Origin of the sequence: Pseudomonas sp. P9_31, assembly GCF_034008235.1 — a bacterium.
Taxonomy (GTDB): domain Bacteria; phylum Pseudomonadota; class Gammaproteobacteria; order Pseudomonadales; family Pseudomonadaceae; genus Aquipseudomonas.
The window spans coordinates 5,502,501-5,560,001 of sequence record NZ_CP125375.1; the positions used below are offsets into that span (position 1 = coordinate 5,502,501).

50 protein-coding genes and 5 pseudogenes (2 of these 55 running past the window's edge) are annotated in these 57,501 nt (G+C 60.6%); 30 read left to right on the forward strand and 25 right to left on the reverse strand.

Annotation, left to right across the window (positions count from 1 at the left end; all coding sequences use genetic code 11):
* A protein-coding gene (locus tag QMK51_RS24910) for a CoA-acylating methylmalonate-semialdehyde dehydrogenase (RefSeq protein ID WP_258697680.1) crosses the window boundary here: on the reverse strand, positions 1-1,181 show its 5' portion. It extends 313 nt beyond the left edge of the window; only the first 1,181 of its 1,494 coding nucleotides appear in the window; it begins with the start codon at positions 1,179-1,181; the stop codon falls past the left edge of the window.
* Positions 1,182-1,268: 87 nt separating this feature from the next.
* A complete protein-coding gene (locus tag QMK51_RS24915) occupies positions 1,269-2,618 on the reverse strand; it encodes an aspartate aminotransferase family protein (RefSeq protein WP_258697681.1) in 1,350 nt (449 codons plus the stop codon).
* Between the two features lie 125 nt (positions 2,619-2,743).
* Between QMK51_RS24915 and QMK51_RS24920 the strand changes: the two genes are divergently transcribed.
* The 6 genes from QMK51_RS24920 (at position 2,744) to QMK51_RS24945 (ending at position 9,342) form a co-directional block, all read left to right on the forward strand.
* Entirely contained in the window at positions 2,744-3,664 is a 921-nt protein-coding gene (locus tag QMK51_RS24920; protein WP_007940170.1) for a LysR family transcriptional regulator, read from the forward strand.
* 197 nt (positions 3,665-3,861) lie between these two features.
* Complete coding sequence (locus tag QMK51_RS24925; RefSeq protein WP_320392332.1) at positions 3,862-4,512, forward strand: TetR/AcrR family transcriptional regulator; 651 nt, start codon at positions 3,862-3,864, stop codon at positions 4,510-4,512.
* Positions 4,513-4,519: 7 nt separating this feature from the next.
* Positions 4,520-5,101, forward strand: coding sequence for a YigZ family protein (locus tag QMK51_RS24930; protein WP_320392333.1), 582 nt, complete (start codon positions 4,520-4,522; stop codon positions 5,099-5,101).
* Positions 5,102-5,732: 631 nt separating this feature from the next.
* A complete protein-coding gene (locus tag QMK51_RS24935; protein ID WP_320392334.1) occupies positions 5,733-7,298 on the forward strand; it encodes an ABC transporter ATP-binding protein in 1,566 nt (521 codons plus the stop codon).
* Between the two features lie 11 nt (positions 7,299-7,309).
* Complete coding sequence (locus QMK51_RS24940) at positions 7,310-8,416, forward strand: ABC transporter permease (RefSeq protein WP_320392335.1); 1,107 nt, start codon at positions 7,310-7,312, stop codon at positions 8,414-8,416.
* Positions 8,416-9,342: an ABC transporter permease gene (locus QMK51_RS24945; protein WP_320392336.1), complete on the forward strand. Its 927-nt coding sequence runs from the start codon at positions 8,416-8,418 to the stop codon at positions 9,340-9,342. Before QMK51_RS24940 ends, QMK51_RS24945 begins: the two co-directional genes overlap by 1 nt.
* Here the strand turns inward: QMK51_RS24945 and QMK51_RS24950 are convergent.
* A pseudogene (locus tag QMK51_RS24950) lies at positions 9,339-9,530 on the reverse strand (hypothetical protein); the annotation flags it as partial. The gene QMK51_RS24945 and the pseudogene QMK51_RS24950 sit on opposite strands and share 4 nt — an antisense overlap.
* A gap of 49 nt (positions 9,531-9,579) precedes the next feature.
* Between QMK51_RS24950 and QMK51_RS24955 the strand changes: the two are divergent.
* The 6 genes from QMK51_RS24955 (at position 9,580) to QMK51_RS24980 (ending at position 15,735) form a co-directional block, all read left to right on the forward strand.
* Positions 9,580-9,945, forward strand: a complete 366-nt coding sequence (locus QMK51_RS24955) for a MerR family transcriptional regulator (protein WP_320392337.1) — start codon at positions 9,580-9,582, stop codon at positions 9,943-9,945.
* Positions 9,946-9,970: 25 nt separating this feature from the next.
* Positions 9,971-10,657 carry an SDR family oxidoreductase gene (locus QMK51_RS24960; RefSeq protein ID WP_320392338.1) on the forward strand — a complete coding sequence of 229 codons (687 nt, stop codon included), beginning with the start codon at positions 9,971-9,973 and terminating at the stop codon, positions 10,655-10,657.
* Between the two features lie 255 nt (positions 10,658-10,912).
* On the forward strand, positions 10,913-12,271 hold the full coding sequence (locus QMK51_RS24965) for an 8-oxoguanine deaminase (RefSeq protein ID WP_320392339.1): 1,359 nt from the start codon (positions 10,913-10,915) through the stop codon (positions 12,269-12,271).
* A 237-nt stretch (positions 12,272-12,508) separates the two neighbouring features.
* Positions 12,509-13,591: a BMP family ABC transporter substrate-binding protein gene (locus QMK51_RS24970; protein WP_320392340.1), complete on the forward strand. Its 1,083-nt coding sequence runs from the start codon at positions 12,509-12,511 to the stop codon at positions 13,589-13,591.
* Between the two features lie 143 nt (positions 13,592-13,734).
* On the forward strand, positions 13,735-14,700 hold the full coding sequence (locus QMK51_RS24975; protein ID WP_320392341.1) for a 2-oxoglutarate and iron-dependent oxygenase domain-containing protein: 966 nt from the start codon (positions 13,735-13,737) through the stop codon (positions 14,698-14,700).
* A gap of 81 nt (positions 14,701-14,781) precedes the next feature.
* A complete protein-coding gene (locus QMK51_RS24980) occupies positions 14,782-15,735 on the forward strand; it encodes an adenosine deaminase (RefSeq protein ID WP_019582307.1) in 954 nt (317 codons plus the stop codon).
* 117 nt (positions 15,736-15,852) lie between these two features.
* Here QMK51_RS24980 and QMK51_RS24985 read toward each other — a convergent pair whose 3' ends face one another.
* From QMK51_RS24985 to QMK51_RS24995, 3 genes are all read right to left on the reverse strand, one after another.
* Entirely contained in the window at positions 15,853-17,235 is a 1,383-nt protein-coding gene (locus QMK51_RS24985; RefSeq protein ID WP_320392342.1) for an MFS transporter, read from the reverse strand.
* 136 nt (positions 17,236-17,371) lie between these two features.
* Positions 17,372-18,106: a helix-turn-helix transcriptional regulator gene (locus QMK51_RS24990; protein WP_320392343.1), complete on the reverse strand. Its 735-nt coding sequence runs from the start codon at positions 18,104-18,106 to the stop codon at positions 17,372-17,374.
* A 316-nt stretch (positions 18,107-18,422) separates the two neighbouring features.
* Positions 18,423-19,352 (reverse strand): LysR family transcriptional regulator, encoded by a 930-nt coding sequence (locus QMK51_RS24995; RefSeq protein WP_258697695.1) that lies wholly within the window; start codon positions 19,350-19,352, stop codon positions 18,423-18,425.
* Between the two features lie 118 nt (positions 19,353-19,470).
* On the opposite strand from QMK51_RS24995, the gene QMK51_RS25000 reads away from it, so the two are divergent.
* Together QMK51_RS25000 and QMK51_RS25005 are read left to right on the forward strand one after the other, a co-directional pair.
* On the forward strand, positions 19,471-20,484 hold the full coding sequence (locus QMK51_RS25000) for a zinc-binding alcohol dehydrogenase family protein (protein ID WP_320392344.1): 1,014 nt from the start codon (positions 19,471-19,473) through the stop codon (positions 20,482-20,484).
* A 268-nt stretch (positions 20,485-20,752) separates the two neighbouring features.
* Complete coding sequence (locus QMK51_RS25005) at positions 20,753-20,923, forward strand: hypothetical protein (protein WP_258697697.1); 171 nt, start codon at positions 20,753-20,755, stop codon at positions 20,921-20,923.
* Between the two features lie 8 nt (positions 20,924-20,931).
* Here the strand turns inward: QMK51_RS25005 and QMK51_RS25010 are convergent, their stop codons facing one another.
* Positions 20,932-22,128: a multidrug effflux MFS transporter gene (locus QMK51_RS25010; protein WP_258697698.1), complete on the reverse strand. Its 1,197-nt coding sequence runs from the start codon at positions 22,126-22,128 to the stop codon at positions 20,932-20,934.
* Between the two features lie 109 nt (positions 22,129-22,237).
* Positions 22,238-22,435, reverse strand: coding sequence for a heavy-metal-associated domain-containing protein (locus tag QMK51_RS25015; RefSeq protein WP_258697699.1), 198 nt, complete (start codon positions 22,433-22,435; stop codon positions 22,238-22,240).
* Positions 22,436-22,596: 161 nt separating this feature from the next.
* Between QMK51_RS25015 and QMK51_RS25020 the strand changes: the two genes are divergently transcribed.
* From QMK51_RS25020 to cueR, 3 genes are all read left to right on the forward strand, one after another.
* Complete coding sequence (locus QMK51_RS25020; RefSeq protein ID WP_320392345.1) at positions 22,597-22,980, forward strand: hypothetical protein; 384 nt, start codon at positions 22,597-22,599, stop codon at positions 22,978-22,980.
* Positions 22,981-23,080: 100 nt separating this feature from the next.
* Complete coding sequence (locus tag QMK51_RS25025; protein ID WP_320392346.1) at positions 23,081-25,474, forward strand: heavy metal translocating P-type ATPase; 2,394 nt, start codon at positions 23,081-23,083, stop codon at positions 25,472-25,474.
* A complete protein-coding gene (cueR, locus tag QMK51_RS25030) occupies positions 25,471-25,884 on the forward strand; it encodes a Cu(I)-responsive transcriptional regulator (RefSeq protein ID WP_320392347.1) in 414 nt (137 codons plus the stop codon). The genes QMK51_RS25025 and cueR overlap by 4 nt, the downstream gene beginning before the upstream one ends.
* Positions 25,885-26,044: 160 nt before the next feature.
* Here cueR and QMK51_RS25035 read toward each other — a convergent pair whose 3' ends face one another.
* Complete coding sequence (locus tag QMK51_RS25035) at positions 26,045-26,938, reverse strand: PA4780 family RIO1-like protein kinase (RefSeq protein WP_258697703.1); 894 nt, start codon at positions 26,936-26,938, stop codon at positions 26,045-26,047.
* Between the two features lie 444 nt (positions 26,939-27,382).
* Between QMK51_RS25035 and QMK51_RS29060 the strand changes: the two are divergent.
* Together QMK51_RS29060 and QMK51_RS29065 are read left to right on the forward strand one after the other, a co-directional pair.
* Positions 27,383-28,471: pseudogene (locus tag QMK51_RS29060) on the forward strand (cache domain-containing protein); the annotation flags it as partial.
* Between the two features lie 129 nt (positions 28,472-28,600).
* Complete coding sequence (locus QMK51_RS29065; RefSeq protein WP_408980642.1) at positions 28,601-29,329, forward strand: methyl-accepting chemotaxis protein; 729 nt, start codon at positions 28,601-28,603, stop codon at positions 29,327-29,329.
* A gap of 102 nt (positions 29,330-29,431) precedes the next feature.
* Here QMK51_RS29065 and QMK51_RS25045 read toward each other — a convergent pair whose 3' ends face one another.
* Positions 29,432-30,223, reverse strand: coding sequence for an AraC family transcriptional regulator (locus QMK51_RS25045; protein ID WP_258697705.1), 792 nt, complete (start codon positions 30,221-30,223; stop codon positions 29,432-29,434).
* A gap of 84 nt (positions 30,224-30,307) precedes the next feature.
* On the opposite strand from QMK51_RS25045, the gene QMK51_RS25050 reads away from it, so the two are divergent.
* Entirely contained in the window at positions 30,308-31,336 is a 1,029-nt protein-coding gene (locus QMK51_RS25050) for a bile acid:sodium symporter family protein (protein ID WP_320392349.1), read from the forward strand.
* Here the strand turns inward: QMK51_RS25050 and QMK51_RS25055 are convergent, their stop codons facing one another.
* Positions 31,337-32,614, reverse strand: coding sequence for an acetyl-CoA C-acetyltransferase (locus QMK51_RS25055; RefSeq protein ID WP_258697707.1), 1,278 nt, complete (start codon positions 32,612-32,614; stop codon positions 31,337-31,339).
* Positions 32,615-32,880: 266 nt separating this feature from the next.
* Between QMK51_RS25055 and QMK51_RS25060 the strand changes: the two genes are divergently transcribed.
* Positions 32,881-34,233, forward strand: a complete 1,353-nt coding sequence (locus QMK51_RS25060; RefSeq protein WP_320392350.1) for a 3-oxoacyl-ACP reductase — start codon at positions 32,881-32,883, stop codon at positions 34,231-34,233.
* Positions 34,234-34,235: 2 nt separating this feature from the next.
* Entirely contained in the window at positions 34,236-35,090 is an 855-nt protein-coding gene (locus QMK51_RS25065; RefSeq protein ID WP_320392351.1) for a MaoC family dehydratase, read from the forward strand.
* A gap of 53 nt (positions 35,091-35,143) precedes the next feature.
* Here the strand turns inward: QMK51_RS25065 and QMK51_RS25070 are convergent, their stop codons facing one another.
* From QMK51_RS25070 to QMK51_RS25090, 4 genes and pseudogenes are all read right to left on the reverse strand, one after another.
* On the reverse strand, positions 35,144-35,554 hold the full coding sequence (locus QMK51_RS25070; protein ID WP_320392352.1) for a response regulator: 411 nt from the start codon (positions 35,552-35,554) through the stop codon (positions 35,144-35,146).
* A gap of 397 nt (positions 35,555-35,951) precedes the next feature.
* Entirely contained in the window at positions 35,952-36,329 is a 378-nt protein-coding gene (locus tag QMK51_RS25080; protein ID WP_320392353.1) for a DUF6124 family protein, read from the reverse strand.
* Between the two features lie 489 nt (positions 36,330-36,818).
* Positions 36,819-37,607, reverse strand: coding sequence for a response regulator transcription factor (locus tag QMK51_RS25085; RefSeq protein ID WP_320392354.1), 789 nt, complete (start codon positions 37,605-37,607; stop codon positions 36,819-36,821).
* Between the two features lie 121 nt (positions 37,608-37,728).
* A pseudogene (locus tag QMK51_RS25090) lies at positions 37,729-38,025 on the reverse strand (prepilin peptidase); the annotation flags it as partial.
* Between the two features lie 85 nt (positions 38,026-38,110).
* On the opposite strand from QMK51_RS25090, the pseudogene QMK51_RS25095 reads away from it, so the two are divergent.
* Positions 38,111-38,404 (forward strand): annotated as a pseudogene (locus tag QMK51_RS25095) (TadE family protein); the annotation flags it as partial.
* A gap of 8 nt (positions 38,405-38,412) precedes the next feature.
* Positions 38,413-40,056, forward strand: coding sequence for a sensor histidine kinase (locus QMK51_RS25100; protein ID WP_320392355.1), 1,644 nt, complete (start codon positions 38,413-38,415; stop codon positions 40,054-40,056).
* Positions 40,057-40,122: 66 nt separating this feature from the next.
* On the opposite strand, the gene QMK51_RS25105 is transcribed toward QMK51_RS25100, so the two are convergent.
* The 4 genes from QMK51_RS25105 to QMK51_RS25120 are packed head-to-tail and all read right to left on the reverse strand — an operon-like array spanning position 40,123 to position 42,395.
* The gene (locus QMK51_RS25105) at positions 40,123-40,680 is read right to left on the reverse strand and encodes a DUF4136 domain-containing protein (RefSeq protein ID WP_320392356.1); all 558 of its coding nucleotides are present in this window, start codon (positions 40,678-40,680) and stop codon (positions 40,123-40,125) included.
* A 39-nt stretch (positions 40,681-40,719) separates the two neighbouring features.
* Positions 40,720-41,331 (reverse strand): DUF4136 domain-containing protein, encoded by a 612-nt coding sequence (locus tag QMK51_RS25110; RefSeq protein WP_320392357.1) that lies wholly within the window; start codon positions 41,329-41,331, stop codon positions 40,720-40,722.
* 12 nt (positions 41,332-41,343) lie between these two features.
* Positions 41,344-42,093, reverse strand: coding sequence for a methyltransferase domain-containing protein (locus QMK51_RS25115; protein ID WP_258619834.1), 750 nt, complete (start codon positions 42,091-42,093; stop codon positions 41,344-41,346).
* Positions 42,093-42,395: a MazG-like family protein gene (locus tag QMK51_RS25120; RefSeq protein WP_320392358.1), complete on the reverse strand. Its 303-nt coding sequence runs from the start codon at positions 42,393-42,395 to the stop codon at positions 42,093-42,095. Before QMK51_RS25120 ends, QMK51_RS25115 begins: the two co-directional genes overlap by 1 nt.
* A gap of 271 nt (positions 42,396-42,666) precedes the next feature.
* Between QMK51_RS25120 and QMK51_RS25125 the strand changes: the two genes are divergently transcribed.
* Positions 42,667-42,960 (forward strand): hypothetical protein, encoded by a 294-nt coding sequence (locus QMK51_RS25125; protein ID WP_320392359.1) that lies wholly within the window; start codon positions 42,667-42,669, stop codon positions 42,958-42,960.
* Between the two features lie 162 nt (positions 42,961-43,122).
* Positions 43,123-44,463 (forward strand): MATE family efflux transporter, encoded by a 1,341-nt coding sequence (locus QMK51_RS25130; protein WP_258697727.1) that lies wholly within the window; start codon positions 43,123-43,125, stop codon positions 44,461-44,463.
* 23 nt (positions 44,464-44,486) lie between these two features.
* Here the strand turns inward: QMK51_RS25130 and QMK51_RS25135 are convergent, their stop codons facing one another.
* The 6 genes from QMK51_RS25135 to QMK51_RS25160 form a co-directional block, all read right to left on the reverse strand.
* On the reverse strand, positions 44,487-45,284 hold the full coding sequence (locus QMK51_RS25135) for a DUF4123 domain-containing protein (protein WP_258697728.1): 798 nt from the start codon (positions 45,282-45,284) through the stop codon (positions 44,487-44,489).
* Positions 45,281-46,603 (reverse strand): contractile injection system protein, VgrG/Pvc8 family, encoded by a 1,323-nt coding sequence (locus QMK51_RS25140; protein ID WP_320392360.1) that lies wholly within the window; start codon positions 46,601-46,603, stop codon positions 45,281-45,283. Before QMK51_RS25140 ends, QMK51_RS25135 begins: the two co-directional genes overlap by 4 nt.
* Before the next feature lie 233 nt (positions 46,604-46,836).
* Positions 46,837-48,750, reverse strand: a complete 1,914-nt coding sequence (speA, locus tag QMK51_RS25145) for an arginine decarboxylase (RefSeq protein ID WP_320392361.1) — start codon at positions 48,748-48,750, stop codon at positions 46,837-46,839.
* A 222-nt stretch (positions 48,751-48,972) separates the two neighbouring features.
* Positions 48,973-49,344 (reverse strand): translation initiation factor Sui1, encoded by a 372-nt coding sequence (locus QMK51_RS25150; protein ID WP_320392362.1) that lies wholly within the window; start codon positions 49,342-49,344, stop codon positions 48,973-48,975.
* 277 nt (positions 49,345-49,621) lie between these two features.
* A complete protein-coding gene (locus QMK51_RS25155) occupies positions 49,622-50,191 on the reverse strand; it encodes an NUDIX hydrolase (RefSeq protein ID WP_320392363.1) in 570 nt (189 codons plus the stop codon).
* Positions 50,192-50,194: 3 nt separating this feature from the next.
* Positions 50,195-51,262 carry a DUF2333 family protein gene (locus tag QMK51_RS25160; protein WP_258697732.1) on the reverse strand — a complete coding sequence of 356 codons (1,068 nt, stop codon included), beginning with the start codon at positions 51,260-51,262 and terminating at the stop codon, positions 50,195-50,197.
* Positions 51,263-51,577: 315 nt separating this feature from the next.
* On the opposite strand from QMK51_RS25160, the gene gcbA reads away from it, so the two are divergent.
* The 4 genes and pseudogenes from gcbA to QMK51_RS25180 form a co-directional block, all read left to right on the forward strand.
* Positions 51,578-53,248 carry a diguanylate cyclase GcbA gene (gcbA, locus tag QMK51_RS25165; RefSeq protein ID WP_258697733.1) on the forward strand — a complete coding sequence of 557 codons (1,671 nt, stop codon included), beginning with the start codon at positions 51,578-51,580 and terminating at the stop codon, positions 53,246-53,248.
* A 1,491-nt stretch (positions 53,249-54,739) separates the two neighbouring features.
* Positions 54,740-55,246 (forward strand): annotated as a pseudogene (locus QMK51_RS29070) (methyl-accepting chemotaxis protein); the annotation flags it as partial.
* A gap of 153 nt (positions 55,247-55,399) precedes the next feature.
* On the forward strand, positions 55,400-55,897 hold the full coding sequence (locus QMK51_RS25175) for a hypothetical protein (RefSeq protein WP_320392365.1): 498 nt from the start codon (positions 55,400-55,402) through the stop codon (positions 55,895-55,897).
* A 348-nt stretch (positions 55,898-56,245) separates the two neighbouring features.
* Positions 56,246-57,501, forward strand: the 5' portion of a protein-coding gene (locus QMK51_RS25180) for a protein-disulfide reductase DsbD (protein ID WP_320392366.1). The gene runs 484 nt beyond the window's last position; 1,256 of the gene's 1,740 nt are visible here — the first part of the coding sequence; it begins with the start codon at positions 56,246-56,248; its stop codon lies off the right edge, out of view.

The window sequence follows — 57,501 nt, forward strand, 5'->3', positions numbered from 1 at the left end:
TTGACCCGAACGACGCACAGCACCGGCCCGAAGATCTCTTCTTTATAGATGCGCATTTCTGGCGTGACGTTATCGAACAGGCAGCCACCCAGGAAGAAGCCTTCCTCATGACCGGCCACGCTCAGACCACGACCGTCGACCACCAAGGATGCACCGGACGAAACGCCATCTTCTATATAGCCACTGACTTTATCCCGCGCCTGACCGGAAACCAGCGGCCCCATGTCCAGACCACAGGTCGTACCCGCACCGATCTTCAGCGCCTTGATCTGCGGCGTCAGTTTGGCCACCAACGCATCCGCCACCTGATCGCCGACGCACACCGCCACCGAGATCGCCATGCAGCGCTCACCGCAGGAACCATAAGCCGCGCCCATCAGTGCGCTGACTGCGTTATCCAGATCCGCATCCGGCATCAATACCGCATGGTTCTTCGCCCCGCCCAACGCCTGGACGCGTTTGCCGCGCCTGGTGCCTTCGGCGTAGATGTATTCGGCAATCGGCGTCGAACCGACAAAGCTCAGCGCTTTGACTTCCGGCGCTTCAATCAAGGCATCCACCGCAGCCTTGTCGCCATGCACCACACTCAGCACGCCTTTCGGCAGGCCGGCTTCCAACAGCAGCTGAGCAATCAGCAGCGTCGAGCTTGGATCGCGCTCGGACGGTTTCAGAATAAAGCAGTTGCCGCAGACGATCGCCAGCGGATACATCCAAAGCGGCACCATGGCCGGGAAGTTGAACGGAGTAATACCGGCCACCACGCCCAATGGCTGGAAATCCGACCAGGCATCAATGTTCGGCCCGACGTTACGGCTGTACTCGCCCTTGAGGATTTCCGGCGCCGCACAGGCGAACTCGACGTTCTCGATCCCGCGCTTCAATTCACCGGCAGCATCTTCCAGGGTCTTGCCGTGTTCTTCGCTGATCAGTTGCGCGATGCGGGCTTCGTTCTGTTCCAGCAGTTGCTTGAAGCGGAACATCACCTGAGCGCGCTTGGCCGCCGGCGTATTACGCCAGGCCGGGAACGCAGCCTTGGCCGAGTCGATGGCTTTTTGAATGGTTTCACGGCTGGCCAATGGCAGCTTGTGGATAACCTGACCGGTGGACGGGTTGAACACGTCGGCCGTGCGACCGTCTTCGGTCACCAGTTCGCCATTGATCAAATGCGGGATAAGGCTCATGCGGGGCTCCTGAAAAGTTGTCCACAGGCGTCCGCTAAAGGACGCCTTTCTTTCTATTAGAGGGAATAGAGGGAATAGAGGGAGAAATCAGTCGGTCTTGTTCAGCACTTCGCCGACCGCATCGAACAGACGATCAAGGTCTTGCGGCTTGCTGTTGAAGGTTGGGCCGAACTGCAGGGTGTCGCCGCCGAAGCGCACATAGAACCCGGCTTTCCACAGGGCCATGCCGGCTTCGAACGGACGCACGATGGCATCGCCGTCGCGAGGCGCGATCTGGATTGCACCGGCCAACCCGTAGTTACGAATGTCGATAACGTTCTTCGAGCCCTTCAAACCATGCAACGCATTTTCGAAATGCGGCGCGACTTCAGCCACGCTCTGCACCAGGTTTTCCTTTTGCAGCAGGTCAAGTGCCGCCAGGCCAGCGGCGCAGGCTACCGGGTGCGCGGAATAGGTGTAGCCATGCGGGAATTCCACGGCGTACTCAGGCGTCGCCTGGTTCATGAAGGTCTGGTAGATCTCGGAGCTGGCAATCACTGCGCCCATCGGAATCGCGCCGTTGGTGACTTGCTTGGCAATGCACATCAGGTCCGGCGTCACGCCGAAGCTGTCAGCACCGAACATCGAACCGGTACGGCCGAAACCGGTGATCACTTCGTCGAACACCAGCAGGATGTTGTGCTGATCGCAGATCTCGCGCAGACGCTTGAGATAACCCTGCGGCGGAACCAGCACGCCAGCGGAACCGGCCAACGGCTCGACGAATACCGCTGCGATGTTCGAGGCATCGTGCAGTTCGATCAGCTTGAGCAATTCATCCGCCAGCGCGATACCACCCTGCTCCGGCATGCCCCGAGTAAAAGCATTGCTCGCCAGCAAGGTGTGCGGCAGGTGATCGACGTCCATCATCGCCTGACCGAACAGTTTGCGGTTGCCGTTCACGCCGCCGAGGCTGGTGCCGGCGATGTTCACGCCGTGATAGCCACGAGCGCGGCCGATCATTTTGGTCTTGGTCGCCTGGCCTTTCAGGCGCCAGTAGGCACGCACCATTTTCACCGCTGTATCTGCACACTCGGAACCCGAATCGGTGAAGAACACGTGATTCAGATTGCCCGGGGTCAGGTCGGTGATTTTCTCGGCCAGCTGGAACGACAGCGGGTGACCGTACTGGAAGCCCGGCGAGTAATCGAGGGTGCCCAATTGCTTGGCCACCGCCTCCTGGATTTCCTTGCGAGTGTGCCCGGCGCCACACGTCCACAGACCCGAGAGCGAATCGTAGACCTTGCGGCCCTTGTCGTCTGTCAGCCAACTGCCCTCGGCCGCTACGATCAGGCGCGGGTCACGCTGGAAGTTGCGGTTCGCGGTGTAGGGCATCCAGTGAGCGTCAAGCTTGAGCTGGCTGGCCAGGGAAGTCGGGGCGTTTTCAGGCACGTTCATGGGCAAAACCTCGCAGAGCAAATAAGCGGCGTGGAGATCAAAAGCGTTCTTGCAGCTAAATTGCCACGGGGATAAAGTCGATGAAATCCAACTTTTCTAACCTTCAGTCAGGCCCGGACTAAACTATGAGTACCCGTCGCCCCGATCCACTGGCGCAAGTCAGTGACTTTGATATCCGCCTGCTGCGGATTTTTCGCAGCGTGGTGGAATGCGGCGGCTTCTCCGCGGCGGAATCGGTGCTGGGCATCGGTCGCTCTGCGATCAGCCAGCAGATGAGCGATCTGGAACAGCGCCTCGGTCTGCGCCTGTGCCAACGAGGTCGCGCCGGTTTTTCCCTGACCGAAGAAGGTCGCGAGGTCTACCAATCAGCGTTGCAGCTATTAAGTGCGCTGGAAAGTTTCCGCACCGAGGTCAACGGCCTGCACCAACACTTGCGCGGCGAGTTGACCATCGGCCTGACCGACAACCTGGTCACCCTGCCCCACATGCGCATCACCCACGCCCTGGCTCAACTGAAGGAACGCGGCCCCGACGTGCAGATCCAGATCCGCATGATCGCGCCCAATGAAGTTGAACAAGGCGTGCTCGACGGTCGCTTGCATGTCGGCGTGGTGCCGCAAGCCAGCGCGCTATCGGGGCTGGAATATCAGCCGCTCTACAGCGAGCGCTCGCTGTTGTATTGCGCGGTCGGCCATCCGTTGTTCTATGTCGACGACAAACAGCTGGACGATGAGCGTCTCAACAGCCAGGACGCCATCGCCCCGACCTTTCGTTTGCCCGCCGAGATTCAGGCTCATTATCAGGCGCTCAATTGCACCGCCAGTGCGTCGGATCGCGAAGGCATGGCATTTCTGATTCTGACCGGGCGCTACATCGGTTATCTGCCGGATCATTACGCCAGCCTCTGGGTACAGCAGGGCCGATTGCGTGCACTGAAACCCAAGGCACGCTTTTATGACCTGAGCCTGGCATCGGTCACACGCAAGGGCCGTCGTCCCCACTTGGTGCTGGAGAGTTTTCTGGAGAGCCTGGCGGCGACGCGTTGAGAACTTGTGGGAGCGAGCGTGCTCGCGCAGAGGGAGTGTCAGTCGATATTTATGCAACTGACACACCGCCTTCGCGAGCAAGCCCGCTCCCACAGGGACTGTGGTGTTCAGGATTTATCGCGTCGGGACTTGTCTGAGACGTGCGGGTGCGCTATCAACGCATCTGGTTGCACCCATCTACCTGTTCGGAAGTGCCTATGACCTTTGAAGTCCCAGCCCACGGCGGCAAACCCGCCAGCCGCATTCGTCAGAAGAACGAAGAGACCATCATCAAAGCCGCCGAAGACGAGTTCGCCCGTCACGGGTTCAAAGGCACCAGCATGAACACCATCGCGCAGAAAGCCGGGTTGCCCAAAGCGAATCTGCATTACTACTTCACCAACAAACTCGGTTTGTACGTGGCGGTGCTGAGTAACATCCTTGAGTTGTGGGACAGCACCTTCAATACCCTGACCGTCGAGGACGATCCGGCAGAAGCATTGACGCGATACATTCGCGCAAAAATGGAGTTCTCCCGGCGCCAGCCACAGGCTTCGCGGGTCTTCGCCATGGAAGTCATCAGCGGCGGCGAATGCCTGACCGAGCATTTCAACCAGGACTACCGCAACTGGTTTCAGGGCCGGGCCGCGGTGTTTCAGGCGTGGATCGACGCCGGCAAAATGGACCCGATCGACCCGATCCACCTGATCTTCCTGCTGTGGGGCAGCACCCAGCATTACGCCGACTTTGCCACGCAGATCTGCCGTGTCACCGGGCGCACCAGGTTGACCAAGCAAGACATGGAAGACGCCGGCAGCAACCTGATTCGCATCATTCTCAAAGGCTGCGGCCTGACGCCTTCGCTCTAAGACACTTATGCCTTTTACCCTCAGCGGTTTTTGCGAATACCGCGAAGAGATCCGCAAAAGCCGCTTCATCGCCCTCGCCGCGCCAATCACCAGCGCAGGTGACGCCCAGGCGTTCCTTGAGCAACACAGTGATTTGAATGCCTCGCACAATTGCTGGGCCTGGAAGCTCGGCGATCAATACCGCAGCAGTGACGATGGCGAACCCGGTGGCACCGCTGGCCGGCCAATCCTTGCAGCGATCGAAGCGCAGGAGTGCGATCAGGTCGCGGTCGTGGTGATCCGCTGGTATGGCGGCATCCAGTTGGGCACCGGCGGCCTCGCCCGAGCGTATGGCGGCAGTGCCAACAAATGCCTGCAAGGGGCACCGAAAGTCGAGTTGATCAGTCGGGTGCCGGTCAGTTGTGCCTGTGCATTTGGCGAGTTGGCGTTGGTGAAGCTTCGGGTGGCGGAGCTGGGTGGTTTGGTGGTGGAGGAAACCTTCACGGCCAATGGTGTGGAACTGCAATTGGCGATTGGCGACGAGCAGATAGATACGCTGCAAATGCAACTGGCGGATTTGAGTCGCGGGCGCATTTTGTTGCAGCGTTGAAGATCAAAGATCAAAAGATCGCAGCCTTCGGCAGCTCCTACGCCGACCGTGCCCACCCGTAATACCGGATAAACGCAAATCCCGTAGGAGCTGCCGAAGGCTGCGATCTTTTGGGGCACCCCGATTTTCTTTGCCCTCGACACTTGCCCACATCTGCTGTGCACCCGGCTGTGGATAACCTGAGCACATTCTGCTGTAACCCTTCTGTCATGCGGCTTTGCGGGCTTTGCTCATTTTTCGTCCAACTCACCAGTCGTGACGTTTATTCCATGTAAAAACAATCAGTTAGAGTGGTTTATCGCCATTAGAAGAAAGCCCCTCGGTGCTTATGCCCGTGCGGTCGGCTTGCGCACAAATACTGTGGAACAACCTGTGGATAACCCGTTCATGGCTGGCGCAGCGCCATATCCAACCTAGCGTGTAGCCTGTTGCTTGTTTTTTGACCAACTCATCGCGCGCAAAACCGGAGCCTGATCAAACGGCTTGCCCTCAAGTGGTGCCTGATTTGGAATTGGGATAAGGCGAGGCACCGTCGTAAACACCTATGCCTGCAAGGCTTTGCCGTTTTCCTGACTCAATGGCCAGGAAATTGCTTTGTCCACAGGCATAACTTCTGTCGACCGAGCCTGTCATGTCCAACCCCGTGCCGATCCCCGATCAAACACCCCGCCTGCAACTGCACAGAATCAGCAAGCGTTACCCCGGTTGCCTGGCCAACGATGCCATCGACTTGAGCATTGCGCCCGGTGAAATCCATGCCCTGCTCGGCGAAAACGGTGCGGGCAAAAGCACCCTGATGAAGATCATCTACGGCGTCACTCACGCAGACTCAGGGGAGATGATCTGGCAGGGCCAGCGCGTGACCATGCGCAACCCGGCCCAGGCGCGCGGCCTCGGGATCGGCATGGTGTTCCAGCATTTTTCGCTGTTCGAAACCCTGAGCGTGGCGCAGAACATCGCCTTGGCGATGGGCGCGGCGGCGGGTACACCGAAGCAGCTTGAACCGAAAATTCGCGAGGTGTCCCAACGCTATGGCATGGCCCTGGAGCCGGAGCGACTGGTCCACAGCCTGTCCATCGGCGAGCGTCAGCGGGTGGAGATCATTCGCTGCCTGATGCAGGACATCCGCCTGCTGATTCTCGATGAGCCGACCTCGGTACTGACTCCGCAGGAGGCCGACGAATTGTTCGCAACTTTGCGCCGACTGGCCGCCGAGGGCTGCAGCATACTGTTTATCAGCCACAAACTCGGCGAAGTGCGCGCGTTGTGCCACAGCGCCACGGTATTGCGCGGTGGTCGAGTAGCCGGGCATTGCCTGCCGGCCGAGTGTTCGGATCGGCAACTGGCGCAGTTGATGGTTGGTGAAGCCGCCGAGCTGATTACCGACTATCCGAAGGTCATGGGTGCTGATGCGTTTTTGAACGTGACTGAATTGTCCTGGCACAACCCGGACCCGTTCGGCTGCTCGCTCAAGGACATTAATCTCGAGGTGCGCAGCGGCGAAATCGTCGGTGTCGCCGGGGTGGCGGGCAATGGCCAGGATGAGTTGCTGGCCTTGCTCAGCGGTGAAGAACGGTTGCCCCGCGATGACAGCGCGACGGTCCGTTTCGGCGGGCAACCGGTCGCTCATTTGCGGCCGGACGCACGACGCAAACTTGGCTTGGCGTTCGTCCCCGCCGAGCGTCTGGGCCACGGCGCGGTGCCGGAGCTGAGCCTGGCAGATAACGCCCTGCTCACCGCATTTCAACAAGGGCTGGTCAGCAATGGGCTGATCCAGCGTGGCAAGGTCGAAGCGCTGGCCGAAGACATCATTCGCCGCTTCGGGGTCAAGACACCCAATGCCCAGGTACCGGCTCGCAGCCTGTCCGGCGGCAACTTGCAGAAATTCATCCTCGGCCGGGAAATCCTTCAGCAGCCCAGACTGTTGGTGGCCGCGCACCCGACCTGGGGCGTGGACGTCGGTGCCGCCGCGACCATTCACCGGGCGCTGATTGCCTTGCGCGACGCTGGCGCGGCGATTCTGGTGATTTCCGAAGACCTCGACGAACTGTTCCAGATCAGTGATCGCCTCGGCGCCTTGTGCGGCGGTCGATTGTCGGCACTGCAGGCCACCGTCGACACCCAACTGAGCGATGTCGGCGGCTGGATGGCCGGTCAGTTCGACGCTCCTCATTCACCTGCCCCCGTAGCGCTTTAACGGAGTTTCACATGCTGCTTTCTCTCGAACCCCGTGGCCAGCAATCGCGCCTGATGTTGTGGTGTTCGCCCTTGCTGGCGGCCGTGTTGACGCTGGGCTGCGGCTCATTGCTGTTTATCGCGCTGGGGCATGATCCACTGCTGACCTTGCACACGTTGCTGATTGCACCGATCAGCGACTTGTACGGCGTCTCCGAATTGTTGGTCAAAGCGTTGCCGATTCTGCTCTGCGCATTGGGCCTGGCAGTGGCGTATCAAGCACGGATCTGGAACATCGGCGCCGAAGGTCAGTTGCTGCTCGGCGCCCTGGCCGGCAGTGCGCTGGCGGTAAACATCATCGATATGCAAAGTCGCTGGGCGCTGGTGCTGATCCTGGTGGTCGGCACCTTCGCCGGTGCTGCATGGGCCGGCCTGACGGCATGGCTGCGCACGCGCTTCAACGCCAATGAAATCCTTACCAGCATCATGCTCAATTACATCGCCCTGAATCTGCTGCTGTTCTGTGTCCACGGGCCACTGAAGGACCCGGCCGGGTTCAACTTTCCGGAGTCGGCAATGTTTGGCGATGCCAGTCGTTTGCCGCTGTTGCTGGAGGACGGTCGGGTTCACGCCGGGGTGTATTTCGCCTTGCTCGCGCTGGTGGCGGTGTGGGTGTTGTTGCAGAAAAGCTTTGTCGGCTTTCAGATCAAAGTGCTTGGGCTGGACAAGCGTGCGGCGAGTTTCGTCGGTTTTCGCGAGAAGCGGCTGATCTGGCTGGCGCTGTTGATCAGCGGCGGCCTGGCGGGGTTGGCCGGGGTATGCGAAGTCACCGGACCCATCGGCCAATTGGTGCCGCAGGTTTCACCGGGTTACGGCTATGCCGCGATCACCGTGGCGTTTCTCGGACGACTGAATCCCATCGGCATTCTGTTTTCCAGCCTGTTGATGGCGCTGCTGTACATCGGCGGCGAGAGCGCGCAGATGAGCATGAACCTGCCGCAAGCGATCACTCAACTTTTCCAAGGGATGATGCTGTTTTTCCTGCTGGCCAGTGACGTGCTGACTCTCTACCGACCGCGTTTGAACCTGCGCTGGGTACGGCGCACTTCGACCACCGCCGTACACGCAGGAGCCTTGTGATGGATATCGATCTGCTGAGCAATATTTTCTACGCGATGGTCCGCTGCGGTACACCGTTGCTGCTGGTGGCGCTGGGCGAGCTGATCTGCGAGAAGAGCGGCGTCCTCAATCTGGGTCAGGAAGGCATGATGCTGTTTGGCGCGGTGATCGGTTTCATCGTCGCGCTGAACAGCGGCAATCTCTGGCTGGGTGTGTTGCTGGCGATGCTCGCCGGGATGCTGTTGTCGTCGCTGTTTGCCTTGGTGGCACTGGTGTTCAATGCCAATCAGGTGGCGACCGGGTTGGCGTTGACGATCTTCGGCGTGGGCCTGTCGACCTTTGTTGGCGCAGCGTGGGTCGGGAAGCCGCTGGCGGGTTTCGAGCCGGTGGCGATTCCGTTCTTGAGTGACATCCCGCTGATCGGGCGGATGCTGTTTGCCCAGGACCTGCTGGTGTACCTGTCGTTCGCACTATTTGCCCTGGTGGCCTGGGTGATTCTGAAAAGTCGCGTCGGCCTGATCATTCAGGCGGTCGGCGAAAACCCGGACGCCGCCAGTGCGATGGGCTTGCCGGTGTTGGGCGTGCGCACGCTGGCGGTGCTGTTTGGCGGCGCAATGGCGGGATTGGCCGGAGCTTATTTGTCGTTGGCGTATACGCCGATGTGGGCGGAAAACATGAGCGCCGGTCGCGGCTGGATTGCTCTGGCGCTGGTGGTGTTTGCCAGTTGGCGAGTGTGGCGGTTGCTGCTCGGGGCGTATCTGTTCGGGCTCGCCAGCATCCTGCATTTGGTGGCGCAGGGGTTGGGGCTGGCAATTGCGTCGAGCCTGCTGGCGATGCTGCCTTATGTCGCAACCATTGTGGTGTTGGTGCTGCTGTCCCGGGATGCCGTGCGCACACGGTTGTATGCGCCGGTATCGTTGGGGCAGCCGTGGCAGGCTGGGCATTAAGCGGTGACCGGGCGGGCCTCTTCACGAGCAAGCCCGTTTCTACATCGCGAAGGCGCCCGAACAGGCAACACCTGAGCCACGCCCCACGCCAACTCAAAGAACAGGAAAATCGCCAAGAGCGAACTCGCCCCATAGGCCAGGGCATAAGCCTGCCAAGCCGAAAACAGAAACCTGGCCACCGCGTCAAAGCTAAAACCTGGAGCATGCTCCAGGGTCAAGCCCTCTCGAGACATCAAGATGCGCATCGGTGAATTAGCCCAGGCCAGCGCCGTCAGCCGCGACACGTTGCGCTTTTACGAGCAACGTGGATTGATCGCCGCGCAACGCAGCGCCAATGGTTATCGCGACTATCCGGCGGAGATGGTGCAACTGGTGCTGTACATCAAGACAGCTCAGCGGTTGGGCTTTACCCTTGGCGAAATAGGTAATAGCGTTGTCGCGTTATGGCAGTCGCCCGACCCGGACAGTGCCGTCACGCAACTGCTGCAAGAAAAACTCAAGTTGATCGAAACCCGCATGACCGAACTCGGCGCGTTGCGCCACGAACTGCAACAACGGCTCGGTCAGCATTATCCTTTAAGTCAGTATCCTTTGAATCCGTGATTCTCATCCATCAAGGAAGCCACTCATGTCCACGGCAAAAACCGCACTCATCATCGGCGCCTCCCGGGGCTTGGGCCTCGGCCTGGTGAAAACCCTGCTGGCCGACGGCTGGCAAGTCACCGCCACCGTGCGCAACCCGCAGAGCGTCGAAGCCTTGCAGGCGTTGGGCAAGGTGCGGATCGAAAAACTCGACATGGACGATCAGCAAGCGGTGATCGCCCTCAGCCAACAGCTCAAGGGCGAGGTGTTCGACCTGCTGTTCGTGAATGCCGGGGTCAAGGGGCCGGAGGTCCAGACGCCGGGTGGCGCGACCCTGGCCGAGGTCGGTCAATTGTTCTTCACCAACGCCGTGGCGCCGATCAACCTGGCCCAGCGTTTCGTCGGGCAGATTCGTGAAGGCAGCGGCGTGCTGGCGTTCATGAGTTCGGTGCTGGGCAGCGTGACCATGCCCGACGCGCCGGAGCTGGCGCTGTACAAGGCCAGCAAAGCGGCACTGAACTCCATGACCAACAGCTTCGTCACGCAACTGGGCGAACAGAAGCTCACCGTGCTGTCGCTGCACCCGGGTTGGGTGAAAACTGATATGGGTGGCGAAGGTGCGGACATTGATGTGGAAACCAGCACCCGTGGGTTGATCGATCAGGTGAATGCGTATGCCGGCAAGGGTGGGCATCATTTTGTGAATTACAGGGGTGAGACCATTCCCTGGTAAACACCACATTCCCCTGTGGGAGCGAGCCTGCTCGCGATAGCGGTCTGACATTCAAAATTAATGCAGAATGCAATGGCCCCATCGCGAGCAGGCTCGCTCCCACAGGGGTTTCGCATTGTCCTGTCGGGCCGGGCTTGCCCGCGAAGCTTTTTTGTTCGAAACTCCGCACCTCGCCCCCGCGGCGACCCTGGATCAGCAGACAGGGCAACACTGAGCTGGCAACCCTGAACCTAACTTTCAGAGGAGCCGGCCACCATGCCTGCGACCCGTACCTGGTTAAAAAATCCCCTCGCCATTTTCACGGCCAACGCGCTCGATGCCCGTGGCGGTCTGGTGCTGCAAGACGGTTTGATCGTCGAAGTGCTCAGCGCCGGCCAGCAACCGTCTGCACCCTGTGGACACGTCTTCGATGCCCGCGAACATGTGATCCTGCCGGGGCTGATCAACACCCATCACCACTTCTATCAAACCCTGACCCGCGCCTGGGCGCCGGTGGTCAATCAGCCGTTGTTCCCATGGTTGAAAACCCTCTATCCGGTCTGGGCCCGTCTCACCCTTGAGAAACTTGCCCTCGCTACGAAAGTCGCGTTGGCCGAGTTGCTGTTGTCTGGCTGCACCACCGCGGCCGATCACCATTACCTGTTTCCGGAAGGCCTGGAAAACGCGATCGATGTGCAGGTCGAGAGTGTTCGCGAACTGGGCATGCGCGCCATGCTCACTCGCGGTTCCATGAGCCTCGGTGAAGCGGACGGTGGCCTGCCGCCTCAGCAGACGGTGCAACAAGGTGAAGTGATTCTCGACGACAGCCAACGTTTGATTGCCGCGTACCACGAACGTGGTGATGGCGCGCAAATACAGATCGCTTTGGCGCCCTGCTCGCCGTTTTCGGTGACCCCGCAAATCATGTCCGCCAGCGCCGAATTGGCGAACACCCTCGACGTGCGTCTACACACGCACCTGGCGGAAACTCTCGACGAAGAAGACTTCTGTCTGCAACGCTTCGGCCTGCGCACCGTGGATTATCTGGACAGCGTCGGCTGGCTCGGTCCGCGTACGTGGCTGGCCCACGGCATTCACTTCAACCCCGACGAAATCGCCCGCCTCGGCGCAGCCGGCACAGGCATTTGCCATTGCCCGAGTTCGAACATGCGCCTGGCATCCGGCATTTGCCCAACGCTGGACCTGACCGCTGCGGGTGCTCTGCTAGGGCTGGGCGTGGACGGTTCGGCGTCCAACGATGCGTCGAACATGATCCTCGAAACCCGTCAGGCGCTATACATTCAGCGGCTGCGTTATGGCGCGGAAAAGATCACGCCGGAACTGGTACTGGGCTGGGCGACCAAGGGTTCGGCGCAGTTGCTCGGGCGCACCGATATCGGTGAACTGGCGGTGGGCAAGCAGGCAGATCTGGCGCTGTTCAAGCTCGATGAGCTGCGCTTCTCCGGCAGCCATGATCCGGTTTCGGCGCTGTTGCTGTGCGGCGCGGATCGGGCGGACCGGGTGATGGTCGCCGGCAAGTGGCGGGTGATCGATGGGCAGGTTGAGGGGCTGGATCTGAAAGGGTTGATTGCCGATCACAACCAGGCGGCTCGGCAGCTGATCGCCGGCACCTGACACAACACCGCTCCCACGGTTTTGTGTGAGGCGCTCGCACCAGTGGATGGCATGAGTTGGAGCCGCTGCACCGGGTTGGCTCTGGTGATGAATTGAACATCAAAAGGTCGCAGCCTTCGGCAGCTCCGCAGGAGCATGAACTCATGCCGCAGGCTGCGATCTTTTTATTTTGTTGTCCTATTGGTCAGCAATTTGCATTAGCCCCGCCAACCTCACAACAAAATGGAGTTCCAGTTCATGCATAAACGTCCGTTGAAGCAGCTGCTTTGCGCTGTCGCCGCAGCCATCGGTCTGAGCGTCAGCCTGACCGCCAGTGCCGCCGACCCGCTGAAAGTCGGCTTCGTCTATATCGGCCCGATCGGTGACCACGGCTGGACGTATCAGCATGAACAGGGACGCAAGGCGCTGGCAGAGAAATTCGGCGACCGGATCACCACCAACTACGTGGAGAACGTCGCCGAAGGCGCCGATGCCGAGCGGGTGATCCGCAATATGGCCAAGGACAAGTACGACCTGATCTTCACCACGTCTTTCGGCTACATGAACCCGACCCTGAAAGTCGCCAAACAATTTCCCAAGGTGACCTTCGAACACGCCACCGGCTACAAGCAGGACAAGAACCTCGGCACTTACCTGGCGCGCACTTATGAAGGTCGCTACGTCGGTGGTTTCCTTGCGGCGAAGATGACCAAGACCAAGAAGATCGGCTATGTCGCTTCCTTTCCGATCCCGGAAGTCATCCGCGACATCAACGCCATTCAACTGGCCCTGAACAAGTACAACCCCGGCACCGAGATCAAAGTGGTGTGGGTCAACTCCTGGTTCGACCCGGGCAAGGAGGCCGACGCCGCCAATGCGCTGATCGACCAGGGCGTGGACGTGGTATTCCAGCACACCGACAGCCCGGCACCGATCCAGGCGGCCGAACGGCGCGGCGTGTATGCCGTCGGCTATGCCTCGGACATGGCGCATTTCGGGCCGAAAGCGGTGCTGACGTCTATCGTCAACAACTGGGGGCCGCACTACATTCGGGCGACCCAAAGCGTGCTCGACCACACATGGAAATCCCAGGATTACTGGGGCGGTCTGAAGGAAGGTACAGTTGAACTGCCGATCAGCGACCTGGTACCGGCGGCGGTGAAAACCGAAGCCGAGCAGATCATTGCCGACATCAAGAGCGGTGCATTGCATCCGTTCACCGGGCCGATCAAGGATCAGGCCGGTGTCGAGAAAATCCCGGCGGGTGCAACGGCAACCAATGCGCAACTGGCGTCGATGAACTACTACGTCGAAGGGATGAAGGCTGAGATGCCGAAGTAATTCCGGCCACGAACACAAAACCCTGTGGGAGCGAGCCTGCTCGCGATAGCGGACTGACATTCAACATTGATGCTGAATGTAATGGCCTCATCGCGAGCAGGCTCGCTCCCACAATGGATTTTCAGCGTTCTTAAGGACTGCGCATGAACCAACTCCCAATCATCGACATCAGCCCGCTCTACAGCGCTGATCAAAACGCCTGGAAATCGATCGCCACGCAGATCGACCGCGCCTGCCGCGAATGGGGCTTTTTCTATATCAAGGGCCACCCGATCGCCCCGTCGCGCATCGACGCTGTGCTCGACCATGCCCAACGTTTCTTCGCCCTGCCCGCCACCGAAAAACTCAAGATCGACATCACCCAGACCCGCCACCACCGTGGCTATGGCGCCATCGCCACCGAACAACTCGACCCGAGCAAACCCAGCGACCTGAAAGAAACCTTCGACATGGGCCTGCACCTGCCCGCCGATCATCCCGAGGTGCTGGCGGAAAAACCCTTGCGCGGGCCCAACCGTCATCCGTCGATACCCGGCTGGAAATCGCTGATGGAACAACACTACGTCGACATGCAGTCCCTCGCCCGAACCCTGCTGCGGGCCATGACCCTGGCCCTGGGCATCGAGCGTGACTTCTTCGATAGCCGATTCAAAGAACCGGTGAGCGTGCTGCGGATGATTCACTACCCACCGCGCCACACTGCCACCTCGCAAGAACAGCAAGGCGCCGGCGCCCACACCGATTACGGTTGCATCACCCTGCTCTACCAGGATGCCGCCGGCGGTCTGCAAGTGCGCAACGTGCGGGGTGAATGGATCGATGCGCCGCCGATCGAGGGCTCCTTCGTGGTCAACCTCGGCGACATGATGGCCCGCTGGAGTAACGACCGTTACCTGTCGACGCCGCATCGGGTGATCAGCCCGCTGGGGGTGGATCGGTACTCGATGCCGTTCTTTGCCGAGCCACACCCCGACACGCCCATCGAGTGCCTGCCCGGCTGCCAGGACGAACAGCATCCGGCGAAGTATCCACCCACCACCTGCGCCGAATTCCTGCTGTCGCGCTTCGCCGATACTTACGCCTATCGACGGGAACAGGAAGCCGTGTAATGAACCGGCTGGTCAGGTTTTGCTCATTGTTTCAACGGGCATCTGTAGAATGCCCTCATTGCACCTGACGAGATTTCAAAAATGTACGACTGGCTGAACGCTCTGCCCAAGGCAGAATTGCACTTGCACCTGGAAGGCTCGCTGGAGCCTGAGCTGCTGTTCGCCCTGGCCGAACGCAACAAGATCGCCCTGCCGTGGAGCGACGTCGACACCCTGCGCAAGGCCTACGCCTTCAACAACCTGCAAGAGTTTCTCGACCTGTATTACCAGGGCGCCGATGTGTTGCGCACCTCTCAGGATTTCTACGACCTGACCTGGGCCTACCTGTTGCGCTGTAAAGAACAGAACGTGATTCACACCGAACCGTTCTTCGACCCGCAAACCCACACCGACCGTGGCATCCCGTTCGAAGTGGTGCTCAACGGTATCGCCGCCGCGTTGAAAGATGGCGAGCAGCAACTGGGCATCACCAGCGGTTTGATCCTAAGCTTCCTGCGCCACCTGAGCGAAGACGAAGCGCAGAAAACCCTCGACCAGGCGCTGCCGTTCCGCGATGCGTTTGTCGCCGTGGGCCTGGACAGTTCGGAGATGGGCCACCCACCGAGCAAGTTCCAGCGCGTGTTTGACCGTGCCCGCCACGAAGGCTTCCTGACCGTGGCCCACGCCGGTGAAGAAGGCCCGCCCGAGTACATCTGGGAAGCCCTCGACCTGCTGAAAATCCAGCGCATCGACCATGGCGTGCGTGCCATCGAAGACGAGCGCTTGATGCAGCGGATCATCGACGAGCAGATCCCGCTGACCGTGTGCCCGTTGTCGAACACCAAACTGTGCGTGTTCGATCACATGTCCCAGCACAACATCCTCGACATGCTCGAGCGTGGCGTGAAGGTTACGGTGAACTCCGATGACCCGGCGTACTTCGGCGGGTATGTCACCGAGAACTTCCACGCGCTGTATACCGATCTGGGCATGACCCAGGATCAGGCCAAGCGGCTGGCGCAGAACAGCCTGGATGCGCGGCTGGTGAAACCGTAAGGTTCACCAAATAAACCTGTGGGAGCGAGCCTGCTCGCGATAGCGGACTGACGTTCAACATTGATACTGAATGTTATGGCCTCATCGCGAGCAGGCTCGCTCTCACAGGTATTGAGTTCAGCCGACGACCTCTGCCTCACTCAACTCTTCCAGCGTCTTGCCCCGGGTCTCCATCCCGAACATCCACACCACCCCCGCCGCAATCGCAAAGCACATCGCTCCCAACGCAAATACCCCGCCCTGCCCTGTCATCGGGAACACCAGCCCGGTCACCAATGGCCCGAGCAACGACCCCACGCGGCCGATGGCCGAAGCGAACCCCGAGCCCGTGGCCCGTGCCGACGTCGGGTACAACTCCGGGGTGTAGGTGTAGAGCACCGCCCACATGCCAAACAGGAAGAACTGCATCAGCAGCCCCGAGACGATCAACAGGCTGGCGTTGCCGCCGAACACCGCGCTCTGGCCATAAAGAAACGCCATCACCCCGCCGCCGAGCATCGTCACGACGCACACCGGTTTACGCCCCCAACGCTCCACCAGCCAGGCGGCCATGAGGAAACCGGGAATCCCGCCGAGGGAAATCAGCACCGTGTAATACACCGACTGGGTCACGGCGAAGCCCGACTGTTGCAACAGCGCACTGAGCCAGGATGTCAGGCCATAGAAACCCAGCAAGGCGAAGAACCACACGCTCCAGATCATCATCGTGCGCTGGCGATACTGCGCCGACCAGATTTCTCGCAGCGCGGAAAAGAAGTTGCCCGGTTGACTCGCCCCCCGTGGCAGGCGAATCGGCTCAGGCAGATCCGAACACCCCAGTGAAGCCCGAACCCGGCCTTCGATGCGGCGCAAGACCTTGTCCGCCGCGTCGTGATGCCCGGCCTGCTCCAGCCAGCGCGGCGACTCGGGAATGAAAAAACGAATCGCCAGGACGAACACCGCCGGCACCGCCAACACCAGAAAAATGTCGCGCCAGCCAATCACCGGCAACAGGAAATACGACAGCACCCCGGCGGCGACGAAACCAAGCGGCCAAAAACCGTCCATCAACGCGATGTAACGCCCACGGCGTTTGGCTGGAATCAGCTCTGACAGCATCGACTGGGCAATCGGAAACTCCATGCCCATACCGATCCCCAACAGGATTCGGAACAGCGTCAGCGTTTCGACATTCTGCGCCGTAGAACACAGATAGCTGGCGATACCCCACAACACAATGCTCCACTGGAACACCGGTTTGCGCCCGAAACGGTCGGCCAGCATGCCCGACAGCGACGCGCCCACCACCATGCCGAAGAAACTCGAACTGGCCAGCAACCCGGCCTGCGCCGTGCTCAGGCCGAACTCGGTTTTGATCGAGCCGAGCAGAAAGGTCATCATCGCCAAGTCCATGGAGTCGAAGAAAAACGCCAGGGCAATGATGATGAAAATGATGCGGTGATAACCGCTGACAGGCAGCCGTTCCAGTCGTTCTGCCGCGCTGAAGCTACGTGTTTCCATGCCACATTCCCCCAATCCGAAAGTCCCCGGATCGAGTGTGCGTGATCGCGGTGGGGGGTTATTGCTGGATGCGACCTGTCCACAGCTCTGAACGACGCCTGAAACCCAAGATCCCGGACGTCGCACCTCAATGGCTCTAAAACGCCATTTCCAGCTCGGTTTCCTTGGCGAAATGATGGATTTCACGCTGCCCCACGGCCGTGATCTGCAAGGCTCGCGAATCGTTGGGCAGGCTCAACCAGCCGGATTGCATGAACAGCTGCAACAAGGCTGCGCCCAATGAGCCGCCCAAGTGCGGACGTCTTTCGCTCCAGTCCGGGCAAGCGCAGGCCACTCTGCTGTCGCGATAAGCCAGCGCCTGAATGAACACACCGCGTGTTGCCAACTGTGTGGAGCCCTTGTGAGTGATCATGACCCGCTGATCGAATTGCTCGATCCAGCCTGCATCCAGCAGACGCTGGTAGAGGTCGGCGGCCAGGGTGCCTCCCAAATGGTCATCGCAGAGCCTGGCCCGCAGCAGTGACGAAGGCGCCACCTGAGGTTTGGCGATAGGGCTCGGGCGTTTGAAAACATCTGGAATGTCCTGAGGCGTGCTGGCCAGAGTAGCGCTGGCCAGCGCTTCTATCGCGGCGCCGACTTCGGGCGCGGCAAGCCGGAAAAACCGCTTGCGCCCACGGGTTTCGACTTTCAACAGACCGCCGGTGGACAAGCGCCCCAAATGCGCACTGGCCGAAGACGGAGACAGGCCCGCCAGCAACGCCAGCTCCTCGGTATGCCGTGCCGAGCCGTCCATCAAGGCCCACATCATTGCGCTGCGCTTTGGGTCAGCCAGCAACGTGGCGATCTGGCTGATGCAAGGTGCATGTTCCATGTATTCACTCCCTGTTGAATCGTTTCGTCTACTGCTCAGAGACATCTTGACCAGTAATGTATCGTCGGCCAAAACGCGAAAACCGCCATAAACCGGGTAAAGACACCCACTCACCCAGGCCGTTGCTTCGCGGGTGCAGCGAAGGTCCGGTGAGGACCATGGGGTCTGACCGAATCGAACGTGAACTCGCCATTGCGAGATCGACTGTGCGTACATGAGGCGGGCGCTAGTATAAGCGGGTTAACCGCCGGTTCCTGCCCTCGGGAATCCCTTGGTGGTGATAGTTCCTGACAGAAATTTCGCTATTTGCCTGCGACTAATGATCGACACCCGATATCGCCGGAAATTGACTGCTTATCCGAGCGCATCGGCTGGCAAGCATTTCCCGCAAAAGGTTCACCGGCTTACTCAATTGTGCGCGATGGGCGCACAGCAAATTCAGCGGTGCGCGCTCACAGAGCAGCTCCGGCATTAACACGTTCAATCGACCGGCGAGCACATCGGCGGCGACATCGAGCCAGGACTTATACGCAATCCCCGCCCCCGCCACGGCCCACAGCCGCACCACATCGGCATCGTCACTGAAGCGATCGCCGCTGACGGTCAGGCTCACTTCGCGTTTGCCGTCGTGGAAACTCCAGTGATCGTGGACCCGGCTGCCGAGCATGAATAACAGGCAATTGTGCTGAGCCAGTTGCTCCAGATGCCGCGGTTCGCCATGCCGGGCCAGATAGCTCGGCGCAGCACAGAGCACGCGGCGGTTGTGCGGGGCGACAGGCAGCGCCACCAGGCTCGAATCTTCCGGCTCGCCGTAACGCAGGGCGATGTCCACCGGTTGGCGGAACAGGTCGGCGATGCGGTCACCGAGCAGCAAACGCACCGTGAGCCTGGGATGTTCACGCTGAAACTCGTCGAGCCATGGCAATAGCAAGTTGCGCCCGAAATCCGAAGGCGCCGACAGCTGCAAAATCCCGCTGACCTGATCCTGACCGCTGGCCAGCAAGCGGCGGCCCTCATCGAGGCTGCTCAAGGCGGCCCGGGCGTACTCCAGAAAGCCCTCGCCTTCGGCCGTCAGGCGCAGGCTGCGGGTAGAACGGGCGAGCAAGCGTGCGCCGAGCTGCTGTTCGATGCGTTTCAACGCCGCGCTGGCCACCGCCGCCGACATATCCATCCCCCGCGCCGCCGCCGACAGACTGCCCAGGTCCGCAGCCCGAACGAACAACTGCAAGTCATCGAAACGCAACATCGTCAGCCCCCATTATCAAAAAAATATTGAAAGAGACTGCTCTTTTAGCGGGTTTTATCTTGCAGAGAAATAACCAATCATCCTTCCCATCGAAATCATGCCTTCCCCGGAGCCCACCATGAAAGCCGTTGCCTACTACGCCTCCTTGCCAATCAGCGACGAAAAATCCCTGCAAGACATCGAACTGCCAGAACCGGTCGCCGGCCCGCGCGACCTGTTGGTGGAGGTCAAAGCCATCTCGGTCAACCCGGTGGATACCAAGATTCGCCAGAACATCCAGCCTGAAGGTGGCGTGGCAAAGGTGCTGGGCTGGGACGTGGCCGGTGTGGTCAAGGCCGTCGGTAGCGAAGTGACCTTGTTCAAGGCCGGCGACAAGGTGTACTACGCCGGCTCCATCGCCCGTGCCGGCGGCAACAGCGAGCGGCATGTGGTGGATGAGCGCATCGTCGGCCATATGCCGAAGACCCTCGGGTTCGCCGAAGCCGTCGCTCTGCCGCTGACCGCCATCACCGCGTGGGAACTGCTGTTCGAACGCCTGCAAGTACATGAGGGCAAAACCGATGAAGGCCAGAGCCTGCTGATCGTCGGTGCCGCTGGCGGTGTGGGTTCGATCCTCACGCAACTGGCCAGCCAGCTCACCGGACTGAAAGTCATTGGCACTGCTTCCCGTGCGCAAACCCAGAGCTGGGTGCGTGACCTGGGCGCCGATCAAGTGATCGATCACAGCCATCCGCTGAGTGAAGAACTCAAACGTGCCGGGGTCGAGTCTGTGACCCACGTCGCCAGCCTGACCCAGACCGACCAACACCTGGATCAATTGGTGGAGGCGTTGGCGCCGCAAGGCAAGCTGGCGCTGATCGATGATCCGAAGGCGCTGGACGTGACCAAGCTCAAGCGCAAGAGCCTGTCGCTGCACTGGGAATTCATGTACACCCGCTCGCTGTTCGAAACCGCAGACATGATCGAGCAGCACAAACTGCTCAACCGCGTCGCCGGGCTGATCGATGCGGGCACGCTGAAAACCACGGTCGGCGAGCACTTCGGCACCATCAACGCAGCCAACCTGCGTCGTGCCCATGAACTGCTGGAAAGCGGCAAGTCCAAGGGCAAGATTGTGCTTGAAGGGTTCTGAGTAGCAGCGCCTACACGCCTATGGGAGCAGGCTTGCTCGCGAAAGCGGAGTATCAGTCAACATTGATGTTGGATGTGATGGGCCCTTCGCGAGCAAGCCCGCTTCCACATTGGGCGCCGCGATCTTTTGCCGTCAGTCAGAGAGTTGACCTTTGTCACAATTGCGATCGTATTCGGGTCTACAATCGAACACTCTGCGAACAATCATTTATGTGATGTCTTTTACGAGACGTCTTTTGCGAGACGTCTTTTACAAGAGGAGATCAGCAATGAAGATCCTGATAAAAGAACTGGCAACATCCCGCTGGCAGGTCCGCCTGGATCAACATGCTGTGACGTTCCGCAGTGAAGCCGAAGCCTTGGCCTTCACTAAAACGCTTGAAGCGCGCCTGCACGCGCCCCATCAGTTTCCCGACCGTCAGCAGCGCGCTGCTGGCTGAGTCCGTCCTCAGACTTGGGCTTGCGTCAGCGCCCGGGCATTTTGCAAACGCTGGGTGAGCATCGCCACGCTCACCACCAGAATCCCGCACAGGCTGATGACCATGGCCATCGGCATGGCGCTGCCATCGTGCAAAACACCCAGCAATGCTGCGGCCCCGGCGGCGACGCTGAACTGCAGGCAACCGAGCATCGCCGAGGCGCTGCCCGCCCGCGCGCCCTGCCCGTTCATGGCGCAGGCCGAGGCGTTGGGCACAATACAACCCAGGCTGGCGATGCAGAGGAAAAGCGGGATCAACAACGGCCACAGGTGCATGGTGTGCAACGCGCTGACCGCCAACAGGGCCAGACCGCCCGCCAGGTAGAACCAGACGGTACGCGCCAGTAAAAAGGCCGGACCGCGCTTTGCCAGCAACCGTGCATTCAACTGGGCTACTAGAATGAATCCCGCCGCGTTAATGCCGAATAGCCAGCCGAAATGCTCAGCCGGCACTCCATAGAGTTTGATGAACACGAACGGTGAACCGGCGATGTAGGCAAACATCCCGCCGATGGCGATACCACCGGTCAGGGCGTGGCCAAGGAATATCGGGTCCGCCAACAACCGACCATACTGGCGCAGCGCGCCCGACAACGGTTGGCGCGGCACATGGGACGGCAAACTTTCCGGCAGACCGAGGGCCACGGCCCCCCCTACCAGCGCACTGAAACCGGTCAGCACGAGAAAGATCGACTGCCAGCCCGTCGTGTTGACCAAGAACCCGCCCAGCATCGGCGCAAGGATCGGTGCCAGGCCCATCACCAGCATCAGCTGCGAAAAGACTTTCGCCGAACCCACCGCATCGCATTTATCGCTGACCACGGCCCGGGAAATCACCATGCCCGCGCAACCGCCCAGCGCCTGGACGAAACGCGCGCCAATCAGCCACTCCAGATTCGGCGCGTAAGCGCAGGCCAACGAGGCTGCGGTGAACAAGCCGACGCCTGTCAGCAAGGGGATGCGTCGCCCAAAGCGATCCGCCACAGGGCCATACGCCAGTTGACCAATGGACAAGCCGAGGAAATAGGCCGCCAGGGTCAGTTGAACGTGTTTTTCGTCGGTACCGAAAGCGAGCGCCATTGCCGGAAATGCCGGCAGGTAGAAATCGATCGCCAGCGGACCGAAAGCGCTCAAGGCGCCGAGAATCAGGATTGTGCGGAAGTTCATCAGGCGTCCAGGTTGGGCATGCAGGTTAGCCATGGATCGGCAGGCTGACAGTCTAGCCGGGCGTGGACGCCTTGAACATTCCGTTAGGTCGCTAACTATTAAAAATAACTTAGACCTGTTTTACGCCGTAACCCTCTTCAGTGATGGCGGCGATTACCTGATCGGCCGTCAGCGCACTTTCTACGCCGACTTCTTTTGTCGCCAGATCGATACGCACGCTGGCCGCCGGATCCTTGGCTTGCAGCGCCTGAGTAATGGCCTTGACACAGTGACCGCAGGACATGCCTTCAACATTGAACACTTGCATGGGACGTCTCCTTGAATGAAGCCCTTTCATGAGGGTTGTGTGCAGTCTCGAGCTTGCCACCATGGCAAGGTCAAGTTCTAAAGTGAGCTGCCGGGCTGGCAATCAGCGCCGCGCTCGGCCAAGCTGCGTCCATCTATGACTCGACATCAGGAGATTCAGCCATGCGCTGGTCAGTTCTCAGCCTGTTTGGCTTCCTCAGCCTCTTTGCCGCGACACCTTCGGTCCAAGCCGCCGGGGAGGACTACGGCGTGCTGATCATTTCCCGCGAGCGCCTGGAAGTGTCGACTTCCTGCGAAATCGGCGTGTACATCCAGGATCAGCTATCGGGGCGCCTGTTCCAGGAACAGAGCACCTCGTTCAACCTGCCGCCGGGCACTGTGTCCCTGCGCCTCAAACTGCTGCCGGGCCAGGCGCCGGGTTGCAACCCGGGCATGCCCGCGCCGGGGTCGCAGAACATTACGATCAAGGCCGGGGATGTGTTGAAGTTCCGGATTGCGATGACGCAGGAAGGGATGTATCTCAAGCCTGCGGCTCTCGAGTATTGACGCTCCCACATTTGGTCTGCGGCGACTTGTAGACTGGCGCTTGACCTTAACCGCATGGCAAGGTTGATCCTGTAGGCAATTTCTACAGGGAGCGTGACCGATGTCCGAATCCACCACCTTCGATCTGCCGATCGCCGGCATGACCTGCGCCAGTTGTGCCGGGCGTGTCGAGCGCGCCTTGAGCAAAGTCATCGGCGCCACGGCCGTCAGCGTCAACCTGGCCACTGAACAGGCCCGGGTTCAAGCGCCCAGTGACAGCCTGCCGGCCTTGATGGACGCGGTGCAACAGGCCGGTTATAGCGTGCCGCAGCAGAGCCTGGAATTGAGCATCGACGGCATGACCTGCGCGTCCTGCGTCGGCCGCGTCGAACGGGCGCTGACCAAGGTGCCGGGGGTGAAGACTGTCAGCGTCAACCTGGCCAACGAACGTGCGCACCTCGAACTGCTCGGCCAGGTCGACCCGCAAACCTTGATCGTCGCCGTGGCCAAGGCCGGTTACTCCGCCAGGGTCTGGGAAGTCGAACACCCGCAAGCCGATAATCAACCACAACGACTGCACCGCGAGCGCTGGGCCTTGCTCGCGGCCATCGCCCTCGCCTTGCCGCTGGTGTTGCCGATGCTGCTGCAACCTTTGGGCGTGCACTGGATGCTCCCGGCGTGGGAACAGTTCGCGTTGGCCACACCCGTGCAGTTCATCTTCGGCGCACGCTTCTATGTCGCGGCGTGGAAAGCCGTCCGCGCCGGCGCCGGCAACATGGATTTGCTGGTGGCCCTGGGCACCAGTGCCGGTTACGGCTTGAGCGTTTACGAATGGGCCACCGCCGTCGGCCGCCTGCCGCACCTGTATTTCGAAGCGTCGGCGGTGGTGATCGCCTTGGTGTTGCTGGGCAAATACCTGGAAAGCCGCGCCAAACGCCAGACCACCAGCGCCATTCGCGCCCTCGAAGCCTTGCGTCCGGAACGAGCCATTCAGGTAATCGATGACCGTGAGCAGGAGGTTGCCATCAGCGCTTTGCGCCTCAACGATCTGGTCATGGTCAAACCCGGCGAACGCTTCCCGGTGGATGGCGAGGTGGTGGAAGGCCAAAGCCACGCCGATGAAGCCCTGATCAGCGGCGAAAGCCTGCCGGTCCCGAAACAACCGGGCGACAAAGTCACCGGGGGCGCCATCAATGGCGAAGGTCGTCTGCTGGTTCGCACCCTGGCGCTCGGTGCGGAAACCGTGCTGGCGCGGATCATCCGCCTGGTCGAAGACGCGCAGGCGGCAAAAGCGCCTATACAGAAACTGGTGGATAAAGTCAGCCAGGTGTTCGTGCCTGCGGTGCTGCTGATCGCGCTGGCGACTCTGGTCGGTTGGTGGTTGTACGGCGCGCCGCTGGAAACCGCGTTGATCAACGCCGTGGCGGTGTTGGTGATCGCTTGCCCTTGCGCACTCGGCTTGGCCACGCCGACGGCAATCATGGCGGGCACCGGTGTGGCTGCGCGCTACGGGATTCTGATCAAGGACGCCGAAGCCCTGGAGCGCGCCCACGAAGTCAGCGCGGTGGTGTTCGACAAAACCGGCACACTGACCTCCGGCACTCCGCGTATCGCGCATTTGAGCGCCATCGAGGGTGATGAAACCGCCTTGCTGCAAATGGCCGGCGCTCTGCAACGCGGCAGTGAGCATCCGCTGGCCAAGGCGGTGCTGGATGCCTGCACCGAACGCGGCTTGACCGTGGCCGATGTCGGCGACAGTCAATCGCTGACCGGACGCGGCATTGCCGGCAGCCTCGATGGTCGACGGCTAGCCCTGGGCAATCGGCGTCTGCTGGAAGAAAGCGGCCTGAACGCCGGGCCATTGGCTGACTCCGCAACGGCCTGGGAAACCGAAGGCCGGACCCTGTCCTGGCTGATCGAACAAAGCCCCGAACCACGAGTGCTGGGCCTGTTCGCCTTCGGCGACACGCTCAAACCCGGCGCCTTGCAAACGGTGCAACAACTGAGTGCACGGAACATCAGCAGCCATCTGCTGACCGGCGATAACCGCGGCAGCGCCAAGGTCGTCGCCGAGGCGCTGGGCATCCGCGACGTGCACGCCGAAGTACTGCCGGCGGACAAGGCCGCCACCGTCGCCGAACTTAAAAAGACCGGCGTGGTGGCGATGGTCGGCGACGGCATCAACGACGCGCCGGCCCTTGCCGCGGCAGACATCGGCATCGCCATGGGTGGCGGCACCGACGTCGCCATGCACGCCGCCGGCATCACTCTGATGCGCGGCGACCCACGGCTGGTACCGGCTGCGCTGGAGATCAGCCGCAAGACCTACGCGAAGATTCGCCAAAACCTGTTCTGGGCCTTCGTCTATAACCTGATCGGCCTGCCACTGGCGGCATTCGGCTTCCTCAACCCGGTGCTGGCCGGCGCGGCCATGGCGTTGTCGAGCGTCAGCGTGGTCAGCAATGCGTTACTGTTGAAAACCTGGAAACCCAAAGACCTGGAGGACAACCGATGAACATTGGCCAAGCGGCCCGGCAGAGCGGTCTGAGCGCGAAGATGATCCGCTATTACGAGTCCATCGGCCTGCTCAAGGCGGCCCATCGCACCGACAGTGGCTACCGGGTCTATGGCGACGACGACCTGCACACCCTGGCGTTCATCAAGCGTTCTCGGGATTTGGGGTTCTCGCTGGAGGAGGTCGGCAAACTGCTGACCCTCTGGCAGGATCGCCAGCGGGCCAGTGCCGATGTGAAGGCGCTGGCCCGTCAGCACATCGACGAGCTGAACCAGAAGATTCGCGAACTCGGCCAACTGCGCGACACCCTGCAAGACCTGGTGGAACACTGCCATGGCGACCACCGCCCGGACTGCCCGATCCTCAAGGAACTGGCGTCGGGCTGCTGCGCCGAACCCGCCCTTTCCTGAGCGCGCCCCTTCACCGGGAATGGTGTGAACACAGCTTCACTTACACCAATAATCTACTGTGCGGGCTTACTCACTCCCACATTGGATCTTCGCCAAATTCTGGCTTTCGGTGACCGTTTGAACGAAAAACCCGGCCGAAGCCGGGTTTTGGGTCAACCGTTCACTGCATCCACGGTGGAGGCGGTTCTTCGGTCTTGCTCGGTGGCGCATCGTCCGCCGCCCGAACCGCTTGGCGACGCTCTTCATCGAGACGGGCCGCCTCGATCTCGCGCATGATCCCGCCCACGTCCGCCAGCTCTTCCGGCTCGTCGAACTCGCCAGTCAAGACACTGGCCGGGTGCAAGGTGCCGGCTTCGTACAACGCCCACATTTCCTTGGCGTACTTGGTGCGTTTCAACTCCGGCGCAAAGCGACCGAAGTAGGACGCCATGTTGCCCACGTCCCGCTCCAGCATGCTGAACGCGTGGTTGTTGCCCGCCGCGTCCACCGCTTGCGGCAAATCGATGATGACCGGACCGGTCGGCGTCAGCAGCACGTTGAACTCGGACAGGTCACCGTGCACCAGACCGGTACACAGCATCAGCACGATTTGCGAAATCAGAAACCCGTGATATTCGCGCGCCTGGTCCGGTTCCAGCACCACGTCGTTCAGACGCGGCGCGGCATCGCCGTACTCGTCGGCCACCAGCTCCATCAGCAGCACGCCTTCGAGGAAGTCATACGGCTTGGGCACCCGCACACCGGCACTGGCCAGACGGAACAGCGCCGCCACTTCGGCGTTCTGCCAGGCGTCTTCGGTTTCCTTGCGGCCAAACTTGGAGCCCTTGGCCATCGCGCGAGCCTGCCGGCTGTTGCGCACCTTACGGCCTTCCTGATACTCGGCCGCCTGACGGAAACTGCGTTTGTTCGCCTCCTTGTAGACCTTGGCACAACGCAGCTCGTTGCCGCAGCGCACCACATAAACAGCTGCTTCTTTACCACTCATGAGTGGGCGCAGCACCTCGTCGACCAGACCGTCCTCGATCAGGGGTTCAATGCGTTTGGGAGTCTTCATCAGCTTTTATTGTGGGTCCTTTATTACCAAACACGCGAAAGTCATTCGTTATACGGCAATCCTCTCATTCGGGGGAGGGGTTGCCGACCTATGAACATTCTGTTGATCATCGAGAAGCACACAATGTGCCGGATTAATCAGGCAATACTCATCGACCGCCCGGGATCATAACTGAGCCTGCGCTACTTGTTGACGAAGGGATACAAGGGCATTTGCGACAGAATCTAACCCCGATCCCCGGCCTTCGCAGGATTTTTCTCAACAGGCCTCAATTTCCCCGCGCTTCAGCCGAAGTTACTAGGGAGGAAAGGAATCGTCCGACAATCGTCCCGATTACCATCACGAGGGCGCACTCACGGAACCGGGTGAATCAAACGTTTCGGCTGCCAATAATCCGCGAGTCATCTGCACTGCGTGGACCTACAAGAAAAAACTGGAGCGCGGATGAACATCAAACAAAAGCTGACCTGGGCGTTTGCAATCATCGCCTGCTTGCCCGTGGTGCTGGTCGCCACCCTCGTTGTGCTGAACTTGCGCAGCGATGCCAAGGATGACTTTGTCGACGGCAGTGGTCGCGAGATTCGTCAGGTCAGCAATGCCATGCAACTGTTCTTCGACGGCATCAGCCAGAACGTCGATTACCTGGCCACCCAACCGCTGATCAAGAACTCCGACGACAGCCTCAAGACCTACATGAGCGCCAACGCCGAGAGCATTCCCCAAGGCGAGATGGACAAAAAAGTCTTCGCCCTCCTCCAGGACCTGGGCAACAGCCACCCGGCCTACGCCTATGCCATCCTCGGCACCGCGGCGGGCGGTTACGTATCCTGGCCGGACGATGCGAAGCTGAGCAATTACGATCCGCGCCAGCGCCCGTGGTACAAAGCGGCCCAGGCCAAACCGGGCAAGCCGCTTCGCACCGAGGCCTATTACTGGGCGCAGGATGACGCGACGTACGTCAGCACCGTGCGCACCATCGATAACAAACTGGGCACCAACGGCGGCGTCGTCAGCATCGACGTGACGCTCAAGCAGCTCACCGAAATCGTCAAACAGATCAAACTCGGCGAAACCGGCTACCTGATGCTGGTGGAAAACACCGGCGCGGTGCTGGTCGATCCGAAGCAACCGGAACACAACTTCAAAACTCTGAGCAGCCTCGGCGACGGCTACGCGCAACTCGCCAAGGCCGGTAAGGGGCTGGTAGAAGTCGAGCTCAATGGCGAGCGCTACATGGCCAACGTCTGGCCGTCGGAGCAACTGGGCTGGACCTTTATCGGCCTGATCAAGCAGACCGACGTGATGAGTTCGGCCACTCAACTGACCTGGCTGATCGCAATCATCGCAGCGGTATTGGCGGTGTTCTTCGCCATCGTCGGCGCCAGTTTCGCCAGCCTGATCGTGCGGCCGATTCGCAGCGTGGCCAGCGGTCTGGAAGGCATCGCCCAGGGTGAAGGCGACCTGACCAAAAACCTGCACATCCGTGGCAGTGACGAAACCGCACAACTGGCCAACTGGTTCAACCAGTTTCTGGCGGCGATTCGCAACCTGATCCAGAGCATCGGCGGCGCCGCGACCAAGATCCTCGCCACCTCCCAGAGCTCGACGCAAGTGTCCAGCGACATGGCCGAAGCCGCCGGGCGTCAGCGTGAAGCGGTGGACATGGTGTCCACGGCATTCCACGAAATGGTCGCCACCGCCAACGAAGTCGCGCGCTCTTGCAGCCAGGCTGCCGAGTCGGCCGACAGCGGTCAGCGCCAGGCGCGTGAAGGTCAGCAGCAGATCGATGCCGCGGTGAGCAGTGTCGATCGCTTGAGCCAGGAAATCGAACAGTCGGCGCAGTCGATGCAACAGCTTGAGCGCGATAGCAACGACATTCAGTCGATCCTCGGGACCATTCGTTCCATCGCCGAACAGACCAACCTGCTGGCACTGAACGCCGCCATCGAAGCGGCCCGGGCCGGTGAACAGGGTCGAGGTTTTGCGGTGGTGGCGGATGAAGTTCGCGCACTGGCCAAACGGACTGCCGATTCCACGGCGGAAATCGACGGCCTGCTGGGCAACCTGGCCAAGCGCACCAGCCAGGTGACGCAGCAGATGCATGCAAGCCTGGAGGTGTCTCAGCAATCGGTGACCCGCATCGGCGAGGCGCGCAACAGCTTCGGGCAGATTCGTGAGTCGGTGGATGTGATTCGCGACATGAACACTCAGATCGCCACGGCGGCAGAAGAACAGCACCAAGTAGCGGAAGACATCAATCGCCACATCAGCCAGATTCATGGCGATGCGCAGTTGGTGGCGGAACTGGCGAATTCGGCGCGGCTGGATTCTCAGAGCCTGGCGGGGTTGTCGAATGAGCTGGATGGGTTGGTTCGACGGTTCAGAACCTGATCCAATATCCCGGTGGCCGCTTCGCGGCCAATCGCGAGCAGGCTCGCTCCCACAAGGACAGCGCAAAACCCTGTGGGAGCGAGCCTGCTCGCGATGAGGCCTTCACTGCCTAAACAATTCGCCGGGGGTAAATCCGAACAGCCCCTTGAACGCCGCAATAAACGCCGACGTCGAGTCATATCCGCAAGACAGCGCGGCATTGGTCACGCTGTCTCCCTCCTCCAGCAAACTCAAGGACGACAGCAGCCGCATACGCTGCCGCCAACCGCGAAAGCTCAGCCCGGTCTCGCGCTGAAACAGCCGCATCAGGGTTTTCTCCGACGTGCCCAAACGCTCGGCCCATTCCTGCAAGGTCACCGTGCGCTCGGGGCTTTCGATCAGCTCGTTGCACAAGCTCAGCAAACGCTCATGCCGGGGCAGCGGCAGGGAAAACCCCACCTCCGGCAGACTCGCCAACTGATCCAGCAGCACACCCACCAATCGCGCCTCCTGGCTGTCGCCCTGTGGATATTCCACGGGAAGCAGGCAAAAGCGCTTGATCAACTCCCGCGCCAATGGCGTGACTTCCAGCACCCGGCAACGCCCGTCAGCCCATTGGCAGTCCTCGCGACGTACGTACAGGCTGCGCATTTCGGCACGCATCGAGGTCACGACCTGGTGCTCGAGATCCGCCGGAATCCAGATGCCCCACTGCGGCGGCGCAAAGAAACTGCCCTCGGCGGTGTGCACGCCGAGAACGCCGCTGATGGCGTAGGAGAACTGCACCCAATCGTGACGATGTGGCGGCGTCCACGAACCGGCGTTCAGACTTTCCGCCCGCGCATACAACGGGCGCGGCAACACCGTCAGCGCCGGGATGGTCCGCTCGAGGGAAAGTTGTCCGTTAGTCGGCATTGATTGACCTTATGTCGCAAGACGGCTAATGGGGCCGACGTTAGGCTAAGTCATCAATTCTTACAAATGTATTCGGTGCCGGTTATGCATGCCTTCAAACACCTCAAACGCGTGGTCACCGACTGGTTCTTGTGCGGCATGCTGATCGCCACGCTGCTGGCGTATGCCTTCCCGACCTTTGGCGCCACCGGTGGCGGAATGCGCGCCGAATGGGTAATCAACATCGGCGTGTTTCTGGTGTTCTTCCTGCACGGGGTCAACCTCTCCAGCGAGCAGATCCGCCACGGGCTGAAAAACTGGAAGCTGCACGTGATGGTTCAAACCTTCACCTTCGCGGTGTTTCCGTTGATCTGGCTGCTGAGCGACGAGCTGCTGGGCTCACACATTCCATCACTGCTGATGCTCGGTTTCCTCTACCTCTGCGCCCTGCCCTCGACCATTTCCTCGTCCGTGGCCCTGACCGGCAGCGCGGGCGGCAACGTACCAGCGGCGATTCTCAACGCGAGCCTGTCCAGCGTGCTGGGGATTTTTTTGACACCGTTGCTGGTGAGTTTCGTGGTCGGCAGCGGCGCGGGTGGTATTGACCTGGGTTCAACCCTGCTCGACCTGTGCGCGATGTTGCTGTTGCCGCTGGTGCTCGGGCAATTGCTGCGGCCGTTGCTGGGCAAGTTTTTCGCTCGGCACAAACGCTACACCAACATTGCCGACAAACTGGTGATCCTGCTGCTGGTGTACTCGGCGTTCTGCAACTCGATGGTGTCGGGGATGTGGCAGAAACAGGGCAACAGCGTGATTCTCACTGCGCTGATGGGCAGTGCGATGTTGCTGGCGATCATTCTGTGGATGACCACCCGCACCGCCCGCGCGCTGAGGTTCAGTCCCGCCGATGAGATTGCCGCGGTGTTCTGCGCCAGCAAGAAATCCCTGGCGGCCGGCGCGCCGATGGCGGCGCTGATCTTCGGCGCCAACCCCGGCCTTGGGTTGATCCTGCTGCCGATCATGATCTACCACCCGTTGCAGCTGATCGTCTGCTCGGTGATGGCCGAGGGTTACGCCAACCGCCACCGGGAACTGGTCGCGCAGCACAACGCGGCGGTGCCCAATCCTCAATAATCAGCGCTCGATAATCGCCGTCACGCCCTGACCGCCGGCAGCGCAGATCGAGATCAACCCTCGGCCCTTGCCCGCGGCGTCGAGCAGCTTCGCCAGGTTGGCGACGATGCGCGCACCGGTGGCGGCAAACGGATGCCCGGCGGCCAGTGAACTGCCCTTGACGTTCAAGCGGCTGCGGTCGATGGAGCCCAGCGGCGCGTCGAGGCCGAGGCGGGTTTTGCAGTACTCCGGATCTTCCCAGGCCTTCAACGTGCACAGCACCTGCGCGGCGAATGCTTCGTGGATTTCGTAGTAATCGAAGTCCTGCAAGGTCAGGCCATTGCGCGCCAGTAAACGCGGCACCGCATAGACCGGCGCCATCAGCAGCCCTTCGGCACCCTTGACGAAATCCACCGCCGCCGCTTCGCCGTCACGCCAATAGGCAAGAATCGGCAAACCGCGCTCTTTCGCCCATTCCTCACTGCCCAACAGCACCACCGACGCGCCATCGGTGAGTGGCGTGGAGTTGCCTGCGGTCAGGGTGCCCTTGGCACTTTTCTCGAAGGCCGGTTTGAGTGAGGCAAGTTTTTCCAGGGTCAGCTCCGGGCGCAGGTTGTTGTCCCGGGTCAGGCCGAGGAACGGCGTCATCAGATCGTTGTGCCAGCCTTCGGCGTAGGACGCGGCCAGTTTCTGATGGCTTTCGAGGGTCAGCCGATCCTGCTCGTCACGGGGGATGCTCCAGGTCTGGGCCATCATTTCACAGTGTTCACCCATCGACCGGTGGGTGCGCGGCTCGCCGATGCTTGGAAAGTCGGGCATCAAGTGTCGGGGACGCAGTTGCAGGAAGGTTTTCAGTTTGTCGGCGGTGCTTTTGGCGCGGTTGGCCTGCAAGAGGATCTTGCGCAGGCCTTCGTTGACGCCGATCGGCACGTCGGAAGCTGTGTCGACACCGCCGGCAATGCCACATTCGATCTGGCCCAACGCGATTTTGTTCGCCACCAACAACGTCGCCTCCAGCCCCGTGCCACAGGCTTGCTGGATGTCGTAGGCCGGCGTCGTCGGCGACAACCGCGAGCCCAGCACGCATTCTCGGGTCAGGCCGTAATCGCGCAAATACTTGAGCAACGCCCCGGCCGCCACTTCGCCCATGCGCACACCGTGCAGGTTATAGCGCTCGATCAGGCCTTCCAGCGCTGCGGTGAACATCGCCTGGTTACTGGCAGTGGCGTACGGCCCGTTGGACCGGGCGAAGGGGATACGGTTACCACCGATAATCGCGACGCGGCGCAGCTGAGTCATGAAAAAGCTCTCCTTCCTGATATTCAATTGTGAATACATATCCCTGTGGGAGCGGGCTTGCCCGCGAAGGGGCCGGCTCATTCAACATCTCTGCTGACTGACACACCGCTATCGCGGGCAAGCCCGCTGCCACAGGTTCTGCACTCCCCGAAAGTCCCGTTACAAACTAACCTGCAATGATCAAGCGTAGGCCTTATCTCGTGGCCCGAACGACTAATTGCCATTCGTGGTCCACACTTTCAACCCCGGCTACTGGAGCGTAATCCATGTCTGATCGCTATATCGACTTCGCCAATTCGTCCATCGGCCATCGCGTGGTCGGTGCCCTGGGTCTGCCGTCGCCGGTACGACTGGAACGCTGGCAAGCAGGCCGGCTGCGGCCTATCGAGGGGGCGCTGTTGATTGGCGGTGGCCCGTTGGCGGAAAAAGTCAGCACGCTCGCCAACCGCCTGACCGACACGATTTACAGCTACGGCACCGACCCTACCCTGGCCACCGCGTGGATTCCCGGCCACGGCCAGAAACTCAAAGCCGTGGTGTACGACGCCAGTGATCTGGTGCAGGTCGATCAGTTGAAACAGCTGCGCGAGTTCTTCCAGCCGCTGATGAAAAACCTCGATCACCATGCGCACCTGGTGATTCTTGGCCGGGCGCCAGAGACCTTGAGCGACCCGTTTGCCGCCAGCACCCAGCGAGCCCTGGAAGGTTTCAGCCGTTCGCTGGCCAAGGAACTGCGCAGCGGCGGCACCTTGCAGCTGATCTATGTCGGTGAAGGTGCCGAGGATCAACTGGAAGGCCCATTGCGGTTTTTCCTCTCACCCAAAAGCGCGTTCATTTCCGGGCAAGTCATACGCTTGAAGGCGTGTGAGGCGCAGGTGATGGACTGGACTCGCCCGTTGTCAGGGCGCAAGGCACTGGTGACGGGCGCGGCTCGCGGCATCGGCGCCTCGATCGCCGAAACCCTGGCCCGCGACGGTGCCGAGGTGATCCTGCTCGACGTGGCGCCGGCCAAAACCGATCTCGACGCCCTGGCCGCACGCCTCGGCGGGCGCGGCATCACTCTGGACATCTGTGCCGAAGACGCCGCCACGCAACTGATCGAACACTTGCCGGACGGCGTCGACATCGTGGTCCATAACGCGGGCATCACCCGAGATAAAACCCTGGCCAACATGACCCCGGAATTCTGGGACGCGGTGCTGGCGGTCAACCTCAACGCGCCGCAAGTATTGACCAAGGCTTTGCTCGACAGCGGCACCTTGCGCGACAACGGCCGAGTGATCCTGCTGGCGTCCATCAGCGGCATCGCCGGCAATCGCGGGCAAACCAACTACGCCGCGAGCAAGGCCGGGTTGATCGGCCTGGCCCAGGCCTGGGCGCCGCTGCTGAGTGAGCGCGGCATCAGCATCAATGCGGTGGCGCCCGGGTTTATCGAAACCCAAATGACCGCGCACCTGCCCTTCGGCGTACGCGAAGCCGGGCGGCGCTTGAGTTCGTTGGGCCAGGGCGGGCTGCCGCAAGACGTCGCCGAAGCCGTGGCCTGGCTCGCGCAACCGGGCACCGGAGCGTTTAGCGGGCAAGCGCTGCGCGTGTGCGGGCAAAGCGTTTTGGGAGCCTGACCATGACCACCGACTGGCACACACTCGATAGCGAACCGGGCCTGCAAAAGCTGTATGTGAAGGCGGCGACGCGACGCAAAATCACTGGCGCCACACTGCCCGACCTGGGTTATCACTGCTGGGTCAACGTCGATCCGAAACGCCTGGAGGCTTATCGCAAGGTCTGTGGTTTCGCCGACAACGGCCTGCTGCCACCGACGTATCCACACATCCTGGCGTTTGCCTTGCAGATGCAATTGCTCACGGCCAAGGCGTTTCCGTTCCCACTGCTGGGGCTGATTCACTTGAGCAATCGCATCCGCATCTTGCGCCCCATGGGCGGCGTGCACCGGGTGCGGGTCAGCGTGAAAGTGCAGAACCTGAAACCTCATGCCAAGGGGGCGACGTTCGACTTGGTAACGACGCTCGACGACCAGTTGGGAATGCTGTGGGAAGCTGAAAGCCAGATGCTCTGTCGCGGCGTCAAACTGGGAGGCGAGCCCGTCGAAGAGGCGTTTGCATCGACATTGTCACTGACCGAAGTGGCCCACTGGAAAGCACCCGCGGACATTGGCCGCCGATACGCCAAGGTGTCCGGAGACTACAACCCGATCCACCTGAGTGCGATCAGCGCAAAACTCTTCGGTTTTCCCAGCGCCATCGCCCATGGCCTGTGGAACAAGGCACGTACGCTGGCAGCACTGACCGATCATTTGCCGACGGCCAACGTCGAGATTGCGGTGCAGTTCAGAAAACCGGTGCGCCTTCCCAGTGAAGTGACACTGATGTCCAGCGCGGCAGGGTCCAGCGGGGATTTTCAGTTGATGGGCGCGGGGGGGATTGAGCATATGGTGGGGCAGTGGCGGCCAGTTGCTTGATTGTTCGGCAGTGTCATTGCCAGCGTCTGCGATCTTTTGATCTTGACCGTAGATCAGGAACTCACCAAATCCCGAGGCTGCGGAAACAAATTATTCAACGTCTCCAACAACCGCACGTGGTAAATCGGCTTGCGAAACAAATCCAGCACCTGCAACCGCAACATATCACTCACATCCTCCATATCCGCATGCCCCGACGTCACAATCACCGGCAAATGCTGACGCGCCGTATGCTCACGCAACCGCTTGATCAACGAAATGCCACTCTCCTCCGGCATCCGCAAATCAGTAATCACCAGTGCAATATCAGGATGACGAGTTAAATGTTGAAGGGCGAGCTTGACCGACGTTGCGGTAAAACAAGTAAAGCCCTCGCCCTCCAGCAACTCCGCCAGTTCCAGTAAGGCATCCTCCTCATCATCGACCAGAAGCAGCTGTTGGCGAGGGAGCGCTGGAGCGTTCATGGGGTAACACCTGCAATGGACTAAGCCTTGACGTTAGAAGCCCTTTGCGGGATTGGCAAATGACTGCCCATTGACAGCAGTCAAATCACAGCGCGACTTGAAGCGTTGTGAACATCGATGTTGTTTCTCTTCCCGGCATTGCTGATCGTACTGGCCGGCCCCAGCTTCACCGCTCTGGGCCGGGCCTTTGCGCATTGAAAGGCCAACGGCGATCCCGTAGGAGCGAGCGGTGCGGCGATCCGACTTGCCCGCGAAGGCGACCTGACAGCCAACCAATCCCACGCAGATGTACACGGTTCAACTGTGGGAGCGGGCTTGCCCGCGAAGGCTGAGTGTCAGCCAACATCAATGTTGAACGTTAATCCGCCATCGCGGGCAAGCCCGGCTCCCACAGGGATTAGCTGTGTGGCGCAGGTTTTGGTACACCCACGTTATCCAGCATCCGGTTCGCCGCCAGTTCTGCCAGCATGACGATCTGTTGAATCGCCATCGCCGTGTGCCGGTGCGGCCCTTCCAGATACCCCGCAAAATCACTCGCCATCACACTGGCCTGGGCCAATGATTCACAGGTGTGGGCCAACAGATCTTCGTCTTTGATATCCGGCGCAATCCTATACATCGTGCTCGGCTTGCGGGCCACGGAGGATTTGAGGGCGGATGGATTGAGGTAGTGGTCGAGCGCGCGGTTAGCGGCGTCGTGGAATTCTTTTGAATCAGCAGATTCGTAAGGGGAAACGTCGTCGGTTTCTGGGGGATTCGGGGTTGCTTTGAACATGACTACACCTCTGGGATGAAATGGAGCCACTTCCAAATTGCCGCGACGCAATTTGGGGTGGCAGCTGTACGCGGGTTCGCGGACCGACCCCAGAGGCATATCTCGGCATACCCGAAGGTATCCCGCGCACAGTCGCCATGACACGAAACGACAGACACCAAAAAGTGTTGTTGTTCGGTGGAGCGATTATGCCTCAAGAATCGAGCCGCGACGCCCGGTCGCTGAATTGTCAGCGACGGACAAAGGCTAGAGACGCAGCTTCCGACGGGCAACCTGAAAAACATGTGGGAAGGTTCTGATGTTTTTACCGAGCCATAAACATCGTTGCCTGTAAGGCCGCCATCGCGGGCAAGCCCGCTCCCACAGTGGGTTGCGTATGCCTGAGAGGGATTGGTCGGCTGTCTGGCCGCCCAGATCAAAAGATCGCAGCCTTCGGCAGCTCCTACAGGAGAAACCATATTCCGTGTAGGAGCGGCGTACTCCAGAAACTCAGTGCGCGGTAAGCCGCCGCCCACCAGCATTACCGGGCGACAACGCCAACGCCACTTGCGTGCGGTTATGCATATGCGTCAACCGCAACACCTGCGACACATAAAGCTTCACCGTGTTTTCGGTAATCCCCAACTCACAGGCAATCTGATAATTGGTCTGTCCCTTGCCCACCAACCGCGCCACCTCCAGCTGCCGCGGCGACAGCTGATTGAAAACCGCCGGCATCTCCACCCGCTCGACCTCACTGAATGCACCGTCAGCCGAATCAGACAAAGACGCCGAGGACGGTCCCCGGCGCACCTTGTCCAGATCCTGATACAACTCGTCGATCGACTCACAAAGGTATTGCAGCTTCTGACTCAAATGCCCCAACTGCAGGTTTTTCTGCCGCTCCTGCAAAACCACTTCCTGGCGCTGCAAACTTTCGAGCAACTCATCCAGATCAATCGGCTTTTGATAGTAATCGGCGAACCCGGCGCGCAAGGCCTTGATCACATCCTGCTTGTCTGCGTGGCCGGTGAGCATGATCGCTTCGAACGCCCGGTGTTTACCGGATATTTGTTGCAGCGCCTGAACGAGCTGAATGCCATCCATGTCAGGCATCTGCAAATCACAGAGCACCAGGCCAATATCCTCGTACTCAGTGAAACGCTCGATCGCCTGCTTGCCAGACTGACAAGCAATACAGCGATAACCATTGCGCTCGATGAACTCGCAAAGCTCTTCGACAATCAATGGTTCGTCATCGACAACAAGGACTTTTATTGCCGAGGTAACTTTGTTCACGTGTCACTCCATGCCAAGTCTGGCTTGACCGTTCCTGTACGACGACCACGGGCTGTACAACAACTGTTTTGAAAGTAGACGCACTTTCCAACTATGTACATAGAACAGGTGCCCCCCGCGACTAATGCATCCAGGCCAGTGTGAGCAACATGCCCACCAGTACGAACGGCGCAAAGGGCTGCTTTTTTGACGTTCCAGGCCCCAGGTAACGAAGACGGTCCCTAAACCTCTGACCCATATACAGCCAGAGTCTTGGCGCCAGCAGCAGCCAGAACGCGCAGGCCAATCCGGCGCCGATGAAACCGCCTAGCAGGTGCATACCGTCCGTCGCGAGGCCCAGTGTCGCCATCAGTTTCACGTCACCTGCCCCCAGATGTCTCAATGCATAACCGGGCAAGGTGAAGGCCAATGCAGCCAAAGCTCTGCACCGGTTAAAAAACGTCCGTTTTAGTTGAATGATTCTATGCTGATACTACGTTGTGATGGTCAGGGTAGACGCACTCATGAAAACAGGCCTCCCCCACAAACAAAAAGGTGCCGTGGCGATTGAGTTCGCCTTGGTGTTCATCATTTTCTTCGCTGTGTTTTATGGGCTGGTCAGTTACAGCCTGCCGCTGTTGCTGATGCAATCGTTCAATCAATCGACGGCCGAAGCGGAGCGCCGCAGTGTGGCGCTGGACCCGGGCACCGCCAATTACGACACCGCCGTGCGAACCGTTGCCACCACCGAACTGAGTCGGCAACTGGCCTGGACTCCCGCCGCGCTGAACTTCAATGTGGCCAGCGCCCGATCGAGCCTGCAGTTTTGAGGACCGGAGACAAGCTCTTCGGGCGCCTGCTCAATCGCCCATCGCCACAGCCCCCGATCGCTCCGGACGCCCCGAGCGTACACAGTGTCGGTGTGCAGATGCATCTGGATGGCGAAGGTCGAGTGATTCACCTGACCGGCTCGTTACGGCATCTGCTGGCGCAACAAACTCCCGCCGCGCAGGCGCCCCGTCTGCTCGATTACCTCATGCCCCACAGTGTTCTGTCGGTCGAAGGCACGCCTGCAGAGTGGCAGGGACAGAGCCTGGACCTAGATTTTTTCAGCCTCGGCGAACAACCCCTGCATCTGCGTGGCTGGGTGCAGCCGTTGGGTGACAACTGGTTGCTGCAGTTGATCGACATCGGCGACCTGCTGCTCAAGCGCCGACAAGCGCGCAGCCGCGAGCAATGCCAGTTGCTCGCCGTGCAAGTCAGCGAACAGTTGCGCCTGTGCAGCCTGACGCGCCTGCCCGAGGTGCTGGCGGACCAACTGCAAGGCCTGGCCCTGCGCTTTCAGATCCCGTGCATGGCCATTGCCTTGCTCGACGAACAGGCCGAGGGTTGGCTGATTCACCAAAATTACACGGCCTTCGATGCGCCCCGATTGTGGGACATCAATCAACGCCTGGGCACCGGTCTCGACAGTTTGAATGGATCAGCGCCCCAGCCGTTGACCCCCAGCGAATACCCGCGCCTGCAAAGCATCTTCGGCAATGCCGAAGGGTTCGCGGTGCCCTATCACAATGCCCAAGGCGTGGTGGCCTGGTTGCTCTGTGGTTTTTACCCGGTGCAACAGCGTGCCCCCGATCTGAGCGAACGTGACTGGCTGCAACTCACCGCCGCCCTGGCCGGGCCACTGCTTGAGCGCTTGCGCGAGCATCAGCACCATTTGCAATTGGAGCGGCTGGAATCTCTGCAAGCCTTGCTCGGCGAAATGGCCACCGGGCTGGCCCATGAAATCAATCAGCCGTTGAACGCGATGCGCATGGCCATCGTCAATGTGCTCAAGCGCCTGAGCAATGGTGATGCGCAAATCGATTACCTGACAGACAAACTCAACTGCATCGACGCGCAAGTCCAGCGCGCGGCGCAGGCGGTGGATCACATGCGTGTATTTGGTCAGCGCTCGGAGGTCGAGCAGCATCCGTTCAACCCGGCTCAAGCCATCGAGGGCACGCTGTCGCTGCTGTCCGAAGGCATGCGCGGTAAAGGCGTCGAGCTGCGAGTCAGCGAGACCGGATTTGAAGTGCAGGTGCGCGGTTACGTCGATCAGCTGGAACAGGTGCTGATCAACCTGATGGTCAATGCGCGGGACGCGCTGCTGAGCAAACGCGAGGCCGACCAGGCGTTCAAACCGTGGATTTCGGTGTACGCCGAGCGTGATGAACACTCGGTGCGATTGTGGGTCGAGGACAACGGCGGCGGCATCGATCCACGGCTGCTGGAGCGGATTTTCGAGCCGTTCTTCACCACCAAACCGGTGGGCATCGGCACCGGGCTCGGGTTGTCGGTGAGTTACGGCATCGTCGAGAACATGGGCGGTAAGCTAAGCGTCGGAAACTCGTCCGAGGGCGCGCGGTTTTGTATCGAACTGCCGATTGTCACGGGCGATCAGATCACCCACGTCGGGCGCCCCGAATGACGCGTTTTCGTTCTTCGCGGGCAAGCCACGCTCCCACAGGGAACTGTGGTGTCAGAGGGTTAAGGTCTAGTGCGGTGGATAATTCGCCAGTATCCGCCCGACCGTCTCGCGGATTGTATTGCTGCGATCCTGCGGGTTCGGTGTGCGGCTGAGCGTCTGCTCGTCGCTGCCGCGCCATACCAGTTTGCCGTCCTTGCCATCGAGCAGGTCGATCTGGATGGTCGCCACCTTATAGCTGACGTTGCGGGTTTCGTTGTACATCGGCCCGCCCCAGTACCCGTTCCATGGGCTACCCCAACCACCGCCATAGTTAGTGGTCACTTGTTGCTGGCGATCTTCGACAATCAGGTAGGTCTGCACCTTCAGGTCCGAGGTGGCACCCGCGGCGGCCGGGCGCAAACCGCGCTGATCCAGCTGATCGGCAACGGACAGGCGAATGCGCTGTTCGGTCAGGTCACTCATGATCCGCGGGTCTTCGGGACGGTATTGCACGGCGGGCTCTTTCCAGCTCCAGCTACGATAGGCAGCAAAGTCGCGGCTGGAATCGAAGTCATGATTGACCTGGTTGGCGGCGCAGGCAGTGAGCAGTGCGGCCATGGTCAGTAAAGCGAGACGGCGGAACATGATTTTTCTCCGATAGAAGACATGCACCTGAACAGGAGGCTAACTGGGAGGATACGCCGACATGGCCTTTTCCACAGCTTCACGAATGGCATCGGCACGCTCGCCCTGGTTGCCCTGACTGCTGGTTTCAGCGCTGGCACTCCACACCGGTTGACCGGTACTCGCGTCGAACAGATCGACCCGCACCACCACGACTTGCACCTGATAAGTACGGATGACCGGCACCGTGTTGTACATGCCGTAACCACTGCCGTAGCGGTTGTAGCCGCCATAACCGCCACCGTAATCAGAGCCGTCCTGCACCTGACGCAAACGGGTTTCCAAGCGCAAATCGGCGCTGACCCACAGGTCCGCCGGGCGGTTGTCGTGCAGCGGGCGCAAGCCGCGTTGATCGAGGGCATTGCTGACCGCTTCGGCCACTTGCTCCGAGTCGGCCCAGGCCGTGCCCGGTGGCAGGTGCCCGTTGAGCCAGGCCCAGCTGCGATAGCGCCCGTAATCCCGAGGCGCCGCCGGGTAGGCGCTGCGGTCGAAGGTGCTGGCGGCCTGCGGGGGGGCTGGTGGCAGAGGATTGGACGTCGCGACATAAGGGTTGCTGCCCTGACAGGCCGCCAACCCGAGACAGATCACCAGTAACCCTGAACGATTTTTCATTTCGCGCTCCGGTCAGATCGGCCGACAGATCCAGTGCAGGTAGCGCCCAAGCCCGGCGAAGCTTGGGTGACGGCGGTGCGCCAGTTCCATTTCGAGCAAGTCCGGCAGTTCGACGCGGGCCTGGAACTCCACCGGCATGTAGTCGTAAAAAACCCGCACCCCACTCTGGGTTTCGACCTGCCACATGCTCTCAAGTTGCGCCGCCAGTTCCCGTGGATCAAGCGGTTGCTGCGGGGTCAGACTTTGCTTCTCGCCGGCCATGTCGTTCTTGCGCATCTTGCGGAAATGGCCCTTGAGCAAGTTACGGTAGATCAACGCATCGCGGTTGTAGAACGCCAGGGACAACCAGCCGTCCGGCTTCGTCAACTGATGCAGCACCGGCAGAATCGCATGGGGTTCGGCCAGCCATTCCAGCACGGCGTGGCACAGCACCAGGTCGTAGGGTTCGGTGAGCTGACCGAGCAGGTCCTGCCACGGCGCCTGAATGAACGTCGCCGTCTGCCCGGCTTCGGCGAAGCGCTGACGGGCACCTTCAAGCATCGGTTCGGCGGGTTCGGCGAGGGTTACCTGATGACCGCGCTGGGCCAGCCACAGCGACATGTGGCCGAGGCCGGCGCCGATGTCCAGTACGCGCAACGGGCGGTCCGGCAGGGTTTCGGCCAGGTCGGCCTGCAACACGGCAAGACGGATCGCACCTTTGGCGCCACCGTAGATTTTTTCAGCGAAACGGGTCGCCAACTGATCGAAATGACGGTCGCTCATCAGCTGAACCGCCGTTCGCTGTCCGCGAGTTTGTTGCGCACCACTTCATTCATGTCCAACCCCAACTCGCTGCACAGCAGCAGTAGATACAGCACGATGTCGCCGATTTCCTGCCCGGCATGGGCGAGTTTGTCCGCCGGCAACAGGCGCGACTGGTCTTCGCTCAGCCACTGGAAGATTTCCACCAGTTCGGACATTTCCACGCTCGCGGCCATGGTCAGGTTTTTCGGGCTGTGAAATTGCCGCCAGTCATTGCGGTCGCGGATAGCGTGCAGGCGTTCGGTCAGTTCAACAAGGTTCATCGGGCTCTCCTGAAGGCGTATAGCTTCAGGGGGATGGCGGGTGAAGGCAAGTGGCAGTGGTTAAGCGGCGGAGGCGATTTTTTGTGGGAGCGAGCCTGCTCGCGAATGCGCGTTGATATTCAACGTAGATGTTGACTGACAGACCATCGCGAGCAGGCTCGCTCCTACAGGAATAGTGCAACCCTCTATGCTTGTGGGGAACCCGGGAGCACGATCAATAGCCCAAGGCTCGGATCCGGCAACCACGCCACCACTCCATCAGGACGTACACATGCAGGTAGAAAGCTTTTTCGAATGGCTCGGCCAGGCAATCGGTTCGGTCATCCGCTTTATCATCGATACCCTCAGTGGTCTGTTCAACCTGTTGAGCAACGCCGGCAGCAATTTTGTCGAAGGGCTGGCCCAGGCACTGGGCATGGAAACTTCGATCATCAGCATCATCACCTTGATCATCGGGCTGATGCTGCTGTGGTCGGCGATCCGCGCCTTCATGAACGCGTCGATCATCATGGGGATTATCTGGTTGCTGCTGGGGTTGTGGTTACTGAGCTGGATCATTCACTAACCCCACCATCCCCTGTGGGAGCGAGCCTGCTCGCGATGACGCCAGCACATTCAACATCCAAGTTGACTGTCAGTCCGCTATCGCGAGCAGGTTCGCTCCCACAATGGATCGGTGTAGATTGCGAATGTGTCGCTACAATGCAGGCGCCTCCAAGGAGCTTGCATGTCCAACCTGATTGCCGACTGGCGCGACCGTCCAACCCATCGTCGCGTCTGGGCGCTCGCCGCCCCCATGATTCTCTCGAACATTTCCGTACCGCTGGTGGCGCTGGTCGACAGTACCGTCATCGGCCACCTGCCCCATGCTCATCAGCTCGGTGCCGTTGCGGTGGGCGCCAGCCTGTATACCTTTCTCGCCTGGGCCATGGGTTTTCTGCGCATGGGCTCCACCGGGTTCGCCGCCCAGGCTGCCGGGCGCGGGGATGGCGCCGCGTTGCGGCAGATATTGCTGCAAGGTTTGTTGTTGGCCATGGGCCTGGCCATACTGTTGGGGGCGTTGGGCGTGCCGTTGAGCGGGGTCGCGTTGCACTTCATGCAACCGTCGGCGGAGCTGGATCAACTGACCCGCGAGTTCTTCCACACACGGCTGTTCGGCCTGCCGGCGGCACTGGCCAGTTATGCGTTGGTCGGCTGGTTCCTCGGCACCCAGAACGCCCGGGCACCGCTGGCCATTCTGTTGAGCACCAACCTGGTCAACATCGCGCTGAACCTGTGGTTCGTGCTCGGCCTGGAGTGGGGCGTGGTCGGCGCGGCGCGGGCCTCGGTGATTGCCGAGTGGACCGGCGCGCTGATCGGCCTGTTCATGACCCGCAAAGCCCTGCGCGCCTATCCCGGCCATATCGCCTGGGCCGCGCTGGCGTTGTGGCAGAGCTGGCGCCCATTACTGGCGGTCAACCGCGACATCTTCATCCGCAGCCTGGCGTTGCAGTCGGTGTTTTTCCTGATCACCGTGCAGGGTACGCGGCTGGGCGACGCCACGGTCGCCGCCAACGCATTGCTGCTCAACGGCCTGCTGCTGACCGCCCACGCACTGGACGGTCTGGCCCACGCCGTGGAAGCCCTGTGCGGACACGCCATCGGCGCTCGCGACCGAGAGGCCCTGCGCCGCTCACTGGTGGTAGCGTGCGGCTGGTCGTTGCTGGCGAGTGTGGGGTTTGCCTTGCTGTTTCTGTTCGCCGGGCACCTGTTCATCCAGATGCAGACCGACATCCAGAGCGTGCGCGACACCGCCTTCATCTACCTGCCTTACCTCGCCGCACTGCCGCTGATTGCCGTCTGGAGTTACCTGCTCGACGGCCTGTTCATCGGCGCCACCCGTGCCCGGGAAATGCGCAACGGCATGCTGTTGACGGTGCTCCTGCTGCTGCCCTTCGCCTGGGCGCTGCAAGGTCTGGGCAACCATGGCCTGTGGATAACCTTCCTGCTGTTCATGTTGCTGCGCAGCCTGACCCTTGGCGCGTTCGCCTGGTACTTGCGCAAGAACGACAGCTGGTTCAAAGGCTGACGAGGGGCAGACCTTCAACACATTCAGGGTTGATCGTTCTGCCACAGGTTGCGCAGGCTATCGAGACGTTCCTGCTGAGTGATTCCCGGCAACGGTAGCTGGGGCATAGCATCGGGGTGCTGCAAGCGCAGCCATAACCAGCCATCGAGCACCGGGCGTTCGCTGAAACCCAGCGCCAGCCCTTCCTGCAGATGGGCCCACAAGCTGTTGTAGTCAGTCCCGGTGGATCGGCTCCAGCGCCAGGCATGTTGCTCCAGCAGGCAGGTTTGCAAGGAGTCTCGCTGACGCAGGCTGAGGTTTTCTTCGATGGCCAGCGGCCTGACGGCAAGCCGCGGATTGAGCAACTGCTGCCAGCCCGGACAGCCAATGGCTCGATCGGCCCAGGTGCCGCCGAACCAGCGCAACTGGTCGATCGGACCGAGCCAGCGACTCAGCTCCAGCGCGTCGCAGGCATCAAAAAAGTAACTTGCCGCTTGAGGGTTGTAGTAGCTCAGCAAGGCCCGGTGATGCAGACCGAAGGTGACTGTGAGCATGCGTCGCAAATGCTCCAGCAACTGCGATGGCGGTGCTTCACTGACCAGCAGCAACCCACTCCAGATGTGCGGCTCACTTGAGTACAGCTCGGCGAGTGCCGGGCATTCGCGAAGGTCGACCAACGCCGGCCCGCGCTCACGCAACGGGTGAAACTCGGTGCTTTCGAACAGCCAGAACCATCGGGCATGAGCGAACTGTTGCCGCAGCATCACACCGGCCCCAGGCACGCCCGGTATATCGAGCAACAGCCATTGCGGGGTCGAGTCGGGCGCCTGAGCGGCGATCATGCCGCACCGCTCTGGCCGAGCTGCGTCGCTGCCCGGCACGTGCAAAAGGATTGCGCGCAATGACTGAAACTGCCCCCGCCCGGCAGCAGGCACAGAAGCACCAAAGGTTCGCTCGATTGCAGTAAACCCAATAAACCATCGACCGCGCGGCTGGCTTCAGTCGTCGAGGCGGATAGCAGGTCGGGTAGGGCTGGCTCTGCGCTGGACGGTGGTCGGGGAAGAAATCCGCTGATCAAGGGTTGATCCGGATCGCCTTCGATAAAACTCACCAGCACCTGCGTGCCTTCACTCAACGGCATGGCTCCTGCGCTTTCCAGCTCGGGAGCCAACGGCAACCAGCAGTGGCTGGGGGCTGCGCCTTCGCCCTGATAAAGCCAGTCAAACTGCACGGCAACCGGTCTGGATGGATCGGGGCGAGGCTCACTGACGTTGACTACCCACGCCCGCTGCAAGCTGTGCATTCTGGGTTTCACACCCGCATAAGCCGCCACGAAAGGCACTTCCTGTGCAATGGCGCGCAACTGATTGCTATAAGACCCCCCCGGTTCCTGCCCTCCCTGATGCCCGACATGGGTCAACAGCCAGAGACGATTCAAGTCCGCGCAAGGATGGCCGGACAACGGCATCAGCTGACCGCTGCGCAGCGTCGCCAGGTTCGTCTGGCCTTCGGCAATCTGCCCGCAGCCGTGAAGCTTGAACGGGTGCACCCCCGGCCGTTCGCTCTCACCCTCGAAGACGCTCTCTTCGCCACGGTGAAACGGCCCCAGGCCATCACCGAAAACCAGGCAGTGCCCGTGCACGCGGTGCTCGAAATAGTAATGAAGCCGTTCCTGGGCGCACAGACGCTGGAGAAATTGCAGGTCCGATTCCCGGTACTGCGTGCAGAAATCACGGGGTGGGTAATCGCCGCTCAACTCGAAGCGACGATCCTTGCCGGCAATGCCGTGCTCCTTGAGCACCTGAGCGAGAATCTGCGGCACCGAGCGATTGCTGAAGATTCGCTGATTGAAGCGCTGGGCCAGACACGCCAGCCTGGGTCCCAGATGCACACGGCAAAGCCTGGGTTCGTCGCCATGGCCGGGTTGAGCGAGGCCAAGCAACTGCCCGTGAATACCCTCCCCCGGCGGCCCGAAGTGCAAAAAGGCCGAACGGTACAGCAGGCTAGCAAGGTCCAGCGTCGGGTCATCGTTCAGCAGATCCACGTCGAACACAAAAGGCTCGCTGATGGCTTCACTACCGGTAAAGGCCAAGACCTCAAAGGAGTCGGGCAGACCCGCTATATCCAGACGAAATGACGGCTCGTTGACTGGATCGAACATCGGCGATTCTCTACAGGAGGGGCGGCTGGGGATTCTCGCTGAGAGACATGGCCGAGTAGAGTGCCGAAGTACAACTTAGGAAATGACCTACGTGAAAAGAAGACCACATCGCTTGGATTGCTAGGAATGTGGGTCATTTCGCGTGAAAAAAGAGAAGCCCCGCACCAGGTCATCTGAAATTTCCGCAACGTACGGAGAATTTTCAGACAACCCGATGGGTGCAGCGCCTTACCTCAAGAAGACAGGTAAGACGAACGGGTCAGGCCCAGACGCAAGGCATCGAGGAACTGGGTGCGCTCGGAGGCGCTGATGCGGGCACTGGCGCACTTGTCGCGGTAGTGGGTCATCAGCTCTTCCGGCGACAAGTGCACGTAACGCAGCATGTCTTCGATGGTGTCGTGGGTTTCGATACCGGCGTGGTACACACTGCCGTCGGCGTTCTGGTAGATGTTCACCGAGTCGGTGTCACCGAACAGGTTGTGCATGTCGCCGAGAATTTCCTGGTAGGCACCCACCAGGAAAATCCCCAGCAGATAGTCTTCACCGTCATTCAGACCGTGCACCGGCAGGCTGGTCTCGATGCTCTGCTCGTCGACGTACTGCTTGATCTTGCCGTCGGAGTCGCAGGTCAGGTCTTGCAGCACCGCACGGCGCAGCGGCTCTTCGTCGAGACGGTGCAACGGCAGGATCGGCAGAACCTGGCCGATGGCCCAGGTGTCCGGCAGGCTCTGGAACACCGAGAAGTTGCAGATGTACTTGTCGGCCAGCTTGTCGTTGAGTTCGTCGAGCACCTGACGGTGGGAACGCTGACGGGCCTTCAACGAGTTGTGCAGGCGGCGGCAAACGGCGAAGTAGCATTGCTCGGCCAGGGCTTTTTGCGCCAGGGTCAGCTTGCCATCGGCGTATTGAGTGGCCACGTCGCTCATGTAGTGCGTGGCGCGCCAGTAGGTCTCGGTGACCATTTCAATGTCGGTCGGGCCGAGCAGGTCAACCAGCCACTGCACGGTTTCCGGCAGTTCTTCCTTGTTATCGATCTTCGGCACGTCGTCGTTGTGTTTCTCGACGTCGGTCACCTGCACCACCAGCATGGCGTGGTGGGCGGTCAGGGAGCGGCCGCTTTCAGAGAAGATGTTCGGGTGCGGCAGGCTCTGCGCGTCGCAGAATTCCTTGAGCATCCCGACCACGACACCGGCGTAATCGTCCATGTCGTAGTTGATCGAACTGGCGTTACGCGAGTGAGTACCGTCGTAGTCGACACCCAGGCCGCCACCGACGTCGATGTGATCGACCGGCAGGCCAAGGTTGCGCAGTTCGCCGTAATAGCGGATCGCTTCCTTGAAACCGTGCTGGTAGTCCGCCAGGTTGGCGATCTGCGAACCCATGTGAAAGTGCAGCAGGCGAATGCCCTGATCCAGGCCGGCAGCGCGGAAACGCTCGACCACCGACAACAGTTGCGCCGCCGACAGGCCGAACTTGGATTTCTCGCCACCGGTGTCTGCCCACTTGCTCGAGGCCAGGGAAGACAGACGCACGCGCAGGCCGACCTGCGGCTTGACCTTGAGCGCCGCCGCTTCTTCGATCACCAGACCGACTTCGGATTCTTTCTCGATGACGATGAACACGTTGTGACCGAGCTTCTGGCCCATCAACGCCAGACGGATGAACTCGCGGTCCTTGTAACCGTTGCAGACGATGGTGCCGCCCTTCGGCGCCAGCGCCAGTACCGCCAGCAGCTCAGGCTTGGAGCCGGCTTCCAGACCGATCGATACGTTCTGGGTGGCGATGATGTTTTCGATCACCGCTTCCTGCTGGTTGACCTTGATCGGGTACAGCGCGGTGTACTTGCTCTGGTATTCCAGACGCTCGATGTTGGCGTCGAACGCACCGGTCAGCTGACGCACGCGGTCTTGCAGAATGTCGGGGAAGCGCACCAGCAACGGCAAGGACAAACCGCTTTTGCGCAGTTGGTCGACTTGCTCGAACAGGTCGATAGGCGAACTGGTCGGGCCGTTCGGACGAACTTCGACGCGACCGGCGTCATTGATCGCGAAATACCCGGCCCCCCAATGGCGAATCCCATAAACACTGCGGCTGTCCGCAACTGTCCATTGGCTGCCATCGTCTTTGCGTGTGCGTCTTACGGACATCGAAGTCCCCTATAAAGAAGTCATAGAGCGTCGCCTTGAGTTCAGGCCGGCGCAGTCTAAAGAATGAAAATGACGGTTCGTCAACGAGGGGGTAGACCTCGTTGACCGCAGTGAGTTTAGAAACCGGTCATGAACAGGCTCTGTGAAAACCATGGAGACGACGCCAGGCCAAAATGAAAAATCAGGACTGGATCAAGCCGCGGGTGGTTTTCACAGAGGCTGCTAGCCGCCGGACTTCTTCGCCTTGAAACCGTGTTTGATCAGCTCGCCCAAGAGTAGCTCGACATGATCGCCCTGGATTTCGATGATCCCGTCTTTCAACGCCCCACCGGTCCCGCAACGTTTCTTCAACGTGGTGGCCAGTTCCTTGAGTGCGTCTTCGGCCAACGGCACGCCGGTGATGGTAGTCACCGTCTTGCCGCCACGGCCCTTGCTTTCGCGACGCACGCGAGCGATGCCGTCGCCGGCCGGGATGACGGTTTGTTTGCAGATGCAGGCATCCACCGGTTGACGGCAATCGGGGCAATGACGACCTGCGTCGGTGGAAAATACCAGGCCACCAAGGGCGGCGAAGGATGCGGCTTTTTTGGCCACCGGCAATCCTCTTGGGAGGACAAAGACTGGTCGCGGCAACTGAGTGCCATCGACCGCGAAGCCCCACTCAGGCAGGGGCAGCGCTACTGAAACGGAAAACCCGGTGTAGGAGCCGACGAGTGCAACGAGGCTGCGATCTTTTGATTTTGACTCAAAAGCTGAAGTCAAAAGATCGCAGCCGCGGCAGCTCCTACAACAAGCATTACCGGTTCAGCTTGAAAAGGTCGCGCAGTGTAACGGCAAAAAGCCGACTTGCTAAGAGCCAATCGGCGCCAATTTACAGCTCTTTTGCGACGTTCTCCCCTTGGGCACGAAGATAGCGCTTCAAGGCCGCCAGAGAGTCCGGGCAATAAGGCTTCTGCGTGATTTCCAGCAGAACCTGATCGATCGGGATGAAGCGCGCTTCAAGCACTTCTTCCGGCTGCAGGATCAACGGGCCATCCCACACCGCCGAAAACGCCGAACACCAGAGCCGGTTGCCGGTGTCCTCGAAGAAAAAGTGATCATGGGCGGTCAGTTCCACACCGCTCACACCCAGCTCTTCTTCCAGCTCACGGGCCGCCGATTCGGCGTAGGTCTCGGTAGCCAGCACCATGCCGCCGGCCGCCACGTCCCAATAACCGGGATATATCGCTTTGCTCAGGGTACGCCGGTGCACGCACAGCTCACCGGCAGAATTGAACAGCATGATGTAGGTGCCGCGCCCGATCAGCCCTCGTTCACGCAGGTCGGAGCGGACCAGTGCGCCGAGCAGGTTGTCCTGCTCGTCGACCCAGGCGATCTGCTCGGCATCCGAGGCCGCACGGTGGGCGGCCTCCCGCATGCTATCGACGGAGTTATCGACCATGACTCAGCCCTGATTGAGCAACTGACGCAAGTCGATCACCGCGGCGTTGGCCCGGGAGATGTAATTGGCCATGACCAGCGAGTGGTTGGCCAGCACGCCGAAGCCGCTGCCGTTGAGGATCATCGGGCTCCAGACCGGCTCTTGCGAGGCCTCCAGCTCACGGATGATCTGGCGCACGCTGACCGTGGCGTTTTTCTTCGCCAACACATCGGCGAAGTCGACTTCGATGGCGCGCAGCAGGTGGGACAAGGCCCAGGCCTGACCGCGGGCCTCGTAGAACACGTTATCGATCTGCATCCACGGGGTTTCGACGACTTCTTCATCAACCTGCGGCACTTGACCGAGCGCCGGGACTTCGGTTTTCAGCGCGGTGTTGAGCTTGACCCGGCCTACGCTGGCCGACAGCCGTTGCGACAGCGAACCCAAACGGGTTCCCACATCACCCAGCCAGTTGTTCAGGTTGTCGGCGCGGGCATAGAACAGCGCGCTTTTCTGGTCAGCCCCCGACAGACGTGCCTGATAGCGGCTCAGGGAATTGATGCCTTCCTGATACTCGGACTCACTGGACGGCAGCACCCAGCTCTTGTTGTCGAAGTTGAAACGCGGCTCGGCCTTGGCCAGGTCGGCGTCTTCGGCGGACTGCGACTGGGAACGGGCGAAGTCTTTGCGCAACGCACGACTCAGGTCGCGAACCTGGACCAGCACGCCATATTCCCAGCTCGGCATGTTGTCCATCCACAGGCCCGGCGGAAAGCGGTCGTTGGAAATATAGCCACCCGGTTTGGTCAGCAGGGTACCGGCAACCGTCTTGAGGGTTTCCACCGTGGTGTAACCCACGACCATCTGCTTGCCTTCTTTTTCGGCCGCCATCTGGGCATTCTGCTGAACCGGGAACAATGCGGGCTCCTGGCTCCAGTACCAGCCCAGCGCGATAGCCACCAACAGGTAAAGGCCAGTCAGAGTGGCCAGCGCCCGGCTGAACAACAGGCCGCCCAAATAACTGCGGGTGGCCGATTTCGGTTCAGCGGCACGTTCAGGCGCGCTGCCCGTGCGGTTCTTCCAGTCCAGCATGGCGGTATCCTTTCAATCACTTGAGTTCATCGGTTCGACCACAACCCTACGCCATCGTGCCTCATTTTGCCGCGCATTAATCCGCGCGGAGCACTGAGCCACACAATCGCATGGTCGAGGCGCCACTATAAATGAAGCACGCCCCTTGTAGCAGCTGGCGAAGCCTGCTGCTACAAGGCTATCCGACCAGTCGGTCGGGCACTGAGTGAAGTCGCTTTGCAGATTATTGACGTACGACACTCATGCAATCGAAAAGAGGTGCTAGCATAGAGCCATCAGTCGATCTCAGCATGCACCCTAACTAGTAGTCAGGATATGACCGAGCCAGAAGACCCCAGCCGTGAGCGCCTCAAGCACCACTTTGCCCAGCGGGTAATTCATCAGGCGCGTCAGATTCTTGAGATATGGCAACGCCTGCAACGCAACGAATGGTCCACCACCGACTTGTCGGAGCTGAGTGAGGCCAACCTGCGCCTGCTGCGTTTTGCCGAACGCTTCGAACAGCCGGAACACACCCAGCTGGCACGCCACATCGGCCAGTCACTGGAAGCGGTGGATGCCAACCGCGGACGCCTGAGCAGCGGACTGATCACTGACCTTAATCGCCTGATGCAGCGTTTGTCCCGCACGGGCCTGCGCCATGGCGATCAATTCGAACAAACCTTCCTGCCGCCGCTGCGCAAACCGATCTACGTAATGCTGCAGGATCACGACCGGGCCGAGCGGCTGGCCAAGCAACTTGAATTCTTCGGGCTCAGCGCGCAATCCCTCGACAGTGTCGCCGCGTTCCGCGCCTCGATGGTCGAGCGCTTGCCGGCGGCGATTGTCATGGATGTCGACTTCAGCGGTGCCGGCATCGGCCTGAAACTGGCGGCCGAAGCCCAGATCGGTCTGGATGAACCGTTACCGCTACTTTTCTTCAGCCTGCACGAAACCGATACCCCGACCCGCCTCGCCGCCGTGCGCGCCGGCGGCCAGGAGTTTCTCACCGGCACCCTCGAAGCCTCGAGCCTGCTGGAAAAGATCGAAGTCCTGACCTGCGTCGCCCAGTACGAACCTTATAAAGTGCTGATCATCGACGACTCCCGCGCCCAGGCCTTGCACACCGAGCGTCTGCTCAATAGCGCCGGAATCGTCACGCGAACCTTGATCGAACCGATCCACGCCATGGCCGAACTGGCGGATTTCCAGCCAGACCTGATCATCCTCGACATGTACATGCCAGCCTGCACCGGTACTGAACTGGCCAAGGTGATCCGGCACAACGACCGCTATGTCAGCGTGCCGATCATTTATCTGTCGGCCGAAGACGATCTGGACAAGCAGCTCGACGCCATGAGCGAGGGCGGCGACGACTTCCTGACCAAGCCAATCAAGCCACGGCACCTGATCACCACCGTGCGCAACCGCGCGGCGCGGGCGCGCAATTTGAAAGCGCGGATGGTTCGCGACAGCCTGACCGGTTTGTACAACCACACCCATATTTTGCAATTGCTCGAAGATTGTTCATTCCGCGCCCGTCGCGAGAACAAGCCACTGAGCTTTGCGATGCTCGACATCGACCACTTCAAACGGGTCAACGACAGCCACGGCCATCCCATGGGCGACCGGGTGATCAAGAGCCTGGCGCTGTTCCTCAAACAACGGTTGCGCAAGACCGACTTCATCGGCCGCTACGGCGGTGAAGAGTTCGCCATCGTCATGCCGGACACCGATATCGAATCGGCCTGCAAGGTGCTCGATGAGATCCGCCAGCGCTTTGCCGAGATTCACTACCCCGCTCAGCCCCAGGACCTCTGGTGCACCTTCAGCGCCGGCGTCGTCGATCTGCGCGAAGACTCCGACAGCCTGCTGATGGCCAGCCAGGCGGACGAGGCGCTGTACCGCGCCAAGAACGCAGGACGCAACCGTGTGCAAGCCGCGCGGGAGTCAAAGCAAAGTGCCACTTTTTCATCGGAATCGACCGATTCGGTCATAACCCTGTAACAGAAACGCAATAACTTCAGGCACTTACCATTCTGCCGTTGGTAGACCACGATGCGCCTGAAGCTGCTGACCAATCTCAATACCCTCCTTCTGGTCGCCGTGTGCATGGCCCTCGGCGTCACCCTCTGGTGGTCGCAAAAAGCCCTGGAACGCCCCTATCTGTTAATGGAGCACTACCTGGGCCTGTCTCAGCAGTTTCAAAATGAAGTGGCGCGCAACGTTGAGGATTACCTGGCCAGCGGCGATGCCTTGCGCCTGAGCAGCGCCAGCCAGGCCATCGACAGCCTGCAAAAGGAGCTCGGCGAGTTGCCGCCCCCCTTGGCTGACACCTTGCGGCCCAGCCTGTCGAGCCTGGATGAGTTCAGCAAGACGGACCTGTTGGCCGCTGGCAAACTCGCCGGCGATCCACAGGCCCTGCTGCTGCAAGCTGAACGCGAGCTCGGCGCCAGCCTCGATCAGCTCAGCCAGTACGCCAGTGGCAACGCAGCGTATCTTGCGCCCTTGCTCGCCGCCTCCCAGCATCTGGGCAAACTGTCTCTGGCCCGGGACAAACTGGTCAGCAGCGGACGCAGCGAACTGGCTGCCGATGTCGAGCGCGAAGTCGCCAGCATTCGCATTCAGGCCGAACAACTGGGCGCCTTGCCGCTGCTGGGGGTAACCACCAGCAGTGAATCGAACACCGATGATTTCGCCGCCATGATGGGCCTGGAGAACACCGAAAAAACCGTCGCCGAAGACGCCGGTGTCACTCTCAAGCGTGAACTCAACAGCCTGCTCACCCGCTACCCCGCTGAACTGGCACGCACGCGCGAACAGATCCAGAAACGCACCGACCTCAGCACCGCGACGCACTTGAAAATTACCGCCGTGCAACAGGCCATCGCCGGGCTGGAACCGGTGGTGCGCGCCCAGCACGGGCAAATCCAGGGCGAAGTACGGCTGATGCAGGGAGTGATGATCGGGCTGATCCTGCTGATCGCACTGCTCATCGATACCTTGCAGCGACGCCTGGCCCGAACCCTGACCAACCTGGCCCCGGCGCTTTCGACCTGGGCCGAGGGCGACTTCAGCCGCGACATTCAACTGGGCGCGACCAACCGCGAACTGCATGACATTCAAGCCTCGCTCAATCGCTTGCGCGCCTATCTGGTCGACCTGGTAGGTACCATTCGCCTCAACGCCGAACAGGTCGCCGGCAGCAGCCGAACGCTGGCCGAATTGAGCAACGACCTGCACAGCGGCGCCGAGCATCAGGCCGGCGACACGGCACTGATCCGCGACTCCCTCGGTGAACTCGAGGCGACGATTCAACAAGTCGCCGGTGACGCCAGCCAGGCCGCTGACGCCAGTCGCCACGCCGGGCTTGCGGTGGAGCACGGCCAGAAAGTAATCGGCCTGAGCCTCACCGGGCTGCACGCGCTGGTGGGCGAAGTGCAAGGCAATGCGCAGATGATCGAACATCTGGCTGAAGAGTCAGCGACCATCGGCGGTGTGCTGACAGTGATCCGCTCGATTGCCGACCAGACCAACCTGCTGGCCCTGAACGCTGCCATCGAAGCGGCCCGCGCCGGAGAAATGGGCCGGGGGTTTGCGGTGGTGGCCGAAGAGGTTCGCTCACTGGCACAACGCACCGCCGGTGCCACGGCCGAGATTCAAACACTGATCGCCGGCCTGCAAACCGCCGCGCGGCAATCGGTCGAAGGCATGCGCGCCCAGGTCGAACACGCCGAAGCCACGGCCAATCAGGCCCAGGCGGCCGACGGCGCGCTGGATAAAATTGTCGGGGCGATCCAGACCATTTCCGACACCGCCGTGCGCATCGCCGATGTCACTGCCCAGCAGAGCGGCGCTGTCAGCGAAATCCGCGATCACAGCGAGCGGATTCATCAATTGGGTGGGGATAACTTGCTGAGGATTGGTGAAGGCCGCAGCCAGGGCGAACATTTACTGACGCTGGGTGGGCAGTTGCATACGGCGGTGCAGGCATTTCGGGTCTAAGGGTTGCGGGCCCGAACGCAACTAACGGGCAGGACTATCGCCACCTAAGCCCTTGCATGAAAACTCCTGTTTATCCATGCGGTGGTTTTTAGTAGTCGTTTTGATGCTAGGGTTTAGCGCTTCAATTTATCGAGCGCGCAACAGGAGTGCCCCGTGATAGTTCCAACTTCGCCCCCAGACGCATCAATGCCCGGTTCAGGAACTAGAAAAAAAAATACTTACACAATTGTCACCTCCTGCCTGCTGGCTGTATGCCTGGCATACATCGGCTGGACATGGCTTATGTCTTCCAGCGCCCCGGTGCTGACCGATGTAGTACTCAAACTACCCCTTGGCGCAAATGGCTTCATCTACGGTGTCAAGGATGATCGAGGCGGAGCAACAGTGCCGTTCAGCTATCGATACTATGTCTATCGCGAACTGACATCCGATGAACAAATAGCGTCTGAACTCAAGACTGCCGGCCCGTTTCTAGTCACCCGGGATCCAGCCATAAAGGTCGATGTGCAAGGCTCGGTCATCAATGTATCGACCACTCAGGAAGTGTACGAGTATCACAGCAGCACGCTGTTTCGGCATACCAACAGCACCCAATACACCCCTGTAACAATCAACTTGTGCAACCATTCCAACGATCAATCAACAAAGTAAGCTCGACGCTGCCCACCGGAGCGACCAGAAAAAACGTCAAGATCCGGCAACATGGGCGGCCCCCTATACATGGCCGCTCATGCATTCAGGTGTCTGGTGAGCAAGGGGAGAATTTGTTGGTGCCGGGTGGACGACTGCATACAGTCGCTCAGGCCTTCCGCGTCTGATAGACCACCTTCGCGAGCAGGCCTGCTCCCACATTTGATCGCATTCCCCTGAGCGAACTCGGTTAAATGTGGGAGCGGGCTTGCTCGCGAAGACGTCGGAACACTCACCACAGAACGCCCCACCCTGCACACCCCGCGACTGTCCGCTATCATGCCCACACTTTCGATACGCGAGATTGTCATGCGCCGTTTGCTCTGCCTGCTGTTTTTAGTGCTCGCCCTGCCGGCTACCGCCGCCGGCTTGCTGGACAGTCGGCCCAGTTCCACCCTGGGTTCGATCAACAACAGCTCCGACTTCCTGCCGGTGCGCGAAGCCTTTCAGTTGAGTCTGGTAGACAGCACGCCGCAATCGATCAAGCTGCGTTTCGTCGCCACCGAGGGTTACTACCTTTATCGCCATCGCTTCCAGTTTCGCGCCGATCCGGCAGACGTTGGCCTCGGCGCGGTGCAACTGCCCAAGGGCGAACAAAAGCACGATGAGTACTTCGGCGATGTCGAGGTTTACCACGGCATTCTCGATGTAGAACTGCCGCGCACCGATTCTCGCGCCTTTACGCTGGCCGTGACCTATCAGGGCTGCGCCGACAAAGGCCTGTGCTACCCACCCGAGACCGAGCGCCTGAGCATTGATGGCAGCGGCGTTGCGACGACGGCGTGGAGCTGGCGAGAACTGGCGCTGTTCTTCCTCGCTGGCCTCGGCCTGACCTTCACCCCCTGCGTGCTGCCGATGCTGCCGATCCTCTCCGGCGTGGTCCTGCGCGGGCAAGTCGGTGGTTTACGCGGTTTCAATCTGTCACTGGCTTATGTGTTGCCAATGGCAGCCTGTTTCGCCCTGCTCGGTGCCTTGATGGGCATGTTCGGCGCGCAGCTGAATCTTCAGGCGCGCTTGCAATCGGCTTGGGTGCTGGTGCCGTTCGCGCTGTTTTTCGCGGTGTTTGCCTTGGCCATGTTTGGCGTATTCGAACTGAAACTGCCCCACGCCATCAGCAGCCGTCTGGACCGGATCGCCGGACGTACCGAAGGCGGCTCGCTGTGGGGCGCGGCGGTGCTGGGCGTGGTGTCCAGTCTGTTGGTTTCGCCTTGTGTGTCGGCACCATTGGCCGGCGCGCTGCTGTACATCAGCGCCAGCGGCGACGCTCTGGGCGGCGGATTGAAACTGTTCATGCTCGGCTTGGGCATGGGTGCGCCACTGTTGCTGGTGGCGACCGGTGGTGCGGCCTGGCTGCCAAAAAGCGGGCCGTGGCTGATCTACGTGAAAAACGCGATTGGCGTCTTGCTGCTGGGGCTGGCGATCGGCTTGCTCAGCCGAGTGTTGCCGGGCCAGATCACCTTGCTGTTGATCGGCTTGCTCGCCGGTGGCGTCGGGTTGTTCATGGGCGCGCTGGAGTTCGTCTATAAACCGCCGAGAAAACGCCTGGGGCAATTGCTGGGAATGTT

Bases quoted from the DNA above. Each gene is read 5' to 3' on its own strand.
- QMK51_RS29065 (WP_408980642.1), top strand. From the start codon at position 28,601: ATGGTGTCCACGGCATTCCACGAAATGGTCGCCACCGCCAACGAAGTC.
- QMK51_RS25045 (WP_258697705.1), bottom strand. From the start codon at position 30,223: ATGCCGACTAACGGACAACTTTCCCTCGAGCGGACCATCCCGGCGCTG.
- QMK51_RS25020 (WP_320392345.1), top strand. From the start codon at position 22,597: ATGCGCTGGTCAGTTCTCAGCCTGTTTGGCTTCCTCAGCCTCTTTGCC.
- QMK51_RS24925 (WP_320392332.1), top strand. From the start codon at position 3,862: ATGACCTTTGAAGTCCCAGCCCACGGCGGCAAACCCGCCAGCCGCATT.
- QMK51_RS25155 (WP_320392363.1), bottom strand. From the start codon at position 50,191: ATGGTCGATAACTCCGTCGATAGCATGCGGGAGGCCGCCCACCGTGCG.
- QMK51_RS25125 (WP_320392359.1), top strand. From the start codon at position 42,667: ATGCAGGTAGAAAGCTTTTTCGAATGGCTCGGCCAGGCAATCGGTTCG.
- QMK51_RS24935 (WP_320392334.1), top strand. From the start codon at position 5,733: ATGTCCAACCCCGTGCCGATCCCCGATCAAACACCCCGCCTGCAACTG.
- QMK51_RS25080 (WP_320392353.1), bottom strand. From the start codon at position 36,329: ATGTTCAAAGCAACCCCGAATCCCCCAGAAACCGACGACGTTTCCCCT.
- QMK51_RS25105 (WP_320392356.1), bottom strand. From the start codon at position 40,680: ATGTTCCGCCGTCTCGCTTTACTGACCATGGCCGCACTGCTCACTGCC.
- QMK51_RS25000 (WP_320392344.1), top strand. From the start codon at position 19,471: ATGAAAGCCGTTGCCTACTACGCCTCCTTGCCAATCAGCGACGAAAAA.
- QMK51_RS24975 (WP_320392341.1), top strand. From the start codon at position 13,735: ATGAACCAACTCCCAATCATCGACATCAGCCCGCTCTACAGCGCTGAT.
- gcbA (WP_258697733.1), top strand. From the start codon at position 51,578: ATGACCGAGCCAGAAGACCCCAGCCGTGAGCGCCTCAAGCACCACTTT.
- QMK51_RS24915 (WP_258697681.1), bottom strand. From the start codon at position 2,618: ATGAACGTGCCTGAAAACGCCCCGACTTCCCTGGCCAGCCAGCTCAAG.
- speA (WP_320392361.1), bottom strand. From the start codon at position 48,750: ATGTCCGTAAGACGCACACGCAAAGACGATGGCAGCCAATGGACAGTT.
- QMK51_RS25070 (WP_320392352.1), bottom strand. From the start codon at position 35,554: ATGAACGCTCCAGCGCTCCCTCGCCAACAGCTGCTTCTGGTCGATGAT.
- QMK51_RS24990 (WP_320392343.1), bottom strand. From the start codon at position 18,106: ATGGAACATGCACCTTGCATCAGCCAGATCGCCACGTTGCTGGCTGAC.
- QMK51_RS24965 (WP_320392339.1), top strand. From the start codon at position 10,913: ATGCCTGCGACCCGTACCTGGTTAAAAAATCCCCTCGCCATTTTCACG.
- QMK51_RS24960 (WP_320392338.1), top strand. From the start codon at position 9,971: ATGTCCACGGCAAAAACCGCACTCATCATCGGCGCCTCCCGGGGCTTG.
- QMK51_RS25110 (WP_320392357.1), bottom strand. From the start codon at position 41,331: ATGAAAAATCGTTCAGGGTTACTGGTGATCTGTCTCGGGTTGGCGGCC.
- QMK51_RS25025 (WP_320392346.1), top strand. From the start codon at position 23,081: ATGTCCGAATCCACCACCTTCGATCTGCCGATCGCCGGCATGACCTGC.
- QMK51_RS25055 (WP_258697707.1), bottom strand. From the start codon at position 32,614: ATGACTCAGCTGCGCCGCGTCGCGATTATCGGTGGTAACCGTATCCCC.
- QMK51_RS25065 (WP_320392351.1), top strand. From the start codon at position 34,236: ATGACCACCGACTGGCACACACTCGATAGCGAACCGGGCCTGCAAAAG.
- QMK51_RS25130 (WP_258697727.1), top strand. From the start codon at position 43,123: ATGTCCAACCTGATTGCCGACTGGCGCGACCGTCCAACCCATCGTCGC.
- QMK51_RS24945 (WP_320392336.1), top strand. From the start codon at position 8,416: ATGGATATCGATCTGCTGAGCAATATTTTCTACGCGATGGTCCGCTGC.
- QMK51_RS25135 (WP_258697728.1), bottom strand. From the start codon at position 45,284: ATGATCGCCGCTCAGGCGCCCGACTCGACCCCGCAATGGCTGTTGCTC.
- QMK51_RS25005 (WP_258697697.1), top strand. From the start codon at position 20,753: ATGAAGATCCTGATAAAAGAACTGGCAACATCCCGCTGGCAGGTCCGC.
- QMK51_RS24920 (WP_007940170.1), top strand. From the start codon at position 2,744: ATGAGTACCCGTCGCCCCGATCCACTGGCGCAAGTCAGTGACTTTGAT.
- QMK51_RS25120 (WP_320392358.1), bottom strand. From the start codon at position 42,395: ATGAACCTTGTTGAACTGACCGAACGCCTGCACGCTATCCGCGACCGC.
- QMK51_RS24995 (WP_258697695.1), bottom strand. From the start codon at position 19,352: ATGTTGCGTTTCGATGACTTGCAGTTGTTCGTTCGGGCTGCGGACCTG.
- QMK51_RS25115 (WP_258619834.1), bottom strand. From the start codon at position 42,093: ATGAGCGACCGTCATTTCGATCAGTTGGCGACCCGTTTCGCTGAAAAA.
- cueR (WP_320392347.1), top strand. From the start codon at position 25,471: ATGAACATTGGCCAAGCGGCCCGGCAGAGCGGTCTGAGCGCGAAGATG.
- QMK51_RS24940 (WP_320392335.1), top strand. From the start codon at position 7,310: ATGCTGCTTTCTCTCGAACCCCGTGGCCAGCAATCGCGCCTGATGTTG.
- QMK51_RS24980 (WP_019582307.1), top strand. From the start codon at position 14,782: ATGTACGACTGGCTGAACGCTCTGCCCAAGGCAGAATTGCACTTGCAC.
- QMK51_RS25035 (WP_258697703.1), bottom strand. From the start codon at position 26,938: ATGAAGACTCCCAAACGCATTGAACCCCTGATCGAGGACGGTCTGGTC.
- QMK51_RS24970 (WP_320392340.1), top strand. From the start codon at position 12,509: ATGCATAAACGTCCGTTGAAGCAGCTGCTTTGCGCTGTCGCCGCAGCC.
- QMK51_RS25050 (WP_320392349.1), top strand. From the start codon at position 30,308: ATGCATGCCTTCAAACACCTCAAACGCGTGGTCACCGACTGGTTCTTG.
- QMK51_RS24955 (WP_320392337.1), top strand. From the start codon at position 9,580: ATGCGCATCGGTGAATTAGCCCAGGCCAGCGCCGTCAGCCGCGACACG.
- QMK51_RS25160 (WP_258697732.1), bottom strand. From the start codon at position 51,262: ATGCTGGACTGGAAGAACCGCACGGGCAGCGCGCCTGAACGTGCCGCT.
- QMK51_RS24985 (WP_320392342.1), bottom strand. From the start codon at position 17,235: ATGGAAACACGTAGCTTCAGCGCGGCAGAACGACTGGAACGGCTGCCT.
- QMK51_RS25140 (WP_320392360.1), bottom strand. From the start codon at position 46,603: ATGTTCGATCCAGTCAACGAGCCGTCATTTCGTCTGGATATAGCGGGT.
- QMK51_RS25010 (WP_258697698.1), bottom strand. From the start codon at position 22,128: ATGAACTTCCGCACAATCCTGATTCTCGGCGCCTTGAGCGCTTTCGGT.
- QMK51_RS24930 (WP_320392333.1), top strand. From the start codon at position 4,520: ATGCCTTTTACCCTCAGCGGTTTTTGCGAATACCGCGAAGAGATCCGC.
- QMK51_RS25060 (WP_320392350.1), top strand. From the start codon at position 32,881: ATGTCTGATCGCTATATCGACTTCGCCAATTCGTCCATCGGCCATCGC.
- QMK51_RS25015 (WP_258697699.1), bottom strand. From the start codon at position 22,435: ATGCAAGTGTTCAATGTTGAAGGCATGTCCTGCGGTCACTGTGTCAAG.